51 protein-coding genes (1 of these 51 only partly in view) are annotated in these 57671 nt (G+C 40.4%); 25 read left to right on the top strand and 26 right to left on the bottom strand.

The window, feature by feature from the left end:
- The first annotated feature begins 22 nt into the window (after positions 1 to 22).
- Both DBX24_RS05445 and DBX24_RS05440 read left to right on the top strand, forming a co-directional pair.
- A complete protein-coding gene (locus DBX24_RS05445; protein ID WP_120489604.1) occupies positions 23 to 739 on the top strand; it encodes an ABC transporter ATP-binding protein in 717 nt (238 codons plus the stop codon).
- Entirely contained in the window at positions 732 to 1499 is a 768-nt protein-coding gene (locus tag DBX24_RS05440) for an ABC transporter permease subunit (RefSeq protein WP_120489605.1), read from the top strand. The genes DBX24_RS05445 and DBX24_RS05440 overlap by 8 nt, the downstream gene beginning before the upstream one ends.
- Positions 1500 to 1871: 372 nt before the next feature.
- Here DBX24_RS05440 and DBX24_RS05435 read toward each other — a convergent pair whose 3' ends face one another.
- Positions 1872 to 3746, bottom strand: a complete 1875-nt coding sequence (locus DBX24_RS05435) for an ABC-F family ATP-binding cassette domain-containing protein (protein ID WP_160224218.1) — start codon at positions 3744 to 3746, stop codon at positions 1872 to 1874.
- Positions 3747 to 3857: 111 nt separating this feature from the next.
- On the opposite strand from DBX24_RS05435, the gene DBX24_RS05430 reads away from it, so the two are divergent.
- The 4 genes from DBX24_RS05430 to kdsA all read left to right on the top strand — a co-directional run bounded on the left by DBX24_RS05430 (position 3858) and on the right by kdsA (position 11658).
- Positions 3858 to 5213 (top strand): chloride channel protein, encoded by a 1356-nt coding sequence (locus tag DBX24_RS05430; RefSeq protein WP_160224217.1) that lies wholly within the window; start codon positions 3858 to 3860, stop codon positions 5211 to 5213.
- A gap of 366 nt (positions 5214 to 5579) precedes the next feature.
- Positions 5580 to 9083: a glycosyltransferase family 117 protein gene (locus DBX24_RS05425; RefSeq protein WP_160224216.1), complete on the top strand. Its 3504-nt coding sequence runs from the start codon at positions 5580 to 5582 to the stop codon at positions 9081 to 9083.
- Positions 9083 to 10567 (top strand): DUF8728 domain-containing protein, encoded by a 1485-nt coding sequence (locus DBX24_RS05420; protein ID WP_160224215.1) that lies wholly within the window; start codon positions 9083 to 9085, stop codon positions 10565 to 10567. The genes DBX24_RS05425 and DBX24_RS05420 overlap by 1 nt, the downstream gene beginning before the upstream one ends.
- A 299-nt stretch (positions 10568 to 10866) precedes the next feature.
- Complete coding sequence (gene kdsA / locus DBX24_RS05415) at positions 10867 to 11658, top strand: 3-deoxy-8-phosphooctulonate synthase (protein ID WP_374210787.1); 792 nt, start codon at positions 10867 to 10869, stop codon at positions 11656 to 11658.
- 558 nt (positions 11659 to 12216) lie between these two features.
- Here the strand turns inward: kdsA and DBX24_RS05410 are convergent.
- A complete protein-coding gene (locus DBX24_RS05410) occupies positions 12217 to 12993 on the bottom strand; it encodes a proline and serine-rich protein 1 family protein (RefSeq protein WP_160224213.1) in 777 nt (258 codons plus the stop codon).
- A 143-nt stretch (positions 12994 to 13136) separates the two neighbouring features.
- Between DBX24_RS05410 and DBX24_RS05405 the strand changes: the two genes are divergently transcribed.
- Genes DBX24_RS05405 through gldC form a run of 3 tightly spaced genes read left to right on the top strand, consistent with a single transcriptional unit; the run spans position 13137 to position 16752 of the window.
- Entirely contained in the window at positions 13137 to 15365 is a 2229-nt protein-coding gene (locus DBX24_RS05405; RefSeq protein ID WP_160224212.1) for a TonB-dependent receptor plug domain-containing protein, read from the top strand.
- A gap of 49 nt (positions 15366 to 15414) precedes the next feature.
- Positions 15415 to 16392, top strand: coding sequence for a gliding motility lipoprotein GldB (gene gldB, locus DBX24_RS05400; protein ID WP_160224705.1), 978 nt, complete (start codon positions 15415 to 15417; stop codon positions 16390 to 16392).
- A gap of 30 nt (positions 16393 to 16422) precedes the next feature.
- Positions 16423 to 16752, top strand: coding sequence for a gliding motility protein GldC (gldC, locus tag DBX24_RS05395; protein WP_120489612.1), 330 nt, complete (start codon positions 16423 to 16425; stop codon positions 16750 to 16752).
- A 59-nt stretch (positions 16753 to 16811) separates the two neighbouring features.
- On the opposite strand, the gene mutY is transcribed toward gldC, so the two are convergent.
- The gene (gene mutY, locus DBX24_RS05390) at positions 16812 to 17864 is read right to left on the bottom strand and encodes an A/G-specific adenine glycosylase (protein WP_160224211.1); all 1053 of its coding nucleotides are present in this window, start codon (positions 17862 to 17864) and stop codon (positions 16812 to 16814) included.
- A 47-nt stretch (positions 17865 to 17911) separates the two neighbouring features.
- On the opposite strand from mutY, the gene DBX24_RS05385 reads away from it, so the two are divergent.
- Together DBX24_RS05385 and DBX24_RS05380 are read left to right on the top strand one after the other, a co-directional pair.
- The gene (locus DBX24_RS05385; protein WP_120489614.1) at positions 17912 to 18202 is read left to right on the top strand and encodes an HU family DNA-binding protein; all 291 of its coding nucleotides are present in this window, start codon (positions 17912 to 17914) and stop codon (positions 18200 to 18202) included.
- Positions 18203 to 18422: 220 nt separating this feature from the next.
- Complete coding sequence (locus DBX24_RS05380; RefSeq protein WP_120489615.1) at positions 18423 to 19979, top strand: Rne/Rng family ribonuclease; 1557 nt, start codon at positions 18423 to 18425, stop codon at positions 19977 to 19979.
- Positions 19980 to 20040: 61 nt separating this feature from the next.
- On the opposite strand, the gene DBX24_RS05375 is transcribed toward DBX24_RS05380, so the two are convergent.
- Both DBX24_RS05375 and DBX24_RS05370 read right to left on the bottom strand, forming a co-directional pair.
- Positions 20041 to 20598: a thioredoxin family protein gene (locus tag DBX24_RS05375; protein ID WP_160224210.1), complete on the bottom strand. Its 558-nt coding sequence runs from the start codon at positions 20596 to 20598 to the stop codon at positions 20041 to 20043.
- A gap of 41 nt (positions 20599 to 20639) precedes the next feature.
- Positions 20640 to 21182 (bottom strand): DUF3575 domain-containing protein, encoded by a 543-nt coding sequence (locus DBX24_RS05370; protein ID WP_120489617.1) that lies wholly within the window; start codon positions 21180 to 21182, stop codon positions 20640 to 20642.
- Positions 21183 to 21586: 404 nt separating this feature from the next.
- Between DBX24_RS05370 and DBX24_RS05365 the strand changes: the two genes are divergently transcribed.
- On the top strand, positions 21587 to 23239 hold the full coding sequence (locus DBX24_RS05365; RefSeq protein WP_120489618.1) for a peptide MFS transporter: 1653 nt from the start codon (positions 21587 to 21589) through the stop codon (positions 23237 to 23239).
- 62 nt (positions 23240 to 23301) lie between these two features.
- Here DBX24_RS05365 and DBX24_RS05360 read toward each other — a convergent pair whose 3' ends face one another.
- Positions 23302 to 23556 (bottom strand): hypothetical protein, encoded by a 255-nt coding sequence (locus tag DBX24_RS05360; protein ID WP_160224209.1) that lies wholly within the window; start codon positions 23554 to 23556, stop codon positions 23302 to 23304.
- A gap of 45 nt (positions 23557 to 23601) precedes the next feature.
- Positions 23602 to 23820: a hypothetical protein gene (locus tag DBX24_RS05355; RefSeq protein WP_120489620.1), complete on the bottom strand. Its 219-nt coding sequence runs from the start codon at positions 23818 to 23820 to the stop codon at positions 23602 to 23604.
- 178 nt (positions 23821 to 23998) lie between these two features.
- Here DBX24_RS05355 and DBX24_RS05350 point away from each other — a divergent pair, with 178 nt between their 5' ends.
- On the top strand, positions 23999 to 25129 hold the full coding sequence (locus tag DBX24_RS05350) for a hypothetical protein (protein ID WP_160224208.1): 1131 nt from the start codon (positions 23999 to 24001) through the stop codon (positions 25127 to 25129).
- Positions 25116 to 25703: a hypothetical protein gene (locus DBX24_RS05345; RefSeq protein WP_160224207.1), complete on the top strand. Its 588-nt coding sequence runs from the start codon at positions 25116 to 25118 to the stop codon at positions 25701 to 25703. Before DBX24_RS05350 ends, DBX24_RS05345 begins: the two co-directional genes overlap by 14 nt.
- Here DBX24_RS05345 and DBX24_RS05340 read toward each other — a convergent pair.
- The 7 genes from DBX24_RS05340 to DBX24_RS05310 all read right to left on the bottom strand — a co-directional run bounded on the left by DBX24_RS05340 (position 25652) and on the right by DBX24_RS05310 (position 32279).
- A complete protein-coding gene (locus DBX24_RS05340; protein WP_160224206.1) occupies positions 25652 to 26224 on the bottom strand; it encodes a 5-formyltetrahydrofolate cyclo-ligase in 573 nt (190 codons plus the stop codon). The two genes, DBX24_RS05345 and DBX24_RS05340, sit on opposite strands and share 52 nt — an antisense overlap.
- 4 nt (positions 26225 to 26228) lie before the next feature.
- Positions 26229 to 26459 carry a ferredoxin gene (locus DBX24_RS05335; RefSeq protein WP_120489624.1) on the bottom strand — a complete coding sequence of 77 codons (231 nt, stop codon included), beginning with the start codon at positions 26457 to 26459 and terminating at the stop codon, positions 26229 to 26231.
- 15 nt (positions 26460 to 26474) lie between these two features.
- Positions 26475 to 27734: a peptidase U32 family protein gene (locus tag DBX24_RS05330; RefSeq protein ID WP_160224205.1), complete on the bottom strand. Its 1260-nt coding sequence runs from the start codon at positions 27732 to 27734 to the stop codon at positions 26475 to 26477.
- A gap of 202 nt (positions 27735 to 27936) precedes the next feature.
- Positions 27937 to 28194: a TM2 domain-containing protein gene (locus DBX24_RS05325; protein ID WP_120489626.1), complete on the bottom strand. Its 258-nt coding sequence runs from the start codon at positions 28192 to 28194 to the stop codon at positions 27937 to 27939.
- An 88-nt stretch (positions 28195 to 28282) separates the two neighbouring features.
- Positions 28283 to 31129, bottom strand: a complete 2847-nt coding sequence (locus DBX24_RS05320) for a M16 family metallopeptidase (RefSeq protein WP_160224204.1) — start codon at positions 31127 to 31129, stop codon at positions 28283 to 28285.
- A gap of 106 nt (positions 31130 to 31235) precedes the next feature.
- Complete coding sequence (locus tag DBX24_RS05315; RefSeq protein ID WP_160224203.1) at positions 31236 to 31709, bottom strand: copper resistance protein NlpE; 474 nt, start codon at positions 31707 to 31709, stop codon at positions 31236 to 31238.
- A gap of 417 nt (positions 31710 to 32126) precedes the next feature.
- Complete coding sequence (locus DBX24_RS05310) at positions 32127 to 32279, bottom strand: hypothetical protein (protein WP_160224201.1); 153 nt, start codon at positions 32277 to 32279, stop codon at positions 32127 to 32129.
- A 117-nt stretch (positions 32280 to 32396) separates the two neighbouring features.
- Between DBX24_RS05310 and tpiA the strand changes: the two genes are divergently transcribed.
- From tpiA to DBX24_RS05270, 8 genes are all read left to right on the top strand, one after another.
- Positions 32397 to 33155 (top strand): triose-phosphate isomerase, encoded by a 759-nt coding sequence (gene tpiA, locus DBX24_RS05305; protein WP_160224200.1) that lies wholly within the window; start codon positions 32397 to 32399, stop codon positions 33153 to 33155.
- A 24-nt stretch (positions 33156 to 33179) separates the two neighbouring features.
- A complete protein-coding gene (locus DBX24_RS05300; RefSeq protein ID WP_160224198.1) occupies positions 33180 to 33881 on the top strand; it encodes an SIMPL domain-containing protein in 702 nt (233 codons plus the stop codon).
- Between the two features lie 17 nt (positions 33882 to 33898).
- A complete protein-coding gene (gene prmA / locus DBX24_RS05295; RefSeq protein ID WP_160224196.1) occupies positions 33899 to 34726 on the top strand; it encodes a 50S ribosomal protein L11 methyltransferase in 828 nt (275 codons plus the stop codon).
- 148 nt (positions 34727 to 34874) lie between these two features.
- The gene (locus tag DBX24_RS05290; protein WP_160224194.1) at positions 34875 to 36608 is read left to right on the top strand and encodes a T9SS type A sorting domain-containing protein; all 1734 of its coding nucleotides are present in this window, start codon (positions 34875 to 34877) and stop codon (positions 36606 to 36608) included.
- A gap of 23 nt (positions 36609 to 36631) precedes the next feature.
- Positions 36632 to 38374 (top strand): T9SS type A sorting domain-containing protein, encoded by a 1743-nt coding sequence (locus DBX24_RS05285; protein ID WP_160224192.1) that lies wholly within the window; start codon positions 36632 to 36634, stop codon positions 38372 to 38374.
- Between the two features lie 237 nt (positions 38375 to 38611).
- Positions 38612 to 38863, top strand: a complete 252-nt coding sequence (locus DBX24_RS05280; protein WP_120489633.1) for a type B 50S ribosomal protein L31 — start codon at positions 38612 to 38614, stop codon at positions 38861 to 38863.
- 87 nt (positions 38864 to 38950) lie between these two features.
- A complete protein-coding gene (locus DBX24_RS05275) occupies positions 38951 to 40117 on the top strand; it encodes a GlmU family protein (RefSeq protein ID WP_160224190.1) in 1167 nt (388 codons plus the stop codon).
- A gap of 12 nt (positions 40118 to 40129) precedes the next feature.
- Positions 40130 to 41542, top strand: coding sequence for a hypothetical protein (locus DBX24_RS05270; protein WP_160224182.1), 1413 nt, complete (start codon positions 40130 to 40132; stop codon positions 41540 to 41542).
- Positions 41543 to 42101: 559 nt separating this feature from the next.
- Here DBX24_RS05270 and DBX24_RS05265 read toward each other — a convergent pair.
- Both DBX24_RS05265 and DBX24_RS05260 read right to left on the bottom strand, forming a co-directional pair.
- Positions 42102 to 42818, bottom strand: a complete 717-nt coding sequence (locus DBX24_RS05265; RefSeq protein WP_160224180.1) for a DNA-binding domain-containing protein — start codon at positions 42816 to 42818, stop codon at positions 42102 to 42104.
- 69 nt (positions 42819 to 42887) lie between these two features.
- Positions 42888 to 44807 carry a phage tail-like protein gene (locus tag DBX24_RS05260; protein WP_160224179.1) on the bottom strand — a complete coding sequence of 640 codons (1920 nt, stop codon included), beginning with the start codon at positions 44805 to 44807 and terminating at the stop codon, positions 42888 to 42890.
- A 654-nt stretch (positions 44808 to 45461) separates the two neighbouring features.
- Here DBX24_RS05260 and DBX24_RS05255 point away from each other — a divergent pair.
- From DBX24_RS05255 to DBX24_RS05245, 3 genes are all read left to right on the top strand, one after another.
- Positions 45462 to 45791, top strand: coding sequence for a nucleotide pyrophosphohydrolase (locus tag DBX24_RS05255; RefSeq protein ID WP_160224177.1), 330 nt, complete (start codon positions 45462 to 45464; stop codon positions 45789 to 45791).
- Positions 45791 to 46999, top strand: a complete 1209-nt coding sequence (locus DBX24_RS05250) for a 3-phosphoshikimate 1-carboxyvinyltransferase (protein WP_120489639.1) — start codon at positions 45791 to 45793, stop codon at positions 46997 to 46999. Before DBX24_RS05255 ends, DBX24_RS05250 begins: the two co-directional genes overlap by 1 nt.
- Before the next feature lie 86 nt (positions 47000 to 47085).
- The gene (locus DBX24_RS05245) at positions 47086 to 47565 is read left to right on the top strand and encodes a cytidine deaminase (RefSeq protein WP_120489640.1); all 480 of its coding nucleotides are present in this window, start codon (positions 47086 to 47088) and stop codon (positions 47563 to 47565) included.
- A 91-nt stretch (positions 47566 to 47656) separates the two neighbouring features.
- Here the strand turns inward: DBX24_RS05245 and rpsB are convergent, their stop codons facing one another.
- The 10 genes from rpsB to DBX24_RS05195 all read right to left on the bottom strand — a co-directional run.
- Entirely contained in the window at positions 47657 to 48391 is a 735-nt protein-coding gene (gene rpsB / locus DBX24_RS05240; RefSeq protein WP_120489745.1) for a 30S ribosomal protein S2, read from the bottom strand.
- A gap of 211 nt (positions 48392 to 48602) precedes the next feature.
- Positions 48603 to 48989, bottom strand: coding sequence for a 30S ribosomal protein S9 (rpsI, locus tag DBX24_RS05235; RefSeq protein ID WP_120489641.1), 387 nt, complete (start codon positions 48987 to 48989; stop codon positions 48603 to 48605).
- Between the two features lie 5 nt (positions 48990 to 48994).
- Positions 48995 to 49450, bottom strand: coding sequence for a 50S ribosomal protein L13 (gene rplM, locus DBX24_RS05230; RefSeq protein WP_120489746.1), 456 nt, complete (start codon positions 49448 to 49450; stop codon positions 48995 to 48997).
- A gap of 189 nt (positions 49451 to 49639) precedes the next feature.
- Entirely contained in the window at positions 49640 to 52588 is a 2949-nt protein-coding gene (locus tag DBX24_RS05225; protein ID WP_160224175.1) for a M16 family metallopeptidase, read from the bottom strand.
- A 72-nt stretch (positions 52589 to 52660) separates the two neighbouring features.
- Positions 52661 to 54064, bottom strand: a complete 1404-nt coding sequence (locus tag DBX24_RS05220) for a spore maturation protein (RefSeq protein WP_160224174.1) — start codon at positions 54062 to 54064, stop codon at positions 52661 to 52663.
- 435 nt (positions 54065 to 54499) lie between these two features.
- Entirely contained in the window at positions 54500 to 55576 is a 1077-nt protein-coding gene (gene prfA / locus DBX24_RS05215) for a peptide chain release factor 1 (RefSeq protein ID WP_120489644.1), read from the bottom strand.
- Positions 55577 to 55629: 53 nt separating this feature from the next.
- Positions 55630 to 55848, bottom strand: coding sequence for a DUF3820 family protein (locus tag DBX24_RS05210; RefSeq protein WP_160224704.1), 219 nt, complete (start codon positions 55846 to 55848; stop codon positions 55630 to 55632).
- Positions 55849 to 55862: 14 nt separating this feature from the next.
- Positions 55863 to 56933 carry an AI-2E family transporter gene (locus tag DBX24_RS05205; RefSeq protein ID WP_160224172.1) on the bottom strand — a complete coding sequence of 357 codons (1071 nt, stop codon included), beginning with the start codon at positions 56931 to 56933 and terminating at the stop codon, positions 55863 to 55865.
- Between the two features lie 23 nt (positions 56934 to 56956).
- The gene (locus DBX24_RS05200) at positions 56957 to 57427 is read right to left on the bottom strand and encodes a DUF6702 family protein (RefSeq protein WP_160224170.1); all 471 of its coding nucleotides are present in this window, start codon (positions 57425 to 57427) and stop codon (positions 56957 to 56959) included.
- 57 nt (positions 57428 to 57484) lie between these two features.
- Positions 57485 to 57671 carry the 3' portion of an LOG family protein gene (locus DBX24_RS05195; RefSeq protein ID WP_160224169.1) on the bottom strand. The gene runs 572 nt beyond the window's last position, so the window shows 187 of its 759 coding nt (coding positions 573-759); its start codon lies off the right edge, out of view — the gene reads right to left on this strand; its stop codon occupies positions 57485 to 57487.

Here is a 57671-nt window from a genome sequence, read left to right as displayed (position 1 = left end):
ATAAAAACGAAGATTGACAAATATGATTCAGATAAAAAACTTAATAAAAAATTTTGGGAAGTTTCGTGCTTTGAACGATATTAACCTGAATTTCAGCGAAGGCCAATCCATTGCTCTCATCGGTCCCAATGGCTGTGGTAAAACTACCCTCATCAAGAGTATACTGGGGCTTAATGTAATAGAAAAAGGCAGTATTGTAGTAGATGGAAAAAATGTACGGGATGATTTCCAGTACCGCGAGCACATCGGGTATATGCCACAAATAGGAAGATACCCTGAAAATATGACGATTGGGCAGACCATTAAGATGATACAAGACATTAGGAAGTATCCAAAAGACCAGATAGACACCGAGCTTCTGGAGGCTTTCGAGCTGGAAAAAATGTATCATAAGAAAATGAGTACCCTCTCCGGTGGTACCACTCAGAAAGTAAGTGCAGTACTTGCGTTTATGTTTAACCCCAAAATCATTATTCTCGATGAGCCTACAGCTGGTTTAGACCCTCTTGCCTCTGAGATTTTAAAGAACAAAATCATCAAAGAAAAAGATAAGGGCAAACTGATTATAATTACCTCCCACCTCTTAAGTGAGCTCGATGAGATTATTACGCAGATTGTTTTTATGAATGAGGGACGCATCCTCGTGCATCAACCAGTGGAAGAATTGCAACAAACCACAGGTAAAGAAAAGATTTCCGACGCTATTGTGAGTATCCTAAAACAGATGAAAGATGAATAATACAGCTAAATTTATCATTTTTGATATCCTAAAAAATAAAATCGTACTGGTATATACTGCCATTTTGTTCCTCATCTCGTGGGCGCTTCTCGGTTTGGAAGAAAACTCTTCCAAAGCTACAGCCAGCCTTCTCAATGTAGTCATTTTGCTGGTACCACTGGTAAGTGTTATTTTTTCTACGATTTATGTGTATAACAGTAGCCAGTTCATCGAGCTGCTCCTAAGCCAGCCTGTCGCACGAACTCGCATCTGGCTCGGAATTTTTATCGGGATTTCTACAGCGCTTATAGCGGCATTCCTCATCGGTTGTGCATTGCCTATTTTCCTTTATTCATCATTGGAAACGGGCTTCTCGCTCATTATTTCGGGCTGCTTCCTATCGGTCATCTTCACTGCTTTCGCTATGCTGATGTCCATCTCCGCAAAAGACCGAGCAAAGGGTATTGGGCTTTCTATTTTTATATGGATATTTTTCAGCTTGGTGTATGATAGCATCTTGCTTCTTCTCATTTTCCAGCTGTCAGATTATCCTATCGAAGGTACAATGGCAACTCTCACAGCACTTAATCCAATAGGTCTCTCTCGTATTTTCGTGCTTTTGCAGTTAGATGTTGCTGCAATGCTCGGAGCAACTGGGGCTATATTCAAGGAGATTTTCGGTAGCGGAGGCGGTATGGGAGTCTCGCTGCTTATCCTCTGCGTGTGGATAGCCATCCCTCTCTTTCTCAGCTTGATTAAGTTTAACAAAAAGGATTTATAATATAAAATCACCCCTATTTCCTCCCTCCTCAGCAGGGAGGATTTTTCTTTTTCACACCCAATCCTCAAGGGCTTTACCAGAGACGAAAAAAGGGGCAAAGTAGAGCCTCTCCCCTCCCCTACTTTTAGAAAAAATCTTTCTTTTTTATGTAAAAAAAATTTCATAGTGATGATTTTTTTTTTCATCACTATGTTTTTGGAATTTCATCACTATGTTTTTGGAATTTCATCACTATGTTTTCCTAATTTCATAGTGATGAAATTTTTTTTCATCACTATGTTTTTTCGATTGGATACTGATGCTATTTTTTTCCTATTGGCATAAAGAAAAATCATCGACTGATGGGTGGTAATCTTTTATTCTTTATTCGTCTTATTCCTGCAATTCTAACCACCGCATTTCTGCCGTTTCTAATTTCTCAGATACCGCTTCTAAATCGGCAGAGAGCACTGATATTTTAGTATAATCGGTCTCATTATTTAGCTGCTGGAGGATAAGGTCTCTCTGCTTTTCGAGCTCGGGAATGTCCTTTTCTATCTGTTCCAGCTCTCGCTGTTCTTTAAAGGAGAGCTTTCTTTTTACGGCAGATATCTGAGGTTCGGGCTTTCTTTCATCAGGAGTTTTGCGCTCGGTCTGTGGCTCTGCTTTGGGCTTAGTCTGTGCCTTCATCTCTCTGTATTCGGAGAAGTTCCCTGTAAAATTTTTCACTTTACCCTCACCCTCAAATGCCAGTATGCGGTCTACAATCCTGTCCATAAAATAGCGGTCGTGAGAGACTATGATGAGGCAACCCTGAAAGTTGATAAGAAAATTCTCCAGCACGGTGAGTGTTGGGAGATCCAAATCGTTCGTAGGCTCATCAAAGATGAGGAAATTCGGGTTTTGGTAGAGTACAAACATCAGGTGTAGCCTGCGCTTCTCCCCTCCCGAGAGCTTGGCGATGGGCGAATACTGAGTATAGTCATCAAAGAGGAAAAGCCTTAAAAACTGCGATGCAGAGATGGTTTTCCCATTTGCCAAAGGAAAGTTTTCAGAGATATTTCGGATGAAATCTATCACTCGCTCATCTTCATTATATGAAAGTCCCTTTTGGGAAAAATAGCCGAATCTAATGGTTTCGCCTGTTTCTATCTCTCCCCTGTCATAAGGCTCCAGTCCTTGAATAATATTGAGCAGGGTGGATTTTCCCGCTCCGTTCTTACCGACAATACCTACCTTCTCGCCCCGTTGGAACTGATAAGAGAAGTCCTTAAGCAGAACATTATCTCCGAAGCTCTTATCAATATGCTTGAGCTCCAGAATCTTTTTGCCTAATCTCTTCATCTCAAAGTCCAGCTCCAGAGATTGTTTCTTAGTATTGGTCTTCGCCACTTTCTCGGTTTCGTAAAAGGCATCTATACGGCTTTTAGACTTGGTCGTCCGTGCTTTTGGCTGCCTCCTCATCCACTCCAGCTCCTTACGGTAGAGGTTATTGGCTTTATCAATAGTAGCATTGAGGTTATCCTCACGAATCATTTTATTTTCAAGGTAGGTGGCATAACTCCCTTGGTGAGTGTAGAGGGTGTAATCCTCCATCTCCCAGATAATATCACAGACTGAATCGAGGAAATATCGGTCGTGGGTCACCAGCAGTAAAGTAAGTTTTGCTTTGCTCAGATAGTTCTCCAGCCACTCTACCATCTCTACATCCAGGTGATTGGTCGGCTCATCCATAATAAGTAAAGTGTGCCTGTGCTCTGCTCGAGTCTCCGTAAGGAGCTTTGCCAGCGCGACCCTCTTGACCTGCCCACCAGAGAGCTGCCCCATCTTTGTTGAGAGCTCGGTTATTTTGAGCTGAGAGAGTATTTGCTTCATCTCATTTTCCAAGTCCCACGCCTTTTGGCTTTCCATTTCCGCAAGGGCGAGCTCCATCTCTCGGGGACTGTTAGACGCCAATGCTCGATGATAATTCCTAAGTGCTGCAATAGGTGGGGAGTCTAAACTCATCATAAACTCCTCTACGCTTAAGCTGGGGTCAAAGCTAATTTCTTGGTCAAACAACACCACTTGAATATCCTTATTAATGCTCACCTCACCCTCATCGGCAATTTCTTTACCCATTAAAATTTTGAGCAGAGTAGATTTCCCACTTCCATTCTTCGCTACAATAGCTATTTTATCCCCTTCATTGATATGAAAACTGATGTCTTTAAATAAGGTCTTTACACCATAGGATTTTGATAAATGCTCTGCCGAAATATAGTTCATCTGACCTGATTATTATTAATGAATCGCGAAAATACAAAATACCTTAAACTTCCTTTGGGTTTAGGGTGGGTATTTGGTGATTATTCTCAATGGCTTTCTTAATTTTGCAGAATGAAAAAATGGGCAGAGCGCATAAGGGCAAAACTCAAATACTACTTTGACAGAAGCTATAACGACAAGCTAAAGAAATCTGTACTACAGGCAATACCTTTCTGGGTAGGCTCGGTCATCACAGGGATTTTAGCGGTATTCTATGCAAAAGCATTCCATTGGGCAGAGGATTTTCTAAAAATGATTCTCGGCATTCATCCCCTCCTGATATTTATCCTTACGCCCGTGTGCTTCGTTGCCTCGTGGTGGCTCATTAAGCGCTTCTCTCCCTATGCAAAAGGCAGTGGCATACCGCAAGTAATGGCATCCATAGACCTTGCCACACCTGCCAATGGTAAAAAGGTACACCGACTGCTCAACATCAAAGTTCTCATCATTAAAATCCTCTCGTCTATGCTAATGGTAATGGGTGGAGGTATCGTTGGGCGTGAAGGTCCTACCATTCAGATTGCAGGCTCCGTATTCACCACTATTAATAAATACTTGCCCAAATGGTGGGTAAAAATCTCTGAAAGAAATATGATTATGACGGGTGCTGCCGCAGGGCTATCCGCAGCGTTTAATACACCCTTGGGAGGAATCGTCTTCGCTATTGAAGAGCTTGCCAAAACCCATATTAAGTACTTTAAAACCGCTCTCTTCACAGCGGTAATCATTGCTGGGCTCACCTCTCAAACCCTCGCAGGGAGCTATCTCTACCTCGGCTATCCTAAGACGCAAAACATTACCCTTTTCGTAATGCTACCTGTCATTCTCGTTTCTGGGATTTCAGGGCTCCTCGCCAGCCAGTTCTCTATCTATATCCTCAAACTCAGCCGATGGAAAGAAGAGAAACTTAAAAGCTCCCGCTCAAACATCCTCTTCCTCATCCTTTCTGCTCTTATAATCGCCTCTATATCTTATTTTCTCAGTTCGGATATATTAGGCTCGGGTAAAGGTCTGATAGAAGATGTTCTCTTCTCCGAGCAGAAACAAAAAGCCTGGTACACCCCTTTTATACGAATGATAGGCTGTGCTCTTTCCTTCACTTCTGGTGCTGCAGGGGGGATATTTGCTCCTGCCCTCAGTATCGGTGCAAGCATAGGTGCGGTATTCTCTGACCTTATCCACCTCTCTCCTGCCGAAACCAATGTGGTGATACTCTCCGGGATGGTCGCTTTCCTCACGGGGATTACCCGTGCGCCCTTTACCTCTGCCATTATCGTATTGGAGATGACCGACAGGCATTCCCTCATCTTCCATCTGATGCTCGCAGGAATTATCTCCTCTGTAGTCTCCCTACTCATTAGCCGACACTCCCTCTACGAATACATAAAAATGGGGTTTATAAAAAAGGCAATAAGCAATAAGCAGTAGGCTGTGGGGGGGGGGAAGTTTGTGGTAAGTGCCTCACCCGCTAAGGTGTGCTCTCAAGTTGTTGTAGGATAGCACCTCCCTCAATAGGGAGTCTATTACGAGCGTAATAGAGTGTCTATCCTTACCGTAATAGAGTGTCTATTACGAGCGTAATAGTATGTCTATTCTTAATGATAGATAGTCTATCCTTCTCAAGATAGAAAGCGCTTATAATAACAGGCTGATAGCAGTTGGCTCTTGGCTGATGGCTTTTGGCTGTTAGCTTAATGGGTGCGTGGTTATCTTGTCCTAAGTGTGCCCCACCGGCTACGGTGTATTTATTTTTAAAACCTTACTTTTGGGGGCGAAAAAAGATTTTGTTGTTTTATGGATAACCAAACTTTCAAAAAGTGGAATACGATTACAGGGTGGGTAGTTTTTGGAATTTCCCTCCTTACTTATCTCTCTACGATAGAGCCTAATTTCAGCTTTTGGGACTGTGGGGAGTATATTTCCTCAGCAGTGAAACTCGAAGTAACCCACGCCCCTGGTGCCGCACTCTTTCAGTTGGTAGGTGCAGTGATGGGGATATTTGCATTGGGGAATGGGGAGTATTATTCATTGGTTATTAATGCAACTTCAGCACTGTTTAGTGCTTTTACGATACTCTTCCTGTTTTGGACGATTACCCATTTGGTGAGGAATATCTTTATCAAATCTAATGGCGAAGCGACTGAAAGCAGCGATATCGCTGTGCTTTTTGCAGGAGTTATCGGAGCACTGAGCTTTACCTTTTCAGATACCTTTTGGTTTTCGGCAGTGGAGGGCGAGGTCTATGCTATGGCATCAATGTTTATCGCATTACTGCTATGGCTCATCGTAAAATGGGAGCGGGAGTTTGATACCCCACACCATCAGCGGTGGCTGATACTTATCTCTTTTATCATAGGGCTTTCGGTAGGGGTACATATGATGTGTATGCTGGCAATACCTGCGATATGCCTTATATTTTATGCTAAGAAATATGAATTTAGCTGGAAGTCTTTCCTCATCGCAAATGGGGTTACGCTATTGATATTAGCCCTTGTCTTTAAGTTTATATTCCCATTGATTATGTCTTTATTTGGGAAGACGGAAATCTTTGCAGTCAATGGTTTGGGACTGCCTTTCAACTCGGGAACAGCGATTGCCTTTATTATCTTGGTGATGCTTTGCCTTATTGGATTAAAGGCTGCCATCCAATCAAAGAAAAGCCTGAACCAAACGATAGCGCTCTCGGTTATCTTTATGATTATCGGTTTCTCGTGCTGGCTGGTCATCCCCATCAGAGCGAATGCTAACCCACCAATGAACCTCAACAACCCCAATACTGCTATTGGGATGCTGGACTATTACAACCGTGAGCAATACGGCGACTGGCCTACGATATACGGACAAAACTACACCGCACAACTCGATAACTACGGCATAGAACGAAACGATGACGGAAGCTATAAAACCATAAAGGATGATGGACTCTTAAAGTTTGGAGATGTGTATGAGCCCGACTACACCACTGGCGAATACCGAAAGGTAGGCGAGCGGTTTAATTATGTATATGCTAAAGCCCACACCAGCTTTATGCCTCGTATGTTTAATGAAAGTGATGATGTAATGAGTAACTACATCTCTATGTACGGAGCTCCTGATTTTGAATTTAATTTTGATAACCCTTACTTAGAAGAAAGCCCAGAGGCAGAACAAGCCTTTGATGAGCTTAGAGCAAAATACGAAGATGGGAGCATAACCCTTGATGACTATCTGGAAGTAAAGAAATATAATCTTATTAAGGTAAAAAAGCCTTCCTTCTGGCAGAACTTCGATTACTTTATCAGCTTTCAGAATGGGTATTATAACTTCCGATATCTTTTGTGGAACTTCGCAGGAAGGCAGAATGATTTAGAAGGGCATATGGAAAATACCAAAGGAAACTGGATTTCGGGCTTCTCTTTCATTGATAATCTTCTGCTGGGCAACCAAGAGGATATGCCAAAGATGTACTCTAATGAGAGTACCGTGAAATTCTACTTCCTACCGCTTATCTTAGGATTTATAGGCTTCTATTTCCAAGTGAAAAGAGACTTCGGGAGGTTCTACGCCCTACTCTCACTCTTCGTACTAACAAGTGTGGGGATTATCTTCTACACAGGAGTAAAACCCTTTGAACCGAGAGAGAGAGACTATGCAATGGTAGGCTCTTTCTACGCCTTTGCAATTTGGATAGGTATAGGAGCTGGGGCTATTTTAAACCTTATCCAGAGGAAGTTTAATAAGAACTCATCCGTCATTTTAACGGGTGTGGTACTGCTCTTTATCCCAATGATGATGGGCTTCCAGAACTATACGCCACACGACAGAAGCAAAAGATATGCAGCGTATGACTATGCCTATTCGGTATTAAAATCATTGAATAAAGACAACATTATTTTTGTCTATGGAGATAATGATACCTACCCACTTTGGGCTATACAAGAAACCGAAGGCTTCCGAGATGATGTAAAGGTGGTTAATTTCACCCTTGCACAGACCCCTTGGTACCTTGACCAGATTAAAAGGCGAACCTATAACTCAATGCCAGTGCCTTCGTCATTAAAGCACGAGGATTACAGAGACGGGACAAATGACCAGATTCTGGTTTTCTCAAAAGAAAGATGGAAAAACTTCTTCGACAACCTTGAAGAAAATGGCTTCCACAAAGATGCTTTCCCAAGTTTCAGAAAATATGCTACGATGGATTCTATCTCGGTGAAAGATGCCTTGAGATTCCTCAAAATTAAATCTGCGGAGAAAGACGAGATACTTAAATTCTACTTTGGAGATACCAGATACGAGAGATTTAACTTCATCCCTTGCAACAGAATGTACATACCTGTAAATAAATCAAACGCGATAAAGGCAGGAATCATTCGCAAGGAAGATTTGCCCAATACAGTGGATAATCTTGTGATTACCTACAAGCCACAAACGATGTTTAAAAACGGACTTATGCTGATGGATATCCTCGCTCATTTTGACTGGAAACGAACGATTAATTTCTCCTCCGGAGGGATTTACGAGGATGAAAATATCTTCTTCTTAAATGATTACTTACAGTTCGATGGCTTTTCCTACCGCCTTGTACCGATACAAACAAAGGAAAAGGAGTCTGGCGAGATGGGAAGAGTAGTGGCAGATGACCTCTACCGCATTGTGAAGAACTATCGCTGGGGGAATTTCAAGGATTTGAGTGTGCATTTTGATGAAACCTGTACTTCTAATATCGTAAGCTATAGGAGCTCTGCCAGCCGTGCTGCCGATGCACTTGCAAGCAAAGGGCAAAAGGCAAAAGCAGTGGAAATACTCGATCTTGCCAATAGGGAAATCCCTGTGAGCAAGTATAACGACCCTCGTTCTTTGAGTTCGATAGTCTATGGCTATATTATTTCTGGTCAAGAAGGGAAAGGGCTAAAGCTGGCAGAAAGCCTGAAAGGAGAAATCTTTAAGGAATATGATTATTATGCAGGTCTGTCTGCCTATGAGCAGAAGTTTGCAGGGAAAACCCTCCGCTCGAAGCCGTTTGAGTACTCATTAGTAGTAGGAGCCGTAGTAGATGCCTATAAAAAGATGGGGAAAGAGGACAAAGGCTATCAATACCTTGTGAAATCCATAGAGCCGATAGACAAGAGGTATGAAAACTTTATAAAAGACCTTGAGCAGATGGGCAAAGAGAAAGCGATGAGAGAGGCGGACAATATACAGAAGATTGCGCCTTTCTACCAGTTCTTATTCGAGGTAATGAAGCCGTATGACTCTACCTACCAAGAGGAAAAACTGAACCAAATAACCAACCAGATAATGAAAGTAACGCAATAATGAAACAGAAACTATCGGTACTCGCAGTAGTCTTCGTCGTTCTGATAAAGTTGCCATTTCTACTGACACACCACATACAGGAAGATGCCTTCATCACTTGGAGAGTAGCTCAGAACCTGCTCGATTATGGTGTGATAGGCTTTAATGGTGATACGAAAATCTCAGCATCTACTACCCACTTGTATGTATTCGTATCTTACTTGTTTAATTTGATATTGGGGAAGGAGAATTTCATTTACCCAATTCTTATTTTTAATTCTACACTCTTCACAATAGGTTCTTACCTGCTGGCTAAGATGCTCCTGGTGAGTGAAAAGCAAAGGGCATTATTCATTTTGATATTCGGGATGCTACCTCCTTCTATCAAGGTATCGATTCTTGGGATGGAATACGGGATTCTCTTCTTCCTTGAGATGAGTCTGCTGTACTACGGCTTCTATAAGGCGAGAAACTGGGCGCTAATCGTGCTGCCACCGCTTATTCTCTTTACGCGGATAGACACGGTGATATTCTTGGGGATTATATTCGTTGCCGATGTGTTGTGGAGAAGGAAAATCAGGTGGTGGTTTGTGCTCGGAGGAGTGATAGGAGTAGGCGCGGCATTATCTTTCAACCTCCTTTACTTTGATGAGGTTGTAAACAACACGATAAAGGCGAAAAGCTTGGCGTATGAGAAGAGCCTGAGCTTTAATGAGCACCTACACCTGTTTTGGATCAACCTCGGGAACTTCTGGGGGATGCTGAAGCTGCCGATGAGCATTAACCCATTCACGATATTGGTTCTCGCGTTTGAACTTTTATGCTTCATCTACCTCATCAGAGAGGGGAAAGAGAGGAATTTCTTCATCATTGCATTGTTTTCCTTTGGATGGGTGAAGCAGGTGGTGTTCCTCTCGCAGAGAAGCTATTTCGATTGGTATTATTGGGTGCCACAGGTCTTACTTTTCGTTCCCGTATTGATATTTGTCATTGAACAAAAGGTAAAAAGAGGGCTATGGGTGGCGAGCTTGTGTGTATTCTACATCTTGCCGATGCTCCTCTTCCAAATGATACACTCCGTAGCGACGGGGAACGGTGAATGGAACTACCGAAGAGGCATCGGGCTGTACTTAAAAGGCTACGAAACCGATAAAGAGGAGTGGATATTCTTAGAACCCGCAGGATTTGTGCCGTATTTCTCTGGCCTGAGGACGATAGACGAGGTGGGGCTGGTGGATAAGGAGGTGCAGGAGGAAATCATCAATGACCGAGAGAACTATAAGTATAACACGATACGAAAACGAGAACCAAAATACATTTTATCTTATACCGACCTGAATGAAGAGCCCCACGCAGACTTCTACAAGGAACATTATAAGCTGCTGAAGAAGTTCCGAATAAAAGAATACCTAAGCAGCGAGAACAAATGGCTTGAAAAAATCTATCAACTGAAGCCCTCAGGGACGGATTATAACCTGTATGAAAGAAAATCAGAGGGCAGATAGCTTTTGGCGGTTAGCTGCTAGCTTTTGGCGATGAGCCAATGGCTGGAGGTGATGGGCGGAGAGCCATTATTTATCGTGCATCGGAGGAAATTAATGCCCGCTATAGTGTGGGCATTTGTTCATTAAATAAAATCAATTAGATTTGAAAGATTTTGGGGTATGCATTAAATAAAAATCATTAGAAGAAAAGTATTTTGCTATATTTATTGAAGAAAATTCATTAGACGCGATAGACAATACGAGATTCATTAAGTAAAATCAATTAAAAATAATATATTATGCTATTAACAGTGGATAAAATGAAGCACACGGACTCGAGGAACTTCTTCCTGATAGCGGGACCTTGTGCGATCGAGAATGAAGAGACAGCTTTTGAGATTGCAGAGCGGGTGCTGGAGCTCTCGAACCGGTACAAAATACCGTATATCTTTAAGGGCTCATTTAAAAAGGCAAACCGCTCAAGGATAGACTCTTTTACGGGCATAGGGGATGAGAGGGCGCTGGAGATTATCAGACGAATCGGGGATAAATATGACCTGCCGACGACGACAGACATACACGAGGTGGCCAATGCTGAACTGGCAGCGAAGTATGTGGATGTGCTACAGATACCAGCCTTTCTCGTGAGGCAGACAGACCTTGTGGCAGCAGCAGCAAAGACAGGGAAAACCGTTACACTGAAAAAGGGGCAGTTCCTTTCGCCAGAAGCAATGCAGTTTGCCGTACAAAAAGTGAAAGATTCTGGTAATAACAAGGTAGGAATTATTGAGCGGGGGAACTCATTCGGTTATACCGACCTTATTGTGGATTTCCGTGGGATTCCAGTGATGCAAAACTATGCGCCAACGATACTTGACATAACGCATTCTCTACAGCAGCCCAACCAATCCAGTGGGATAACGGGTGGAAAGCCTGAGCTGATAGAAACAATAGCCAAAGCAGGAGTAGCAGTAGGTGTAGATGGCCTCTTTATAGAAACCCACCCTGAGCCATCCGTAGCGAAATCAGATGGAGCGAATATGCTGAAGCTCGATTTGCTCGAGCCACTGCTCGAAAAGCTTGTGCGGATACGAGAAGCGATAAGCGCATAGCAGTTGGCTGATGGCTTTTGGCTTTTAGCTTCTAGCTCGAGGGGGAATATTGGTTGGGTTTATGTAGGAAAGGGTAGAAAATTGCTAAAAGCTAATTGCACGAGGGGAATTATTGATAAGAAAAGGATAAATGATAGATATGCAATAGAGATAAAGGCATTCCGGTAGGTGGAATGCCTTTATGCTTTGGTTAAAATAAGGTTTATGATAATTAAAATGGATTATGTTTTAGCTCTTGACGAGCTTACCGAGGGACTCGAGGAGCTGACGATTGTCTTTAAGAGCTATGCCAGCGACTAGATAGAACCTGCTCAGTATCCCTATTCTTAATAGATTACTGGCTTTCCATACTTATCATCATAGTGTTTAGCATATTATAACCCTCTCTTGCTTCCTATCTGATTCTCTATAGATTTTTATTCCTTTGAAGAAAGCCAAGAAGAACTGTTTAGAGATTTCTCAATCAGCAAGTTTAAATAAAAGCCCCACACTGATTTAAGTGCAGGACTAGCGGATTGAATATATAAAATCTGCAATTATGAGCCTTGAAATTAGGGACTATCTTTTGCGAATTTGGGTGAGGAAATGGGTGAAGCGCTCTTTGCCACTCTCGAAGGAGAAAGTCTCGCGGAGCTTGTAGTAATTCTGCGGATCGGCAACGAGAGCGTAAGCCTCTTTGGCGAGGGTGAGCTTGGAATCATCAAAGGAGAGGTCGGACATTAGCATAGCGATTTGGTCGGTAGTGAAGGAAGTAACATCGCGCTGCATTTGGAAGAATTTGAGCTTTTCTCTATCGAACATTTCTTTTTTGTAGAGGGTGAAAAACTGCTCAAATTCGGATTTTCTCATCATACCGATACCGCCGTAGTATCCGTTCCAGAAATCATTCCACTGGCTGCCATAATACCCTTGGTTGGCGGTTCTTAAATCGAGGTCTTCGAGCAGGAAGAGGCCTTTTCGGGAGAAGAAATCGAAGACCATACGGTGATTATTTCTCGGGCGAAGGCTTACTTGGTAGAGGACGATGCCGGAATAGGAGATGGTGAGCTGCTGAGGGCGAGCGGAGAGGTCGAAAAACCGAAAAACGCCATTGGAATTGGTAATCTGCTGATCGCCGACGCTTACGGTAAACCTGCCGACTTCGGGGATTCTTACGAAGACTTCGGCATAGCCATAGTCGTACGGCATAGACCATCTGTAATTTTCTTTTGGCATTAGCTCGATGCGTTCGGAGGATCGGTTTTCGTTTTTAAAGAGCTTACCCGCAGAACCGATTTCCTGAGAAAAGCCTAAAAAAGATACACACGCAAATAAAAGTATAAAGGACTTTTTCATTTTATTAAAATTTGAACGGGTATTAGCGAGTATTATGCCAAAAAAATGAAAGGAGCAAAGCTCGGTGTGATAAATTTTCTATCTGTGGGGTATTTGTTTATATTTGTCTCCACTAAAAAAGGAGTATATTTACCCCAAAGACAATGAGAAAAGTATCTGGATTTATTATAGCCTTAGTGCCGCTGTTTTGCCTTGCACAAAAAGACTCTACGGAGATTAGAGAAAAAAGGATAAAGGAAGTGGTATTCCAAAAGAAAACGAGATTTACGAAACCAACAGACCTGACCGCTGTAAAAGTATCTGCAAGCGATGTAAAAGCAGTATCTACGCTATCGGGAGGAGTGGAAGGAATACTGAAAACCCACCCAAGTGTGAACTCTAACACCGAACTCTCGTCTCAATATATGGTAAGAGGAGGGAATTATGATGAAAACTTGATTTACATTAATGATATAGAGATTTATCGCCCTTTTTTGATAAGAAATTCTCAGCAGGAAGGGATGAGTATCATTAACCCTGATATGGTAGATGTGGTGAGCTTCTCGGCAGGAGGTTTTGAAGCGAAATATGGAGATAAAATGTCTTCTGCACTTAATATCTACTACCGCCAACCAACGAAAAATGAGCTCAGCGGAGAGGCAAGCCTCATCGGAGGAAGACTAACGACAGCACTTGCTACGAAGAACAAAAAGCTATCGGCAATAGTTTCGGCAAGGTACAGGAATACCAATCTTGTCCTCAACACTCTGAATGAAGATACTGACTTTAACCCTCAATATGCCGACCTGCAAGGCTATATTAACTATGATATCAGCGATAAAATAAGGCTTTCCTTCCTCGGATTCTACTCTCAAAATAAATATGAGATGATTCCCAGACAAAAGACAGTGGAATTTGGGACAATATACCAACCCATACAGGTCTCAATAGGATATTCTGGAAAAGAAAAAGATGAATACAGGAATATGATGGGAGTACTCTCCCTTAACTATAAACCCCACAAAAAGTGGAATATCATCCTCGATAACTTTGCCTACCAAAACAGAGAGCGAGAGTATTACCATATCTCATCTGGCTATAAAATACAGACCTTTGACCCAAATACAGGAATCCCTATACCGAACTACGACCTCGGTGGACAAATAGAACACGCGAGAAACGACCTTTTCGTAAGGACTTTTGGCTCCCAGCTAAGAGCGAGATTCTCACCAAGCGTAAATACCGATATAGAAACAGGCATCAAATACGAGAAAGAGGAGATACAAGACCTTACCAATGAATGGCGGTTTGTAGATTATCAAGGCTACTCTACCCCACCGAGTAGTACAATACCAGGAGTGCTGAACGGCGACCCACTGAAAATGAATTACCACATCTGGGGAAATAATAAAGTAAGCCCAAGCAGAATATCAGCATACGCACAGCTCTCTCATAAATTCTTCTGGGGAGAGAATAAAGTATTCATCAATGCAGGGGTAAGAGCACAGCAATGGAGCTTTAATAAAGAGACACTCATAAGCCCGAGAATCCAGCTGGCACTGAAACCAGACTGGGAAAGCGATATTCTTTTCAGACTGGCAGGAGGAGTGTATTATCAGGCACCTTTCTACAAGGAAATAAAGAACCTTAGTGGAGATTTTAACGAGAAAATAAAAGCACAAAGGTCTTATCAGCTCATACTGGGGAATGATTATGAATTCAGTATGGCCAGCCGCCCCTTTAAACTCACAACCGAAGTCTATTATAAGAAAATGGACAGGCTTATACCTTATTATATAGACAATGTACGCACCCGATACGGTGGAGAAAACAATGCAAAAGGCTATTCTTATGGTATAGATGCAAGGCTATTCGGGCAATTTGTGCCTGGAGTAGATTCATTTATCTCTGCAAGCTACGCAAGGGTATTCGAGAATATCAACAACAAAGGCTATATCCCCAGACCCACCGACCAGAGATTCAGATTCTCTATGTTTTACCAAGATTATATGCCGAAATTCCCAAGTATGAAAGTAAGCCTGACATTAGTCTATGCCAGCGGACTGCCCACAGGAACACCAGTACAACTCAACACCGATGGACAGCCCGACTACACCTCTGCCTACAGCTACCAGAGAACCCTGCCCGCATACAAGAGAGTGGATATAGGCCTTACAAAAGTATTTATAGACCAAAAAGACTTTAAAGCAAAGAATAGATTTTGGAATCACTTTAAGGAGCTGAGCCTTGGGGTGCAGATATTTAATGCATTTAATATCAACAATACCGTAGCCAACCAATGGATTTCTGATGTGAATTCTAACAGCATCTATGCCGTACCCGTAAGGCTCACAGGGAGGTTCTTTAATCTAAAATTAGAATTCAAACTCTGATAAACCGAAAAATACTATTTTTGCCAGCCTATTTTGGATTTTAAGAATGATGAATTTTCAGCGAATTATATTGATTTCCCTTGCTCTTAGTACCCTAGCAGTCTCCTGCAAAAAGGAAGAAGCAAACCGCTGGCAAGTAGAAATAAAAGAACCCTCAGCAAAAGTGGAAATTATAGATATATCTAAGGAATACTATAATACCGAGATTCCATTAGAAGAGTTTAAGAAGAAATATCCTTGGTTTCAAGGGACAGTACCCGATGCTGAGTATGAAGAACGAAGGCAAGATAAAGAAGAAGCAAAAATCTATGAAGATGCAATATCCAAACTCAATATTCAAAAGCTGTCCAAAGACCTTGCGGGGCTTTTTAGCCATATAAAATATTATTTCCCAGACTTTAAACAGCCAAAGGTATTTTTGTATTCATCGGCTCTGCAAAGCGCTACAAACCCGATAGCTTACATCCCTGCTGAAAACCTGCTCTTTATAGATATATCAGGCTTTATGGGTAAAGATAATGCTCACTACAAAGGATTAGAACTCTACTTCCAGAAGTCTATGAACCCAAGTAATCTGCTCTCAAAAATTTCGTATGCTTTTGCGGAGTATTTTGTGCCTTATTCGCCAAACGACAGGACATTCATCAGCAGGATGATTTATGAAGGAAAGCTCCTGACGCTACAAGATGCCTTCTTACCCAATGAGCCCGATTACCTGAAAATGAATTATACGCAGGAGCAATACGACTGGTGCTCTACCTATGAAAATAATATCTGGAACTTCTTTGTGGAAAACGACTTGGTTTTCAGTGATGACCAAAGACTCAGCGAGAGGTTTATAGCCCCTGCACCATTTTCAAAATTCTATACCGAGATAGATAATGAGTCCTCACCACAAGTAGGCACATTTATCGGTTGGGAAATATGCAGAGCTTTTTTAAAGGCAAAACCTGACATCAGCCTTCAAGATTTCCTGAAAATAAAAGGCGAAGAGATATTTAAAGAATCCAAGTATAATGGAAAATAGAAAATAAGTGAATTTTAAAAAAGAGATATAATGAGAAAAACGAATATTACCGTAGAAGTAGAGCTTGACGAGAACCACATCCCTGAAAAGATGGCTTGGTACGCACAAGATGGGGGAATAGACAAGCAACCAACAAAAGCAGCAATGATTTCCGTATGGGACGATGAAAAAATGGAAGCCCTACGCCTTGACCTCTGGACAAAAGATATGCAGGTAGAGCATATGAAACGCTTCTATCATCAAATACTTCTCTCCCTTGCAGATACCTACGAAAGAGCAACCAATGAAGAAGACACCGCAATCTGGATGAGAGGCATCGCTGAAGAATTTGCACTCAAATCTGCTATTAAGCAACTGTAGAGTGCGCATCATAGAAAGAAATTATACTTTCCTGATAAAAAGGGAGCTCAATAGCTCCCTCAATGGAAAGATGCCTCACCAACTGCGCTGTGTTTTATATAGTTTTCTAATGGTTTTGGGAAAGACTTGCTCTGAGACTCCTCAAAAGAGGAAATAATAAAATCACCCTCGCTGGCAAAGTCCTCAAAAAGATTTTGATGAGGCAGATTTACGGTGTATATATCTATATTTAAGTTTCTATGGGTGAGTTTATGCTTCACATTTGTGTGCTTAGCGATATACTGCTCCCAAGCCTCTGGCACAGAAACGGGAAATTCATAGAGATTTTTCCAGATAAAGTCAGTTCCCCTCCTGCGAATAAGGAATTTATCCTCAAACGACACAAAATAATAGGTTAAGGACAAGTCTTTAACCTCTGTTTTTTTATTTTTTACGGGAAACAGATTCGTTTTTCCAGTAGAGAATGCCAAGCAATCCTCATTCACAGGGCAAATAATACACACAGGATTCTTAGGCTTGCAAATCTCTGAACCGAGATCCATCATCGCTTGGTTAAAATCTCCCATACGGTTTTCAGGGATAATTTTCATTGATATTTCTGAGAAATACTGAAAGGCGGTGGACTTAGAAATATCATAATCATCAGCAAAAAGACGAGAAATCACTCGGTAAAAGTTACCATCTATGGCAGGATAATCCCCCCCGAAGCAAATACTGGAAACTGCCGCTGCGGTATACTTCCCAATACCTTTAAGTTTGAGTATATCTCGGTACTCTGAAGGAAATTCGCCATTAAACTCCTCTACGATTTGCTTTGCTGCTTTGTGGATATTCATCGCTCTGGAATAATACCCAAGCCCCTTCCAGTGGAGCAAGACATCATCAGTAGAAGCATCGGCAAGGCTTTTTATATCTGGGAATCTTTCGATAAAATTAAGGTAATGAGACATTCCCTGAGCGATTCTTGTTTGCTGAAAAACAACCTCGCAAATCCAGATTTTATAAGGGTTTTTCGTTTTCCTGAAAGGCAAATCTCTACCATAAACCGAGTACCAATCTAATAGCTTCCTACCAATGTTAAGAAAATCAGGGTTTTGTTTGTATGTTTCCAAAAATAAATATTATATTTGCAGTCCAAAATTAAAAATAAAATTAGGAAATGACAAAGGCAGAATTAGTAGCCGCAATTTCAAGCAAATTGGGGACTGAAAAAAACGAAACACAGAGAATAGTTGAAGCGTTTATGCAAGAAATCAGAGCTTCTCTATATAATGGAAACAATGTGTACCTAAGAGGTTTCGGTTCTTTCATCGTAAAGACCAGAGCAGCTAAAACAGGTAGAAATATCTCTAAAAACATAGCGATTGAAATCCCGGCGCACAACATTCCAGCTTTCAAACCAGCGAAAACATTTGTAGAGAAAGTAAAAACAAAAGTCCCTGTGAAGTAATTGAGTTAACTGAGTATTAATAATAAATAATTGTAAATTATGCCAAGCGGAAAGAAAAGAAAAAGACACAAGGTAGCGACGCACAAAAGAAAAAAAAGAAGAAGAGCTAACAGACACAAGAAAAAATAGTGCTCTTTATTTGATAGCATAATATAGTTAATGATAATTTTATCATTGACTATATTTATTTATGTATAATTTTTAATTTCCAGTAAGTAAGATGAAAAAAGAACTCATCGTATCTCACGAAGACGGACACACAAAAATAGCCCTACTAGAAGATGGTAGACTCTTTGAACTACACGAAGAGCAGGGCAAAAATAAGTTCGTAGTAGGAGATTTATTTCTGGGAAGGATAAGGAAATTGGCACCGAACCTCAATTCGGCTTTCGTCAATATAGGATACGAAAAAGATGCTTTCTTGCATTATCAGGATTTGGGACCTGATTATTTGAGCTTTAAAAAGTATATCAACGATATTTTTTCTAAAAGGCAAAACACTTCCAGCCTTAAAAACTTTGAAATCCAAAAAGAAATAGACAAACACGGTACGGTAGACAAAGTCCTTTCAAAAGACGATATCGTCCTCCTTCAAATTACCAAAGAACCTATTTCTACCAAAGGTCCACGGATTTCTACTCAAATCTCCATTACAGGCAGATTTATGGTACTCATCCCTTTTGATGATAAAATCTCAATATCAAAAAAAATCAAGAACTCTGAGGAGAAACACAGGCTCAGAACTTTAATCGAGAGTATTAAACCCGAAGGCTTCGGAGTAATCATCAGAACCGTAGCAGAAAATAAGAAAGCTGCTGACCTCCATAATGATATGTACTCACTCATCTCCAAGTGGGAAAATGTATTTAAAAACATACAAAGGCATAAAGTACCATCAAAAGTCCTTAGTGAAGATGATTTAGCATCGTCTATCTTGAGGGACAACTTCAACCAAGATTTCGTAAATATCATTTGCGATGATGAAAAAATGGTTGATGATATGAAAAATTATCTGGAAGTCATTGCTCCTGAAAGGAAAAACATCGTTCAGTTTTATGACTCTCATATTCCCCTCACGGAGTATTACAATGTAGAGAAGCAGCTCAAGCAGAGCTTTGGGAAGCATGTAAACATCCCTGGTTCCAAAGGAGCCTATTTGGTTATTGAACACACAGAAGCCCTCCATGTAATCGATGTGAACTCTGGGCACAATGTAGTCTCTGGCACTACTAATAGGGAACATGCCCTCACTGTAAATAAAATAGCGGCTACAGAAATCGCACGCCAGCTAAGACTCAGAGATATGGGAGGCATTATTGTGATTGATTTTATAGATATGCCCCTCCCCGAACAACGAAGACAGCTCTACGACCACTTCCGCGAAGAGATGAAGCGGGACAAGGCGAAGCATAAAATACTCCCACCAAGTAAATTCGGGCTCATACAAATGACCAGACAAAGAGTGCGCCCAGAGATTAATATTAAAACACAGGAAGAAAATCCAAATGCAGGTGGGGAGATTATAGCACCTATTGTCATTATAGAGCGAATAGAAGAGAGTATAAAAAACATCATCCAAACCGAGAGAGGGAAACTCTTTCTCCATGTACATCCCTTTGTAGAAGCCTATCTTACAAAAGGTGTAAAAAGTACACGAGTAGATTGGTTTTTAAAATACAAAAAATGGGTATCCATCATTCCGAGAGACTCGTTCAAATACTTAGAATTTAGGCTCTACAACAGCAAGAAAGAAGAACTTTTCAGTTATTCTAATTAATTTTATCCTATCCCTTAATCAAAAAAATCCCCATTGCAAAGCCGCAGTGGGGGTTCTCTTTCTATTCATTTCCCGTTTGGACAAGTATCCTCAGCGTTTTCTCTAATTCCTTTGCCCGCACAAAGCCATTAAGACGATACACCTCCTCGTTCTTCGAGTTGATGAAAACCATCTGCGGATACACCCGCTCCTCATCTCCAAGCAGCAAATCCACAAGCTGATGCTCCCCCGCCCCCCTTCCCCTTGGGCGATATTTGAGGATTTTCCCCGCAAACTGAACTTCATCCTTGCTCTCCGCATCAAAGCTGACGAAGTAGAAATTCTCATTGAGCAGCGCCTCCACCGTTTTGTTTCTAAAAGTAGTCCTCTGCATCGCTTTGCAGTACTGGCACCAGTCCGTATGCAGAAAAACGACCGTAATTCTCCTCTGCTCTTGGTTCAATCGCTCTATATCACTCAGATTATAGGACTTAATCTGAGAAAGACAAGTACTAAAGCCCCCAACAAGGAACAAAAACATCGCAATAAGGAGCATTTTTAATGGTTTTTCTTTGGATTTCATCGTTTCTTCTTTTTTCTTGGCAAAGCTATCAAAAAAATGGATTACAGCATTTGCCATAATCCATTTTAACTATTGTTTAATTAAATAAATCTATCTAATTAGAAAGAGTAACCCAGTGCTACTCCGAATGAAGGAAGTACACCTCCTCCTTTCAAATCTAAAGTTTGGCTATTCGTATCACCGCTATAGCTAAATGAGGAATAAGTAAATCCTAAACTTAAGTCTAAAGTAAATCCACTATCCCAAATCCATTGGTAACCACCTCTTGCTCCAAGACCAAAAGCATTAAAGTCGCTTTTTGCTTCTTGAACAGGTCCTCCAAAGAAATTAGGAGTCTCTAACTTTACACTCCCTCCTTGGTAGAATACAATCCCTAAACCGTACCAGCCTCTAAGAGCCTCCTCAAAGTAGTATCTGTATGCAAGGTTAGCTCCAAAGCTGCTATACTTAGCCCCTCCGAATTTAAAACCACCTAAACCAAGACCTCCACCCACAGATGAATGCTCTCCGATAGCTCTTTCATAATTTACCAAGTCTGTTCCCCCTAAAAGAGCAAACGGATTAGCCTTGACCGAATTCTTCTGTTGTGCGCTTAGTGCTCCAAAAGCTGCTAACGCACCCACTAATAAAACTTTTCTCATTTCTATATAATATATAAATTCTATAATATTTTTCTTATCACAAATAGTATTTTCATTAATTCATCACAAATAGAGGCCTTTATAAAAATTTTCAAGCCTTATCCATAAAGAAAAACAATACTTTCGTTCTTAAAATTGCGCGAATATATAAAAACTTTATGATAAAATTAACTTAATTCAATATGATTTTTAACATATCTATTGCCGATTAATAAAAAAAAGTATTTTTGGGAGGCAAAAGCGTTTTCACCATCGCAAATGAGGCAAATGAGTTTTGTTTGATGCAATCTGTGCACGCAGACAGATGATTTTTAATCTTCATCATTCAATCCCTTAATACATCTGCCATCAATTAATAAAAAAAAAGTATTTTTGGGAGGCTTAACAAAAAAAATATTTTTTATATGATGAAACATCCTAAAGGTTTGCCGTTTCTCTTCTTTACGGAGATGTGGGAGCGGTTTGGTTACTATCTCATTCTCGGGATTTTTGTGCTGTATATGATAGACCCGACCGACAAAGGAGGTCTGGCGATCCCCGACAAGGCTGCAGACGATATCTTCGGGACTTTTATTGCCCTCACCTACCTTACGCCCTTCCTCGGTGGGTTCTTGGCAGATAGAGTTTTGGGCTATACCAAAGCGATCTACATCGGTGGTGCGCTGATGGGGCTTGGGTACATCAGCCTCGGGCTCTCACAGGAGCTGCCAATGTTCTACCTCTCTATGGCGCTGATTATTCTGGGTAATGGCTTCTTCAAACCGAGCATCTCGACGCTTCTCGGCAACCTCTACACCGAAGAGCCCTACAAGAAATACAAAGACGCGGGCTATAATATCTTCTATATGGGGATCAATTTCGGTGCGTTTATCTGCAACATTATCGCGGCGTTTATGCGGAATAAATTCGGCTGGAGCGAGGCATTCATCACCGCTGGCGTAGGGATGTATGTGGGGCTCATCGTGTTTAGTTTTGGGCTAAAACACATAAGGCACGCCAATGTTTTGAAGCCAAAACAAGAGGGCGATATTGGTTTGGGAAGCATCATTATGAAGGTTTTCGTACCTGCAATTGCGATAGGCGTATTGGGGTGGATGATTCCTGGGAATTTGTTTGGTAGCGACTCTACCGATGCCTTTATCTTCGCCTGCCTGCCTATCGTGGGCTTTTACTTGAACCTCTACTTCCGCTCGAATAAAGAGGACAAGCGATCCATAGGTGCGCTGCTCGCGATTTTTGCTGTGGGGATAATGTTCTGGGCAGTGTTTAAGCAGAATGGAACTGCCCTCACCCGATGGGCGAAATATTACACCGACAGGAGCGTACCGAAGAGCTTGGAACGGCCGCTGGAAAGCATCTACCTTGTAGAGGTAAAGGAATACAAGGACCAGGAAGTTCCCGTGTATGATGAGCAATTCCGCGCCCAAAAAGATGAGAACAAAAACGATATAAAGGAAACAGGAAAAGATGTTTATTTTAAAAATATAGGTCGTGAGCAGCGTGCTCAGCTTGAAAAATCACCCGAACCGAAACTCTTTCTCTACAACCCCGAGCTGTTTCAGTCGATCAACCCATTTTGGGTCATCGCCCTTACGCCAGTGGTGGTCGGTTTTTTCTCATTGCTCAGAAAAAAGGGCAAAGAACCCACTACGGCAAGTAAAATCATCTTGGGGATATTCATTTCATCGCTCTCCTGCCTTGTGATGTACTTTGCAGTAGTGGCGAGTGGCAACGGGGAGGTAAAAGTCTCACCGCTTTGGCTTGTAGCGTCTTACGGAGTAATTACGATTGGGGAGCTCTGCCTCTCGCCTATGGGGCTTTCGCTTGTCTCCAAACTCTCACCACCGAGGATTACGGCGCTTATGATGGGGGGGAACTTCCTTGCGGTGTCTATCGGGAACAAACTCTCTGGGATACTCGCAAGTATGTGGTATGACTACGAAGATAAAGCGAATTTCTTTTTGGTAAATTTTGCACTGCTGATCGTAGCCTTTATTATAGGGCTCTCCATACTCAAAAGCCTGAATAAAATTATGCGGGAGAAAGATTCTGAGTAGGTTGCAAACAAAAAAAGGAAGGATTTCTAAATCCTTCCTTTAATTTTAATCTACTTACAAAATTATTTTGCAGCAGCTTCACCTTCAGCTGGAGCAGCAGCTTCGCCTTCAGCAGGAGCAGCAGCCTCTTCAGCAGGAGCAGCTTCTTCAGCAGGAGCAGCCTCCTCAGCAGGAGCAGCTTCTTCAGCAGCTGGAGCTTCTTCTTCAACAACTACTTCAGTAGAATCAACATTTGCATCAGCGTCAGCAGATGCCTCTTTTTTGCAAGCTACAAGAGCTAGAGCAGCTACAGCTGCTACGAATAATGACTTTTTCATAATATAAAAAATATTTAAAAATTAAAAAATTACTTTCTTTACTAATTAGTGAGCCGCTTTGTGAGCCTCCTCTTCTAATTCTTGCTCTGCCTCTGCTTTTAGAGAATCTGATACCTCAGGTGCTTCTTTCTGCATAAGCATCATATCCTCTGTGGATAAAGAATCTTGTGCTTCGGCGGTTACATCCTCGTATATAAAGGCTTCTTTTTTGCAAGCTACAAGAGCGAAACCCGCAAGAGCTACTATAAATAATGACTTCTTCATCATTCTTAATTTGAGCTTTAAAACATTCTGCGTCTTCTCTGTTCCTCAATTGAACGAAGCAAAAGTATTATACTTAGGTAGTGTTGCCCATAAAAAATAATTGTAATACATTTGCAAATGTTGATTTACAAATAAAGACAATTACAAATCAATAATTTAATTATATTTTATAAAATCAGTGGATTTAGAGTTTTTACATTTTGAGCAATTAAAAAAGGAAATTCAGGCTCAATATTTAAAGAACCACACCCCTTCATACGATGATATTTCTAAATGGAAGGGGATTGATATTATATACTTCCAAGAGGATTTAAGGAAGATTGCAAAGGGCAATATAAGTGAAAAATCTTTCTATACATATTTCAAAAGCAGCACAATAAACAAGTTGCCAAGAATAGATATGCTAAATCTACTGTCTCTGTATGCGGGATATGCGTCCTGGTTTGAGTTTAAAAAACAACACAAAGAGACAGAAGGCTTTATTGAAGAGGTTCAGAACCGTAGTAAAAACAAAACAGAAAACACAGCAATAACTTCCCCAAAACAAGAGCAAAAAGCACCAAATACTCCAGAAAAAAATCTTATCCAAGAATCTGTTTTACAAAAATCAGATATTGAAAACCAAAGAAATAACCAAAAAGAGAGCTTAACCCAACATAGAAATAAAAGACACAGAGCAAAAGAATATGCTTGGATAGGGCTTTCCGTAATATTAGCTGTATGTGCTACCCTTTTAGGGTTTAAAGATTTAATCTTTGGAAGAACTTTTACTTACTGCTTTACAGATGCTGACAGAAGTTCTGGCGTGCTCTCTACTATTGAAGTAAAGGTCTTTAAACAAGATGAATCTCCTCTTATATACAAAATAAAGCCTGGAGACTGTTTTATATATCATACAAAAGATAAAAATTTAGTTATGGAAATAACTTCTCCTTTTTATGAAAATCTAAAAGTAACAAGGAATTTAGAAAATGCCCCAAAAGAGGAGAATATAGACCTAAAACCCGATGATTATAAGTTTGCTTTCTATTATTTTTCGCGGAAAGACATCTCTGGAAATACAGCAGAAGACCTCATCAGCCAAAAAAGAAAGGAACTTGAAAACAGAATTAGCGATGATGCCATTATAAAACAGATATATGACAGTGATATTTATGGTGTAGAAACCATCAGCAAGGAAAAATATATAACGCTGGTAACTACGCCAACAACCTCGCTTAAAAACCTTAATCTATTAGAAATGAAAAGAAACGAAAAAGGAAAAATCATTTCTATCAAATTTAAAATTACTGACAATGAAAAGAATTAATCATATAATATCAATCTTTGCTATTGGAATAATTTTTCTGTCTTCCTGCTCTAAAAAATTGGACAAGGTAAGCGAACTCGACATCCTTCGCTCCAATACCAACACTAAAAGCTATCCAGCAGTGCAGATGGATAGCGCACAAGCAATTAATTCTATCACCAAACAAAAAGTGCAGGAACTCATTGACCTTTCTGCCTTATACCTTGAAGGAAATCAAGATACACAAATAGATTCTGCTATTTTCAAGCAAATGCAGGCTTATTTCTATCAGCCTGATTCATTAACCTTTAAGCCTTTATTCAAAGAATTGCAAGACCATAGAGTAAAATCTGCAAAAGTAAATCACCTCGAAGTATTTAAAGATATACAAGACACTGATACACTGGATATGGCAAAATTCAGTGTAGAATATTTTGATAGAAATAACAGGAGAATTGGTGAGTTTAATAGAAGTGCTCAGTATATTCTTGTAACACCCAACAAAGAGAGTAAAGAATTTAAATTTTTCTTTCTTAAGTTTTATCAGGACCTCTTACCGAAGAATGACAGTATACCTGAAGGAGAAACGAGATAATCCACAGGAACATCTATGGAAAAAACATCATCTATGCTCTCAAACGGAGGGAAATAGCTCAGCCCTACTTTTAAGCAATCGGCATTTATCTTCTTGAAGAAAGCATCATAAAATCCCTTTCCATAACCTATCCTGTTTCCCTTCTCATCGCAGTATAAAAGAGGTGTAAGAACCATATCAAAATGACAAATATCCTCCTCGTTCTCCTTTGGCTCAAGAATATCCCATTTGTTTTTTTCTAAAAGGGTAGACGAAGTAAAAGGTATGGATAACAAACTATTTCCGGCAACCTTAGGGACAAACACATTAACCCCTATCTCCCAAAAATGGTTGATAAATAAAAAAGTATCTATCTCTTTAAACTTTTGAATGGGGAGAAAACAATGTAGGCTCTGCCCCTCTTTAAGACTAAATTCTGAAATAAAATTCTGAAATATCTGGTATGAAAGCTCCTTTACCTCATCATCCGACAGGGATTTTCTTCTATTAAGATAAATTTCTCTCAGCTCAGACTTAAGCATTTTTTTATATCTCTTTTACACTGATAATCTTTACAGGACAAGCTTTAGCAGCTTTATCACAAGGTTCAAAAGCATCTTGCAAAGGAGTTTTTACCGTATGAAAGCCTTTCTTCTCTACAGATTTTAAGAGGACTGATTTACCATCTTTTTTAGACATACGGAAATATTCAGGTGCAAACTCCGCACAGTAGTTGCACCCGATACATTTATCCCGCTGTAGTGTAATGATAACCATATTTATAGCCTTTGGTTATTTTACCATCTGCTCATTCTTCACAATCTTATAGAGCTTGTCGCTCGGTCTTACCCTAAAATCTGTTTTAAAGGTAATGACATCGCCCTTTACTGCTTTCTTATGGTCTGGTTTGGTATCTACCATCATATTTTCTACAACCAGCTCTTGGGAGCCCGTTGTAGGTCCTTGTACTAATATTTTATCGCCTTCATTAAGGTCAAAGGCTTCAATTAGAAACTCTGCAATATTAGATTTAGGGTAGAAGTGCTGCCCTTTACCGATATAAACTTTCTTTTGTGTAGCATTGGAACCTGGATTTGGAGACCACTCCCCAAGTTTCTGACCGAGATAATACCCAGACCAAAAGCCTCTGTTATACACTGTTTCTAATCTACTCATCCAGTCGGCTACTTTTTCTTGGGAATAGGTGCCATCCGCTAGGGAGTCTATCGCCTCACGGTAGCATTTTGTCACGGTTGCCACATATTCTGGCGCCCTGCCCCGCCCTTCTAATTTGAGGACTTTTACTCCTGCATCTACGATTTGGTCAAGGAAATTGATGGTACACAAATCCTTTGGTGACATCATATATTCGTTGTCTAGTTCTATTTCAAAACCGCTTTCTTGGTCTATCACGGTATATTTCTTACGGCAGTTTTGCTTACACGCTCCTCTATTCGCGGATGAATTATGAGAGTGAAGACTTAGATAACACTTCCCAGAAACCGCCATACAAAGAGCTCCGTGACCGAATAGCTCTATCTCTACAAGGTTGCCCGATGGTCCTTTAATCTGCTCTTTCTCTATTTGTTGGCAAATCTTCTTTACTTGGCTAATGCTCAGTTCTCGACTCATTACCATAGTATCGGCAAAGAGTGAATAAAACTTCACTGTTTCTATATTCGTGATATTAATCTGGGTAGAGATATGCACCTCCATACCGATTTGTCTTGCATAGGCTATTACCGCCTGATCCATTGCAATCACAGCGGTGAGTTCTGCTTCTTTCGCCTTATCCAAAAGTGTTTTGATGATGGAAAGGTCGTGGTCGTAGATAATTGTATTTAGGGTAAGATAGGTTCTCACTCCTTTTTCTTTACATCTTCTGCTTATTTCCTGTAAATCATCAATCGTAAAATTCATAGAGGCTCTTGCTCTCATATTGAGCTGCTCTACACCAAAGTATACTGAATCTGCTCCATTATCTAATGCTGCCTGCAATGAGATAAAATCACCCGCAGGAGACATTAATTCTATTTTCCCTGACTTTGTCATTTATTTTTCTAAAAATTTCGGCAAAGATAATCATTTTTACCTACCGCATAATGGCTGTAAGCGAGCCACATTAAACCATAAAAAAGCCCCACTACTCTTGCAGTGGGGAAGATTTAATCTTATTAAAACTTTAAATTATGGAAATTTTTATCTTTAAATCAAAAAAAAAGCGAGAGTATTTATTTACTCTCGCTTTATCTTTTTAGAACCAAGGTTTTTGATTCACCTGATAAGTTTCTACGAATTCTTCATCAGATTTCATAAGATATATAACACCTTCTATAATAGACACTATACCAGAAGCCCCACAAGTAATAAGACCTACAACAAGCTGGATAATACCCTCTTTTTTATAACCTAAATAGAATTTGTGAACCCCTAAGTAACCAAGTAATATTGCTAAAACACCAGCTACTACTCTTTTACTTTCTTGACCGTTTGTTAAATTTTGCTCTGACATAAAAAATAATTTTTTGTTTTACATTTGTTTTTATCGATTGCAAATATAGATAAATTTCATTTAATACAAAATATTTTTATTATTTTTCTTAAAAATTAAAGATTTGCTCCTTTGTAAGGTGCTCAAAAGAGCTAAAACTTGTAAAAGTAGAATGATTATTACCAAGCAGAGCGGTATTATAGGTTTGGTTCTTTATATAAACATTATAGAAAGCCTCCAAAGTATCAAGATTGAGAGAAAGAATTTCATTATACATATCTTTTCGGATATCGTAATCTATGCCGAGCTTTTTGAGATGATGATAATTAAAGAAAATATTCGTACGCTTTATCCTGCCCGTTTGAATTTTTTTAAGAGCTGATTTCCTTGCAGTATCAAACTGCGATTGAAACTTCGGAAAGCTGGACATAAGCTCATCTAAAGTACTGATTGCCACAAAGAGTTTGTCTGGCTGGGTACCGATATAAGAGGTAATATAATCTGACTGATAGAGCTCCTCTGCCGATTGATACGAAACATACACAGAATACGCAAGGCTCTTGCTCTCCCTCATCTCCTGAAAGACTACGGAAGACAACCCTCTCCCAAAGTATTCATTAAAAACGCTAATCTTCCCAAAGTTGTCTTTATTTACTTCCAGCCCTTTTGCTACTCTGCACATCTCTACCTGTACCATATCATAATCGGTAAAGAATACTTTTTCCTGAGTATCGGGCTGGTTAAAGGCTTCTTGGGTGGGGATTTCCTTTGTAATGGGTTTCATTAACCCAGCGATGAATGATTTAAAACCTGCTTTATTCTTTCCATAGTAGAAGACCTCATAAGGCAGGTCCTGAAGAGACTTAATTTTATCGGTAAGCTCCTGTATATCGATGCTGAGTAGTCTTTCCTGCGGGATAATATTCCTAAATCTGGAATGTGCTCCATACTTCGCATAGCTCATCAGGGCCTTCATTATTCGCCCTTTATCGTTTTTCTGTGCTTCTCGCCCTTCCAATATCGATTGCACAAGAGTAGCGTATATTTCTGTATCAGGTTTCACTTTCTCCCACCACTCATAGAGGAGCTTTGTGCCCTTCTGAATATTCTCCTCTAAACCAATAAGATGAATATGCACCTGCTCATTAGAGGTTTTAAGGTGATAGCTCACCCCTATTTTATAAAATTCTTGTTTGAGCTCCTGCGGAAGGTAATGCTCCGTACCGAGATATTCCAAAAGCTGCACAGCAAGCACCCATTCTTTATCGTGATCCGAGCCGAAAGGGAATAGAAAATGTACCTGTGCTATATCATTATATTCATTTTGTACAAAGCTGAAACTCCTCTCCTGTACAGCATCTTGCTTTATTGCTTTCTGATAATCTATAAACTCTGGTTCTATATCTTCAGATTCTGTATTGAGGATTTCTTTTAAGAATGCAGACTCTTCCTCTCTGTTAATCTGTACAGGGGTAATGTTCGGATTCTCTACCCGTATAAGGTGAGTATTCTCTCCCTGCTCCTTATAGACTACGGCATAATTTTCCTGAAAGAAGCTATTAGCAAAAGCTACTACTTCCGCTTTAGTAATCTGTTCATAGAGGCTCAACTCTTCGAGCTCTTCCTTCCAGCTCCTTCCTTTTATATAGACATCATAGAGGTTTGATGCTAGTCCATTCGCGGTTTCTAAGGCTTTTAATCGCTGAAACTTAAAATCATTAATAATGGCAGGGATTAACCAATCTGGGAAATCTCCTTTTTTAATGAGATTAATTTGCTCTTTAATCATTTCTACACCTGCCTCCAGCGAGTCTCCATCTTTTGGAACAATGACTGCCGAGAGATATCCATATTTCTTAAACCCTACAGAATATGCCTGTGCATAAAGTGCTGTTTGCTTTTGGTTAATATTCAAATCTATAAGCCCAGCCTCTCCCCTATTGCTCAGAATATTGGCAACTACATCTGCCAGCATAGACTCCCTTGTGCCGTAGCTATCGGTGCGCCAAGCGAGCTGCACTCTGGGGATAGTAGGGCTTTTAATCACTCTGCTGACCACCTGAGTCATCGGTTCTTCTATTATATCTTCCTGAGAGGGGAGAGCCTTGTATTCCAAACTTCCAAAATATTGGTCAATGAGTTTAATACTCTCCTCAAAGTCAATATCCCCCACGAGTACAAAAGCATAATTATTGGGCACATAATAAGTAGAAAAGTACTCATAAATTGCTTTCATAGATGGATTTTTAAGGTGCTCTGCCTTGCCAAGAGTAGTCTGCTGACCATTAGGATGGGTCGGGAAGAGGAGCTCCATCAGTGCTTCATTTACGGTACGGGCATCGTTATCTTGGCTGCGGTTAAACTCCTCATAGACCGTTTCCAGCTCGGTATGGAAAAGCCTTAGCACCAAATCCGAAAAGCGCTCTCGCTCTATTCTCAGCCACTTTTCCAGTTCGTTTTTAGGGATGGAGTTTTTATAAACGGTTTCGTCTATCCAAGTATGTGCATTAGTTCCCACCGCTCCGAGTGAAGAGACCGCCTTGTCATACTCATTTGCCAATGCATACTTGCTTGCCTCCTGAGAGAGCCTGTCTATCTCGTTATAGATTTCCTTTTTCTTATTGGGGTTTTTCTCTACCTTATGCTCCTCAAAGAGCAGAGCGAGGGTATCGAGGAGGGGTTTTTCTTTCTCCCAGTCTAATGTTCCGAGTTTGGAGCTCCCCTTAAACATCATATGCTCCAAGTAGTGGGCAAGCCCTGTATTATCCTTCGGGTCTCGGTTGCTGCCCGTGCGTACGGCAATATAGGTCTGTATCTTTGGTGTATCAAAATTCTGTGCAAGGAATACCGTAAGCCCATTTTTCAAGGTATAAGTTCGTACTTTGTTTTCATCATTTGCTACGGTAGTATAGGCGTATCCGTTGCTGTCTGTATGCTTTTCTTCCTGATAAATCATTATAAATCTAAAAAGACTGCAAATTTATATCTTATGATGAGATAATGAAATATCCCTTTAACCAATGCGATTAAAGGGATAGAAATCATTAAAAATGTGCTTTCGCTTACTTTTTCGTAAGGATGTAATTCGAAGCAAGCTCTCCTTCCACTCTCTTACCGTCTGTATCTAAGAAGTAGAGTTTATCGCCATCTACTTCATACAGAGAGGAGCCTTCTTTTACTCCCTCCAAAGTTACTCTTTTGGTAGCAGAGTCGTAGCTAAACTTACCTTCTAACTTATCAGGAGTGGCATCTTTTGCCTTTTCCCCCTGATACTTAGATTCTCTCACATAGCTTCCGTCGGCATTTAGGGTTAATGTTTCCTCTATACCCTCACAATCCGCACACGGAAGCACACCTGCGTAAGTCCCTGCAATAGCACCGAGCTCTTCACTCGCTACAGGAATTGCATCTGCCGGCAACTCATCAGATGCAGAAGCACTGTCCTCCACAGGAGTTTCTACAGATTCCGGTTCAGATTTCTTACACGCCGCTAATAAAAGCCCCGCACATAGCAAAGGCAACATCATTTTTTTCATTTATATAATTTTTTGCACCCTCCTCTCAAATTCTATGCCAGCCGTAGCACGGCAGGCACTTAGACCCTTCGCAGGGCAGGCACCCACTGTGTGGGACACACCCGTAGCACGGGAGGCATTTAATCACAGCGTGGGGAGCACATAGGACAAGCTATCTGCTAAAAGCCAACTGCCAGAAGCTCCTTACCATAAACTAATCGTGCACCGCTTACTGCCTAAAGCCTATTGCTAAGAAGGAAGGGTGGCCTCCTTAAAAAAAAATGATTAGTAGTAGGAGCACGATGTGCTCCGCTCATAACCGTCATCTTTTAATCTCAATAATAATATTGCTCGGTTTCTATTTCTTTTTTATCATTTGAAGTATTTAATCCATCGCTGATTTTATTGCTCATTCTTGAGCTTACTCTTTATCTAAGTTTAATAGGCTGGCTTAGCTAATGAGTATCGCTCGGGTGGGCGAGACACCTTCGCCCGAGAGAGCGAGACACCTTCGCTCGGGCGGGCGAGGTCGTCTCGCTTTTCTAATTGCCCAAAGAGGATAGCAATATACAACCTTAACAACTCTATCATAGCAAGTTATACGATTATTCTAACCACACACCACCAATAGCCAGAAGCCACTTGCCTACTGCTTTTATTTTTTTAAATTTGTGAGCTATTAAACAATAAATAATCAATACCACTACTATGAGAAAAAATATCGTAGCCGGAAACTGGAAAATGAACAAAAACTTCCAAGAGGCAGAAAGCCTGATGAAAGAATTGGCAGACTACAAAAAGAACCACAAAACCCAGTGTGAGGTCTATATAGCTCCTCCAAGCCTTTACCTGACCACAGCAAAAACTATCTTCGCTAATAATGAAGTAGAAGTATATTCTCAGGATGTATCTGAGCACGCTTCTGGTGCTTATACAGGAGAGATTTCTACGGATATGCTGCAGTCTGTAGGAGTAAATGGCAGCCTTGTGGCACACTCCGAGAGAAGACAATACCACGGGGAGACTGACATTAGCGCAGGTAAAAAAGTAAAAGCGCTGTTAGATGCTGGGCTTACACCTGTCTACTGCAATGGAGAGACATTGGATCAGAGGAAAGCAGGCAAACACCTTGACATAGTAAAAGAGCAAACGGAAACTGCACTCTTCGGGCTTTCGGCAGAGGAGATACAGAAAGTCGTGATAGCCTACGAACCCGTTTGGGCTATCGGTACAGGAGAGACAGCTACACCAGAACAAGCACAGGAGATACACGCACACATTAGAAACCTCATCGCTGAGAAATACGGCAAGGCAGTAGCAGATGAAATATCCATACTCTACGGTGGCTCCGTAAAACCAGAAAATGCAAAAGAAATCTTCTCTCAACCCGATATAGATGGCGGACTGATAGGAGGTGCAGCACTTAAAATTGAAGATTTTTCTAAAATCATAGAGGCTTTTAACTAAGCCTCTTTTTTAAAGACAAAAGAGATGAAAAAATTAATCCTACTCGGAGCATTAGTAGCTGCACACGCACTTGCATTCGCCCAAAAAAACTTTATAGACCAGCCTTTCGTAGAAGTATCCGCAAAGGCTGATAGCCTCGTAGTACCCGATAGAATCTACCTCTCCATACGAATAGAAGAAGCGAGCTCTAAAAACAGGAAATCCGTAGAGGAACAAGAGAAACAAATGCTCTCCGCACTGAGACGAGCGGGTATCAATACCGATAAAGACCTTGAGATGGAAGACCTTTCCAGCTCGCTAAGGACATTCTTCCTGAAAGGGAAAAATATCATAAAGGAAAAAAACTTTAATCTGCTGGTAAGAGATGCCAATACTGCAGCAAGAGTACTCCTCTCATTAGAAGAAGAGGATATTTCTAATATAAACATATCCAAAATAGAATATTCTAAAACGGAAGAGCTGCTCCTTAGCCTAAAAGCTCAGGCTATGCAAAAATCCAAATACCTCGCACAGAAACTTGCACAATCCGTAGGGCAAAAAGCAGGGAAAGCGATTTTTATGTCGGACAATGCAAAGCAATCCCCATCATACGGAATAGCAGGAAGCAGCACAGGGATAATGGTAAGAGGGATAAGCTCAATGTCATTAAAGTCTGCTCCAATAGATGTAGAATTTAAGAAAATAAAACTGGAAGCAGAAGTAAGTGCAATGTACATTTTAGAATAATCAGATACTATTATATAATGACAGAATATTTAGAATTTAGTTTTAAGATAGCCCCACTACAGCCGTGGAGCGAAATCCTAATGGCAGAGCTTATAGAAATAGGTTTTGATAGCTTTACCGAAGAGCTTGATGGGATTTTAGGCTATATACCCGAAGAATCTTTCAACGAAAACAGCCTAAAAAGCCTCCCTCTAATGAGCGCTCCAGAGGTAAAAATAAGCTACACCTATCAGCAAATGCCCAACATCAACTGGAATGAAGAGTGGGAAAAAAACTTCTCTCCTATTAATATAGAAGAAAAAGTACTTATACGGGCAGAATTTCACGAGCCACGCCCAGATCTCCACGAAATCATCATCCAACCAAAGATGTCTTTCGGTACGGGGCACCACCCTACTACCCATCTGATGATTCAGCAAATGCTCGATATGGACTTCACAGATAAAAAAGTCCTTGATATGGGCTGTGGAACCTCCGTACTGGCAATCTATGCCAAGCAAAGAGGCGCAAACGAAGTAACCGCAATAGATATAGACGAATGGTCCGTAGAAAACTCCATAGAAAACGCTGAGCGAAACAGCGTACAGCTGAATATTTCACAAGGTACCGCAGAAAGCCTCGGAGCAGAAAGCTATGATATTATACTGGCAAATATCAACCGAAATATTCTGATTTCTGATATCCCAACCTATGTATCCGTACTAAAAGATAAAGGGCAACTGCTTCTCTCTGGTCTCTGCTTCTTCGATGTAGAGGATATACTTCAAGTCTGCAACGAACAAGGGCTCAAACTAACCCACCAACAACAAAGAGAGGAGTGGTGCAGCCTCCTATTAGAGAAATAAATACTAAGAAATACGAATCCTTAAGCCATCTTTATAGTTTAAAGGTGGCTTTTTTATGATAAATATCATAGATTAAAGCTATTTTCTTTATTTAAAAAAAATATACATTTGCCGAGTATTCAACTTTAATTATTCTAAATTATATACAGTGAGAAAAGTCTACCTTCCTCTATGCCTTAGTGTATTTGCTTGTATAAATGCACAGCAATTCAAAGAAGTAATGCCTCCAGCATTTAAAAACTTCTTCTTTGGAAGGGCAGCCATAGCAGACTTTAATAATGATGGCTATAAAGATCTGTTCTTTACTGGAACCGTAGACGAGAATAATAACAACCTTCCTGATTACTCTTTTAATACATTTTATAAAAATACAAATGGTACATTCTCTCCCTTACAGTCTTTTAGAGAAAATTCTGCCTACCTCGGAGATGCTAAGTTTATAGACTTTGATAATGACGGGCTATTAGATCTCGTAGCTACGGGGCTTTCATCTGATGAACACCGTACTTTAAGATGGAAAAATACTGGTGATGCTTTCGTATTAGATAATATAAGTGATGGAAGAATTCGCGGAAATATAGAGAGCTTTGACCTCAACCACGATGGATTATTAGACTATGCCGTTAATGGCTTTCAGTATAAGGATATTGGTGGAGTTAATTATAAGACCGATCTGTATATCAACTCCAAATCTGGGTTTTCAGATGCCAATAATGAAACAATCCCTCTCGGTAGCCTCAATGGAAAACTCCGAATCTTTGATATTAATAACAATGGGCTCCACGATGCCGTGATATTTGGAACTACTGCATCTGGAACATCAGAAAAAACATTTACGGTTTATAAAAATGATAATGGTGTTTTTAATACTCATCAGCAACTTGAAGGATTGGTTAATGGAGACTTAGCTTATGCAGACTTTAATGCCGATGGATACCTTGATATGATTGCTTGTGGGAAAGATAAAAACAATAATTACCACCTCATCTACTACAAAAATGATGGTGCAGGTAAGTTTCTAAAAAAGGAAATCTCTACTGAATATCTGGACAATTCATCACTAGATGTAGGAGACATTAATGACGATGGATACTATGATTTTATTGTGATAGGAAGTGGCAGTAGTGCCTCCAACACAACTAAGGTTTTTGTTTATAACTCCTCCTCTGATACATTTGAATATACAGATTATGGTATTCCACAATTAGGTGGTAATGGAGGAATTAACCTGTTTGATTTCAACAATGATAACAAATTAGACATCCTTATGTATGGAGCAAATAATAAAGAAACCGATAAACCGCACAAGACGAAACTCCTTGAAAATACACAGGACATAACCAACAATGCCCCTAACCCACCTGCAAACCTTTCTTCAAGTCTATCTGATAATAAAATCCTGTTTGAATGGAACGGTGCTAATGATGATAAAACCCCGTCAAAAGCATTGCAGTATGAGTTTATCGTTGGCTCCGCTCCTGGAAAATCCGATATAGCAAAATATACCGTAACCACTCCTCATTGGTTCCTACAAAAAGAAAACCTGCCTAATACAATCTATTGGAGAGTCAAGTCTATCGATGCTTCAAAAGTGCTGTCCAATGATTCTGAAGAGCAAGTGGTTTCTAATCTTTCAGTAAATAATATCACTAAAGAAAGTGGTGCAGTATTATATCCAAACCCTGTAAAAGATGTACTCAACATCCGTACTGAAGCAAAAGTAAAATCTTACAGAATAATCAATACTTCTGGGCAAGTCGTGCTAAGCAAAACCACAGATGAGAAAGCTATCAACTTATCTGGGCTCAGTAAAGGGCTTTATATCATAGAGATTGCATTCGAAGATGCAAAAACTCTATCAGCAAAAATTATTATTAATTAACTCTTAAAATAAAAACACTTATTATGAAAAAGATTTGTATCCCCCTAACTATCGCAGCATTAGCCTTTGCAAATGCTCAGCAGAAATTTGAAGAAGTAACGCCTACTTCATTTAAAGCCTTTTACTATGGAAAGGCTTCCATAGGAGATGTAAACAATGATGGCTTTAAAGATGTATTCTTCACTGGAACCGTAGATGAAGACGGAGATAACTATCCTGATATTACTAAAAACGAACTCTATAAAAATGACAATGGGACTTTTGTACCTCTGCAGCTATTTCCAGAAAATGCTGTACATTTCAGCGATAATAAATTTATAGATTTTGATAATGACGGGCTTTTAGACCTTGTTACCACTGGACTAAGCTATAATGATGTAGTCAACTACCGTACTTACAGATGGAAAAATACAGGTACTAAATTTGAACTGCAAGACAACCTCGATGGGAGGACATTCGGTAATATAGAAGTATTTGACCTTAACCACGACGGGCTATTGGATTATGCAGTAAACGGTCTCAGATTCATAGAAAATGTAGGTTTTGAGTACAAAACCGATGTGTATCTCAATAGTAAAACAGGTTTTTTAGATAAGAGAAAAGATATAATCCCTGAGGGGAGGCAGTATGGAAAGCTAAGAGTTTTTGATATTGATAACGATGGATACTTAGATGCTGTACTCTTCGGATTAAATGAAAATACAGAAGAAAAATTTACCATTTATAAAAATAATAAAGGGACTTTTGAAATTTCTCAAGAGCTTGATGGATTCCAAAATGGAGACCTGAACTATGCAGATTTTGATAGTGATGGTGACCTTGATTTTGTCATTAGTTCATTAGATAAAGAAGGAAAACACCACCTCATCTATTTCAAAAATAATGGAGGAATATTTACACCTCATCAAGAAATAAACTCTGATCATTTGAATGATTCTTCAATAGATATAGGAGATATTAATGGCGATGGATACTACGATTTTATCGCTATCGGAAGTGGGAAAAATTCAGCTAATAATGTAACCAGTGTATTCATCTACAATCCTACTACGGATAATTTTGAAGAACAATATTTTGATATCGACCCAGTAGGAGGAAATGGTGGTATTAACCTGTTTGACTTTAATAATGACAATAATTTAGATGTACTGCTATACGGCTTTGACTGGAAAATATCTGGCTATCCTTATGTAACCAAACTCTTTAAAAATGTACAAAGTATAACCAACAAAGCCCCAGAGCCACCTACCTATCTCTCTGCAACAGTAAGCGCTGACAAAGTTACATTTGAGTGGAGCAGTGGTAATGATGATAAAACTCCATCAAAAGCATTGCAGTATGAGTTTATCGTTGGCTCCGCTCCTGGAAAATCCGATATAGCAAAATATACCGTAACCACTCCTCATTGGTTCCTACAAAAAGAAAACCTGCCTAATACAATCTATTGGAGAGTCAAGTCTATCGATGCTTCAAAAGTGCTGTCCAATGATTCTGAAGAGCAAGTGGTTTCTAATCTTTCAGTAAATAATATCACTAAAGAAAGTGGTGCAGTATTATATCCAAACCCTGTAAAAGATGTACTCAACATCCGTACTGAAGCAAAAGTAAAATCTTACAGAATAATCAATACTTCTGGGCAAGTGGTGCTAAGCAAAACCACAGACAAGAAGTCTATTAACTTGTCTGGGCTCAGCAAAGGACTTTATATCGTAGAAATCACCTTTGAAGATGCTAAGCCACTGTCAGCAAAAATTATCGTAAACTAAAGTTTTTTCATTATCTTTTTTAATCGTTTCATTCGGGAAGCCTATCTTTTTTAGGTAGGCTTTCTTTTTAATAGACCTCAATGAGAAGAAATAATGAAGTAAAACACAATAAGTTTGCATTATTTAAAAAAAATGTTATTTTTGCAACCTCAAATACCACAGTAGCGATAGTCTGTCCATTACCATTCTATCCAAACTATTAGAAAATAAGAAGTTAAAAAATAATTTTTAGATATTATGAAAAAAGGAATCCACCCTGAAAATTATAGATTAGTTGTGTTTAAGGACATGAGTAATGATGAAATGTTCCTCTGCAAATCTACTGCGGAAACAAAAGATACTATCGAGTATGAAGGTCAAGAGTATCCATTGGTAAAAATGGAAATCTCTTCTACTTCTCACCCATTCTACACTGGTAAAGTGAAGTTAGTAGACACTGCGGGTAGAGTAGATAAATTTATGAACAAGTACAAAAAATTCGCAAAGTAATTTTATTGATTTCATAGTATTAAAAAGTCTTTCAGAGGTTTCTGAAAGGCTTTTTTTATTGTACTTTTGTGCAAATAATGTTAGACTATGCAGTTAGTATTTTCAGATGCACAATATTGGGAGGATTTCCTGCCTCTTACCTTTACTCGCCCTGTTGCAGAGATGAGATGCGGTATCCTCACTTTCGCAGAGCGATGGATAAAATTATTAAACATTTCTGAGAAAGCATACATCACAGAAGAATATTTGGAGGGTAAATATCCTCATCCCAAAGAGGTAGAAAGCCTTTTTATCGTGCCCAACTTTCTCCCAACTTTAAAAGTAGTAGAGCAAATAAAAGAATTAAAATCTGGCGAAGCCTTAGTTTATGAAAATGAACTCTTAGCTGCGAGAATTAATATGAAGAATTTCAGTCTGAGCCAGATTAAAAAGATGACAGACATAGAAGGAGAACTTATTTTCTTTAAACAACCCACAGATTTATTTTCTTTAAACGATAAGGCTATTAATTTTGACTTCGAGCTCCTGACCAAAGGCAGAAAATCTCAGCCGCTATCGGAGACGAATGGACTTTTAGGAAATGCCTCAGACTTGTTTATAGAAGAAGAAGCGGTAGTAGAATTCTCCACCCTCAATACAAAAACGGGTAAAATCTATATTGGCAAAGATGCCGAGATAATGGAAGGCTGCCACCTGCGAGGACCTATTGCGCTATGCGAAGGAGCAAAATTCAACCTAGGAGCAAAGATTTATGGAGCCACCACCATTGGCCCACACTCCAAAGTAGGTGGAGAAGTTAATAACATCATCATTTTTGGTTATTCCAATAAAGGGCACGATGGCTTTGTGGGCAATTCCATCATCGGAGAGTGGTGTAACCTTGGGGCAGATACCAATTCATCTAACCTGAAAAACAATTACGCCAATGTAAAACTCTGGAATTATCGACAAAAGAAGTTCATCGACACAGGACTTCAATTTGCAGGGCTCATAATGGGCGACCACTCCAAAACAGCAATCAATACCCAACTCAATACAGGTACTGTGGTAGGTGTAGCTGCCAATATTTTCAAGACTGGCTTCCCTCCCAACCTGGTGAGCAATTTCAGTTGGGGAGGGATGAAAGCTGATGCCCGATTTAACCTTGAAAAAGCCTGCGAAGTAGCCGAAAAAGTGATGTCTCGCAGAAAGGTAAGCCTCACCGATGCCGATAAAGACATCCTCAAATATATTTACGAACATTTCACAGATTAAAAACCCCATACAATGAAAATAAAGAGCCTTTTCTCCCTCAGTTTTTTTGCTTTAATACTCATTATTTCGTGTAAAAGAGACGAAATCAACTTTGAAACACCCAATGCAGAACTCAAATTTTCCAGAGATACGGTATTCTGCGACACGATTTACAATCAAGTACGCTCAGAAACCTATGCAGTAAAGGTCTTCAACACCGAAAACCGCGATATTTTCATCCCAAAAATCAGCCTACAAGGAGGAAATACCTCCCCGTACCGCATCAATGTAGATGGAAAAGCAGGTGTAGAGTTTAGGGATGTACCCCTCAGGAAGCACGACAGCCTGTACATCTTCGTAGAAATAGCACCCGTTGCCAACAGCAAGGAAGCGATTGCTGAAGACCGCATCATTTTCTCTATGCCAAAAGGAGAGCAGCACATCACCCTCTTTTCTGTGGTTCAGGATGCTGAGTTTTTCATTCAAACACAAACCAATCCCAACCTGCTAAGCGAGGATACAAACTGGACGAGTGATAAAGCAAAAATCATCTTCGGAGAGCTGACTTTAGCCGAAGGGAAAACCCTAAGTGTGGCAGAAGGCACAAAAATCTACTTCACCAAAGGGAGTGGGCTCAAAATATCAAAGAATGCAAAGCTCAACCTCAACGGTGCGCTGGACAACGAAATCCTCCTACGAGGGGACAGGAATGATACCCGCTACGATACCATTCCCCTCAACTGGAAAGGTATCCGTTTAGAAGAAGGTGCAAGCCTGAATGCCAACTATGCCAAAATCTTCGGGGGCGAAACAGGAATACAGCTCTACAAAGCCAGTGCAACCCTCCGAAATACAATAATGCACAGCTTTCAAGACTATGGAATTCGCTCAATAAACTCCCAGCTACAGGCAGAAAACCTCGTGATGAACAGCTGTGGGGGAGCAAATTTAGCCCTACTCGGTGGTGGCGAGGCAAGCCTTACGCATTGCACCTTAGCAAACGAGTGGAAACAGAATTATTCACTCCCTGCCTATGGGGTTTATGCTACGAATGAGTGGACAAACGATTCTGGCAATAAGGAAATCAACAACCTCAATCTGAAAATCCAAAATTCTATCCTCTACGGAAGTGCCGAGACCTCTATATTCTTTGAGCCTGTACAAGGGTATGATTTCAATTACCTCATCAGCCATTCACTCGTGAAGTATAGCAATAAGTCGGGGTTCAACTTTGATTCTAACGCCCTCATCGTCCAGTCAATAAAGAATGAAGACCCAAAATTTGCCCGACCTTATATCACAAAAATGAATCTTCGTCTAAAGCCCAACTCCCCTGCCATCGGGAAAGGAAGTACCACCGTAGCAGCCTCCGTCAGTAAGGATATTAAAGGTGAAGACAGAACCTCCTCCCCTAATCTTGGAGCCTATCAAACACCTACTCGTTAGCACGGCAGGCACTTACCCACTAGCGTGGCACCTTGCAGGTGGCGCACTTACCACAAACTAACCGCGCACCACCAATAGCTAGATGCCCACTGGCGTGGCACCTTGCAGGTGGCGCACTTACTACAAACTAACCGCACACCGCCAACCACCAATAGCTAAAAGCCAATAGCTATTTGCCATCTGCCAAAAAGAGTACGGCACCCCAAATGGGGTGCCGTACAAATAAATACTAACAATTATAAAAACGCATTATGCACACAAGTGATAAAGTGCAAGGTTTCTATTTTCTTTCTTATCAGCTAATGGCTTTAAAATTCATCGCTGAGTTTATTATTCATTCTTAAAGCTTATTTATTGTTTAGGTTTAATGGGATATCTTGGCTAATTTCTATCGCCTGAGTAGGCGAGACACTATCGCCCGAGAGAGCGAGTCACCTTCGCCCGAGAGAGCGAGACACTATCGCTCGGGAGAGCGAGACTGCTTCGCTTTTCCAATTGTCCCAAAAAAACATTAATATATGATTTAAATAGCATTATAATAGATAGTTAAGTAGATTAATCAGGCAATGACTACAGGAGTATTAAGCACCTCAGTTCTTGGGGTTTTTAGAAAGACTTTCGAGGTATTGCTAAACTGTGTAGTTATGCTCAGCTCGTAGTTGCCTGCGGGGAGCGAGGCGGGGATAAGCACCAAAAGACGAGATGGCTCATTTATCACGATGTCCTCGAGTTTTGTCTTAGCCTTGGTGTCTATATTGGTGAGGTAGATGCCATTGTCTGCGTGGGTGCCTGCAACCTTGAGGTAAGAACCTTTAATCTCTGCATTCTTGCCTTTGGTGAGTGTGCCATCGGTTTTGCCTGTGCTGAGGTCGGTAATACCGAAGATTGCCATTGGACTGGATTGCTCGCCAAGGAATTCTACTTTGGTTTGAGAGATTGCCTTCCTTAGCTCTACTCCTTGATTGACATTTACATAGACGCTGTGCTTGTCCTTATCCCAAGTCCTATCGCGGAAGGCTCCCTTGATGGCTGGGCGCATTATCACGAGACCTGTATTCACTACATAGCCTTGGAGCACGAGCTCTGTGCTCTTGCGATTAAAGCGGGAAACGATGTCTATTGCCGTCTCTTCTTTTATCTCCATACCTTCTTTTTTGAGCTCTGCTACAATCTCTGCTATGCTTACACTCCCTACGCTTGCGGGTACGCCTACAAAATCTGATGGGTCGCTGGTAAGAGGGTTATCTCTTAGCCACGCTTTTAAAGTATTTTTCATTGTAATAATGTTTATTGGTTTATAATGTTTCCTTTTATAAAAGGGGGATTGCTCCCCCTTTGGGATTTACTAGTCTTTTATGCAACGAACGGACATTGTAGATATTTTTTGTATAGTAATATTATTACCTACCCCTAATATTTGTCCTACAGTTTCACCACCTGGAGATACTGATGGATCTAAAGCTTGTGGAACTCTAAATTGTGGGTTCCTATCTTCATATGAAGATGCTCGAATATAATATGCATCATTAGAAGTATCCTGTGTTTTCGTCCATAAAAAACTCCATTGTTCTATCGAAAAAGGACTTGTACCAGAAGCTGTTCCAAGTCGAAGAATCTCTGTAAAAAAGCTTCCTCTATAAGACTTTATATCTACGAGTATACCTCCTCCTACAGTATTTAACTTCAACTGATGCATTTCTGGTTGTGTAGGGGTATGCCAGCCACTTGGGCAAGGATCAGTATAACTAGAAACATTAGCATTATACTCTGTCTTGTTATATCGTTTCCAAGCATCGGTAGTAGTACCTAAAGGAAAATCAGTCACAGAATTATATCTATAGACTCCGTTAGGGCCACTCGGTGATGGACCTGAAAGGCTACTCGGCCAGTCAATTAACTCGTGGCCATCGGCTACCCTGCCCCACTGGAATGCAGAACCAAACATTCTGTAGTCCATAAGTGTATTAGGAACTCGCATCTCATAAATCTGGTCATAGCCAAAGTCTGCTATACGGTTTGCATCGGCAAAATATGCTCCAAGGTTCTTGTCTAGCCATATCTGCCCGTCATAGGTCATTATTTTGCTGTACACAAAGCGGTGGTCATACCTGCCTGCTACCCCTGCTGTCTCGTGGTTATACTGCTTGTCTTTAACTCCTCCTGTAGCATAAACTTTTAAGTTAAATGGCGTCATCGCACTCGTTAGCTGTACCGGAATAGTAGCTATAAGCTCATCGGCACTTCCTGACTCTAAGAGTGGTGCGTTGTAAGTGCCGTCTATTACCTCCAGCGTACCTGTAATTACATTATAAAGCCCTGTACTAGGCGATTGGTGCAGCCTACCAGCAGGTATTGTTAGCTTTAAGGTCTTCTGGTTAGGCGCTGTACCTATGCTTACCGTCTTAGTGAATTCTCCAAAAGACTTACCATCTCCGTTCTTGTACGGTATCTTAACCGGTATCTTATAGATACTGCCGTCTATCTTCCCTTGGTAAGAAGAGGTAATAGGAGGTGTTCCCTGCACTGAGCTGTCTTCCTTCCAAGAAAATACAAATATGCTATGGTCTTGGAACAAGGCCGTACCCTGGCTTACGGTATAGGTCTGCTCTACATTGTATATCCCTATACGGAAAGTAGCCTTTATATTCCCTACCTGCGGCATACCTTTCAGGTTATACGAAATAATCTGGGAGGTGCCTGGTGCTACCGTTACCGAACTGTTTTGGGCTCCATCCAAAGCTACTGTGCCTGTAGGTGCAGGAACGCCCCCTGGCAGAGTGCCAGGAATGTTCGTAATCGTCATTGCAGAAGAAAGGTTTTGAGTATAAGGCGTAGCTCCAGTATTATTAATAAGAAGCTTCACCTTATGCGTACCGGAACCTGCGGCTACGGCTGTCCCCGCTTGGAAGACACCATCCCAGCCCGCTCCCATAATCTGAAGCGTAACTCCTGGTGGCAAAGAAGGCGCAACCGAAGAGATACAGTCCCAACCCGAATTAGAAAATATCTCTACGCATTTCCTATCGGTATTATAAATCATTGTACCTTCTACTATATCTGCAGAATTAAAAGCATCTCGCTCAACTGATGTTACTCTTGGGAAAATTACACCTTGCACAGAACTAGATGATACACTTGTATTCCGCGAAATATCCAGAGTAGCCTTTGGCGTCTCTGTATTGATTCCGACTCTGCCGTCGTACTCTGTCTGTGCGCTGGCTAATACTCCTATTAGCACAAACGCTAAAATCATTTTAAATCTCATATATCTATTATTTATGTTACTTCCTTGGGAATAATTATTGAGCGTTGAAACTGCGATTGAGTCGCCAGCCAAAGGCTGGCGACAATGCACCTCCCTTCTCTCCTCTCTTGTCTGATTTTGCTCTAAAAGAAGATTGACTAGCGCTTTGTCGCTCGCTTCGCTCGCGACTTTGTGGGGAGCACAGCCTCCTGCACAAGTGGAAAAATAAAAAACGGGCAAGTGCAAAAGCGCCGATAGGCGCGCGGGCAGAGCCCGCGCGCCTATCGGCGCTCTATATAGTCTTTTAAATAAGACTATATTTTGAAGGAAGGAAGGAAGGATAACAAATTATTGCACATACGCAAGTTTGCGTATATGATATTTGTCATGTTTTGTGTATTCCTTTTCATCCTTTTTTCATCTAATTGCGAGGCAAATATAAAACTTATTTTTTATCTGGCAACAATTAGCAGCTGGCGGCTGGCTTTTAGCTACTAGCTGGAGGTAGATAGTTTGTGGCTAAGTCCATCGGCTGGTAGCCGTCACCGGCTACGGTTCTAAACTATAAATTATTATCAGTGTTTTTAGTTATCTTTGAGCCGTTTTTTTAATCAATTCTTTAACAAGAAAATCCCTGTAGGCAAAGTTTGTTATTAATCTCAATCCCTCAATACTATGGAAATAAGTTCGCTTCAAAAAAAAGTAGATGAATGGATAAAAACGGTTGGTGTACGCTATTTTAATGAGCTGACCAATATGGCAATCCTCACAGAAGAGGTGGGTGAAGTGGCGAGAATCATCGCAAGGAGATACGGTGAGCAGTCGGAAAAAGAAACCGATAAAACCAAAGACCTTGGAGAAGAGCTTGCAGATGTACTCTTCGTTTTGCTCTGCCTCGCCAACCAAACCGATACTGACCTGCAAAAAGCATTTGACAAGAAAATGATTTCTAAAACCAAACGGGACAGAGACCGCCACAAAAACAACCCCAAGCTGAAAGACTGATGAAAATCCATAAGCCCAAACTCCCCAAAGAAATACAAATAAAAGGCTCAAAAAGCGAGACCAATCGCCTGCTCATCCTCCAAAAAGTCTTAGGAGCTATAGAAATCCTCAACCCCTCAAGTTCACAGGATACAGAGCTACTCAAAAGTGCCCTCGCCTCTCAAAACAAGATAATAGATGTGCATAATGCGGGTACTGCAATGCGCTTTCTCACCTCATTTTTTGCTATCCAAGAGGGAAGAGAAACCCTACTTACAGGCTCGGAAAGGATGAAGCAGCGCCCCATTTCCCCATTAGTAGAGGCTTTACAAGAGCTGGGAGCAGATATTCAGTATCTGGAGAGAGCGGGCTTCCCTCCACTCAAAATAAAGGGCAAGAAGATAGAGAAATCTTCGGTGAGAATACCGGCAGGTATCTCCTCACAATTCATCACCTCTCTCATCCTTATAGGAGGGAGTTTAGCTTCTGGGCTTATGATAGAATTAGTAGGCGAAATCACTTCCAGACCTTACTTAGAAATGACATTAAAGATACTCAAAACGCTTTATCCTAACGCCCCTATCTCGTTTCAAGGTCAGAAGATTTTTATCCCTTATCTCCTCAATGCCAAGCCTTCCCAATCCTCTTTTATTGTGGAAAGCGACTGGTCGTCGGCGTCTTATTTCTACTCTTTCGCTGCTATTGGGAGGAGGGAAATTAAACTCTCCAACTTTAAGAGAGATTCACTGCAAGGAGATGCTGTTGTATCCAAAATTTACAGGAATTTCTTCGGTGTAGAGACTGTTTTTAATGATAATGAGCATTCCTTGTCATTAATTCCAAAGGCGGATTTCTCTCGTCCTACGGAAATCCACCTTGATATGAATGATTGCCCAGACATTGCTCAAACCGTTTGTGTAACAGCTGCTGCAATGCAAATCCCCTTTACGATTGAAGGCTTGGCGACCCTTAAAATAAAGGAGACCGATAGGCTTCTCGCTCTTCATAATGAACTCAAAAAACTCGGCTGCCACACAGAGACCAGCCATTGTAGCATCAAAACGCTTCATTATACAAAGCCTGAACTGCCCATCTCTATCAAGACTTATGATGACCACCGTATGGCGATGAGCTTTGCCCCCTACTCCCTCCTCCAAGAAATCGAGATACAAAACCCCGAGGTAGTAGAGAAATCCTACCCTGAGTTCTGGAAAGATTTAGGGATTTAACACAATAAAACTAACATTTTCGCCTTTTATACTTGTTATTCCACTGAAAAGTCTTAAATTTAACTCCATTTTTTTAATTCTTAACTATGGAAAAAGAATTCATCATTAAATATGAGCTCATCAATGGGAAAGATGAGCTTAGCGAAGCCGACAGAAAACTCTACGATGCCGCTGCAAAAGTGAGAGAAACCGCCTATGCACCATATTCGGACTTTCTCGTAGGCTGTGCTTTATTATTAGAAAGCGGAGAAATTATTACGGGGAGCAACCAAGAGAATGCTGCCTATCCCTCTGGCTTATGTGCGGAGAGAACGACAATTTTCTGGACATCAGCTAACCATCCTGATGCAAAAATTAAAAAGATATTCGTTATCGGAGGACCTCGTACAAAGCCCGATGCTCCTGCGACGCCGCCTTGCGGTGCGTGCAGACAGAGTATGTTAGAATACGAATCCAAACAAAACGAGGAGATAGAATTCTTTTTCAGCTCATTGGAAGGAGCTATCTATAAAACCAAGTCCATAAGAGACCTGCTACCTTTCTCGTTTGATTTATCGTTTTTATAGACCAAAATATAAAAGGAGCTACTTTGAGTAGCTCCTTTCTGCGTATTTTTAAATTTTAAAAAATGATAATTTTTCTCTTTAATTAGAAACCTTATTCAGCATCGGCAGTTTCTTTGCCTTCTTCTTTAGATTTCTCTGTTTTTCTTTGAGAAAGACCTTCTTTTACTGCATCTGCTACAATGCTTAGAATCATATCAACAGATTTAGAAGCGTCATCATTTCCTGGGATTACGAAATCCACTTTTCTTGGGTCTGAGTTTGTATCTACGATACCGAATACAGGAATACCCAATTTCTTAGCTTCCGTTACAGCGATATGCTCTCTCAAAATATCTACTACGAAAACAGCTGACGGCAAACGCACCATATCCGCAATAGAACCGAGGTTCTTCTCAAGGTTTGCTCTTTGTCTGTCTACCTGTAATCTTTCTTTTTTAGATAAAGTTTCAAATGTGCCATCTTTCTTCATTTTATCAATAGCATTCATTTTCTTAACTGCTTTTCTGATTGTAACGAAGTTAGTAAGCATACCGCCTGGCCATCTTTCTGTGATGTAAGGCATATTGAGTTCTTGTGCGTGTTTAGCTACGACTTCTTTTGCTTGTTTTTTTGTAGCTACGAAAAGAACTTTTTTACCAGCTGAAGTTAATTTTTCAAGAGCTGTACAAGCCTCTTCTAATTTAACAGCTGTTTTATGTAAATCGATGATGTGAATACCATTTTTCTCCATAAAGATATACGGAGCCATATTCGGATTCCACTTTCTTGTCATATGACCGAAGTGTACACCTGCCTCTAAGAGGTCTTTTACATTTACTTTTGCCATTTTTTTGTTTTTTGTTAGTTTACTTTCCGCTTTCTTTTGCAATCAACTTTACAATGAGTGGGAGTAAAGTTTGGATGCTAAACATAACGGGCAATAATGCTGTTGGCGTCTTGCAGATTGTGCTTTCGGCTTCCCAGCGAGATTATTATTGAATAATAAATTAAATAAATGCAATATGCTGACCGATAACCGATAGCATACAGCCAAAATATTAACGCTTGGAGAATTGGAATCTCTTTCTTGCTTTCTTCTGACCTGGTTTCTTTCTTTCTACCATTCTTGCATCTCTGGTCAATAGACCCGCAGGTTTCAAAGCTAATCTATACTCAGCATTTACCTCGCAAAGCGCTCTAGAAATACCCAATCGGATAGCTTCAGCTTGTCCTGTAATACCACCACCGAAAACATTCACAGTAACATCATATTGCTCTACTGTTTCAGTTAATGCAAATGGTTGGTTTAATTTATATACCAATACATCTGTAGAGAAATATTCTTTAGCATCCTTACCATTAACTTTAATGTTACCAGTACCCGGCTTCAAATATACTCTTGCTACAGAAGTTTTTCTTCTTCCAATTTTATGAACTGTAGACATAGTGATTATTTAAATTCGTTGATATTAATTACTTTTGGCTGTTGAGCTTCGTGCTTGTGTTCTGCTCCCTCATATACATATAGATTTTTGTAAAGCTGAGTTCCTAATTTATTCTTAGGAAGCATACCTTTTACAGATTTCTCTACAAGTCTTAGCGGATGCTTTTTAACCAATTCCGTAGCTGTTACAGACTTCTGACCGCCTGGGTAACCAGTATGCCAAATGTAAGTCTTATCTGCCCACTTGTTTCCTGAAAGGCTAACCTTTCCAGCATTCAAAACGATAACATTATCTCCGCAATCTACGTGGGGAGTGAAGTTCGTTTTGTGCTTTCCTCTCAAAATCTTTGCAACCACAGAGGCTAATCTACCTAATGGTTGTCCTTCAGCGTCTACCACAACCCATTCTTTTTTAGCGGTAGCCTTGTTCGCTGATACAGTTTTGTAACTTAATGTATTCACACTTATAAGTTTAACGATTAAACATAATTTTCCCAATAAGGGTGTGCAAAAGTATATATTTTTTTTCAAAGAGAAAAATATTTCGCGAATTTTTCCCTTAGGCAAAAGCTCTCCTCATCATCAATTATAGAAGAAAAATCCATACTAAGCAGTACTTAGTATGGATTTTATCCTGCTCAAAAAATTATTTTAATATCCAAATAATTCTTCAAGACTAAGGGTTTGTACTTTACCTATTTTTTGAAGCTCTTCCTTAGATACTTTTTTATCCGAAGCGAGAACGACATAAGTATAAGGCTTCTGAGAGAAGTATTTCTCGTGGAAACTCTGGACATCTCTCATCGTAATTTTATCTACATTCTGATAAACCTGCTTCCTGATATCCTCTTTAAGACCTAAATTCTGAGCCGCAAGATAATTATAAATAATACCATCTTGAGTTATTCTCTCTGTCTGTATATCTTTCTTCACTTGGTTTTTAGCCAAATCAAGGCTACCAGAGAGTACAGGGAGGGTATTCAGCAAATCATTCATCGCAGAGACCGCTTCTTTAAACTTATCCGCTTGTGAGCCTACATAAGCCTGCATATAGTATTTATCATTCTTTTTAGATGGAGATACATAGACTCCATAAGTACTATACGCTAATGCTTTACTCTCTCGGATAGTCTGGAAAACAATGGAGCCCATCCCATTACCAAAGTAATTATTAAAGACTCTTACTAGCGTTGTTTCCTGAGGATTATACGGTGTAGTATTTCTTAACCAGCGGGTTTCTGCCTGTACCATTTCATAATTGGTAAAGAGTACTCGGTTTTCTTTCTGCTCGGTTTGAGTAAAAGTTACAGCCTGTGGTACAGTACATTTCTTATAGCCTTTCGGGCTGTTATAGCCAAAGATATGATGCTCTTTTGCGAGCTTATCCTCTACTTCTTTTAAGGATGCAGGACCGTAATAAATAATGGTTTGCTCGGCATCTCTCAGACTGCATAGAGAAGATTTCAAATCTTTACTTGTAAGGGCATCCAGCTGAGCATTGGTAAAGGTATGGTTAAATTTATTCTTAGCGCCATAAAGAGCATAGTTTGTAAGAGCTCCCATTATAGTACTTTTATTCGCTTTGGCATCGGTTCTTGATTTATGGAGCCTTGCTTTTAATGCCTTCAATGCCTCTTCATTAGGTTGTGCATTTGCTACTAAATCTTCGTAGAGTTTTACGGCTTTATCAAAGTTCTCCTGCAAGCCTTCAATGGTTACGGTAGTATATTCTTCACCGGAAGAAATACTGAAACTTGAGGCAATCTTATAGAATTCTTTGGAGATTTCTTCGGCGGATTTTTTATCCGTTCCCAGATAATGAAGATATTGAGTAGCCAAAGGTACTTTCAGGTCATTAAACTTTGATATTTTATATCTGTATCTCAGTCTGAAAAGCTGATTCTCCTTATTCTGAACATAGAGTACCTCTGCATCTCCGAGTTTTGACTTTTGCAGATCTTTGTCATAGTCCAAAAACACTGGCTGAGAAGGAATGCTCGGTATTTTCTCCACTGCTTTTACAAAGTCGGATTGTTTATCAGCATTTGTTTCCACAGGAGTAATGGTTGGCTTCTCTATCTTTTGAAGGTCGGTACGCGCTCCTTTTTTCTTCAATATTGCCACATAGTTATCCCCGAGGTATTTATTAGCAAAGGCTACCACATCTGATTTTTTAACCTTAGAGAGGTCATCCAGATAGGCTACTCTGTCTTTCCAGTCCTGCTCATCTGTAAAGGCTTGCATTAAGATATTCGCTCTGGTATTATAAGACTCTGTTTCTTGTATGATATCCTTCTTCATATTATTTGCTATGGAAGGAATCAGGTCATCATCAAAATTTCCTTTTTTAAGGTTTTCAATCTCGCTTAGGATAAGGTCTTTTACTTCTTGGAGAGATTGCCCTTTGGTAGGTGCTCCTGAAAGGTAAAGCACACCGTGGTCTATAAGTGTAAAGGTAAATGCCCCTGCCCTTAGGAGTTTTTGCTTTTTCACGAGGTTAAGGTCTAAAAGCCCTGCCTTGCCATTGGTTAAAATATCTCCTACAAGGTTTGCGAGTATTACATCTTTGTCTTTATTGCCTGGCAATCTAAACCCTATGGTTACGCTCTCTGCATCTGGGCCTACGATTTCTTTTACTACAGGAGAAGTTATCGGTGTTTCCTGCTCGAAGGTATATTTAGGTACCTTCTTCGCCTTCATATAGGAAAAGTCCTTATCTATTTTCTTAATCACTTCATCAGGGTTAAAGTCCCCTGAAAGCACGATTGCCATATTATTAGGCACATAATACTTATGGAAATACTTCCTGATTTCTACTAATGAAGGATTTTTCAGGTGCTCCACAGTACCTATAGTAGTCTGCAAGCCATAGTTATGCTTCTTGAACAAGTTTTCAAAAAGGGTTTCAAAGACCAAAGAGCCGTCGCTATCCAATGAGCGGTTTTTCTCTTCATATACGGCTTCCAGCTCGGTATGGAATATCCTTAGAATAGGATTTCTAAAACGCTCAGACTGTACTGCAAGATATTTATCCAGAGAACCAGCAGGAATATCATCCGTATAAACCGTCTTCTCAAAAGAGGTAAAGGCATTGGTATTCTGCGCACCCATTGCAGACATCATCTTGTCGTATTCATTTGCAATGGCGTATTTACTCGCCACCCCAGAGACGGAATCTATCTGTTTATAGATTTCTTTTCTCTTCTTTTCGTCTTTGGTTTTGTTGTATTTCTCGTAGAGAGCATCTATTTTATCGAGCTCTTTTTTCTCTTTCTTCCAGTCGAGAGAGCCGTATTTATCAGTTCCTTTAAAGAGCATATGCTCCAAATAATGTGCGAGCCCCGTATTGGTCTTAGGGTCGGTTTTACTTCCTGCCTTTACGGCTACATAGCACTGTATCCTCGGCTCTTTATTGGTTGGGCTAAGGATTACGGTAAGACCATTTTTCAGTGTGTAGAAGCGGGCATTAGTCGGGTCATTGGTTACATACTTATAGGTATAACCACCACTTTGCGCTTCTTTCCACTGGTAGGACTGCCCATAGGCGTTGAACGACAATACAGCAGCCAAAAACAATGTGGATAAACTTCGTTTTATCATAGTTTCAAAAATTTGAATAATTAGACTTTATTATATAGTAAATGTTACAATCTCTTTGCTTAAAATTTTCTATTAGCTAAAGAATAGATACGCCAGCACAACCGAAGTAATGATGCCCACTAAATCTGCTAACAGCATTGCCGTTACCGTATATCGGGTGTTTTTAATGCCAATAGCTCCGAAATACACCGCTATTACATAGAATGTAGTATCTGAGCTCCCTTGTAGCACTGCCGAGAGCCTTCCTTGAAAACTATCCGCCCCAAATGCCGACATCGTATCAATCATCATTCCTCTTGCACCAGAGCCAGAGAGAGGTTTTATAAGCGCTGTGGGCAGCCCATCTACGAATCTCGCATCAAGGTTGGCTACGCCAGCCAGCCACTTCATTCCCTCTATCACCACATCAAATACTCCTGAAGTTCGGAGCATAGAAATCGCGATAAGCATCCCCACCAAATACGGAATAATCTTTACGCAAGTAGTAAATCCCTCCTTTGCTCCTTCTATAAAGGCATCAAAAATATTAATTCGCTTATAGATTCCTCCAAGCACAATGGCGAGGAAAATCAGCAAAATCAATCCATTGCTCAGTACTTTACTGAAAGTATCCAGCTCATCCTTGCTCAGATGTACCAGATACATTACCAGTAGAGCAATAATCACCGAAATACCTCCGATATACGCCAGCACAACGGGCTGAAGCAAATTGAGCCTTTGATAGAGAGACACAATAATCATCGCTGCCAGAGTAGCAGAAAAGGTAGCAATCATACACGGAAGGAAGATGTCCGTAGGCGTTACCGAGCCCATAGATGCGCGAATGGCAATAATAGATACTGGGATGAGCGTCATTCCCCCTGCGTGCAAGCACAAGAACATTATCTGAGAATTGCTCGCCTTGTCTTTATTTGGATTAATGCTTTGCAGGCTTTCCATTGCTTTCAGCCCAAAAGGTGTTGCGGCATTATCCAAGCCGAGAAGGTTTGCCGAGAAGTTCATCAGCATATGCCCAAAAGCAGGGTGGTTCTTCGGTACTTCAGGAAAGAGACGGGAGAAGAACGGCTGTATCAGCCGCGAGAGGAGATTGATGCCTCCAGCTTTCTCAGCGATGGACATAAAGCCCATAAAGAGCGTCATAATCCCGATAAGCCCTATACAGATATTCACTGCCGTTTGGCTGGTGCCAATCACCCCATCGGTTTCCTGTATTCTGTATATTTTCACGGTTTCATCGGTTGGATTGTATCGGTAGTGAATTTTACCATCCGAAAAGTTATGGCTCTCCTTAAACTTTTCCTTTGCATCAAATGGCAAATCCACTACGAGCTTCTGTGCTATCTGTACCGTATCTCCGCTTTTACCAACTACCATATCATTATAAATCGTCTGATAATTGCCCGAAAGCATATACTTAAAACTCGCTACCACTACCGCTATAATGATAAAGGCACTCCAAATCCTGCTTAAAACCATTTGCTAAATTTTGGCTAAAAGTAAGAAAAAATTTAAACACTGGCGGATGGCAGTAGGCTATAAGCAGTAGGCAGTAAGCTACTGGCGATTGGCTTTTAGCTGCTTGCTAATAGCTAGAAGCTAGAAGCCACCCACTGTGGGACACACTTAGCCACTGGCGTGGCAGGCACTTAGACCGTAGCCGCACCGTAACCGGTGAGGCACTTAGGACAAACTAACCTGCTATAAGCCAATTGCCACTTACTGCCTAAAGCCTAAAAAAACACCTTTGTAAGTTATTGATTTCCAAACCCCACAGAGAAAGCAAAAAAAACTGACTGCCTTTTTTTTAAAAACTGACTGCGTTTTTAAAAAATGGGACTTTCATCTCTAAAAAAGCCAGTTGCTGATAACTGGCAACTGGCTTTTAACTAATAGCTATTAGCAATATATGTTCTATTCTTCTCCTTTCATCTTCTCGGCGTTTTCTGCCATTATTACAGCATCGAGCATCTCTTGGATATCACCATTCATATAGGAATCGAGGTTGTAGATAGATTTATTGATTCTATGGTCTGTAACCCTCCCCTGCGGATAGTTATAGGTTTTAATCTTTGCAGAGCGGTCTCCCGTAGAGACCATTGTCTTCCTCTGTGCAGCAATGTCTCCTACCACTTCCTGGAGCTTTATATCGTAGAGTTTTGCGCGGAGCATTTCCATTGCGAGCTCACGGTTGGCAAGTTGAGAGCGCGCCTGCTGGCAAACCACCACAATACCCGATGGCTTATGGGTAAGCTGTACTTTGGTTTCCACTTTATTTACATTCTGTCCACCAGCACCCCCTGATCGGGAGGTCTGCATCTCTATATCGGCTGGGTTGATCTCCACATCTACTTCTTCTGCTTCGGGGAGTACCGCTACGGTAATTGCTGAAGTATGCACACGCCCCTGAGACTCGGTTTCGGGTACCCTTTGCACCCTGTGCACACCAGATTCAAACTTCATAATGCCATATACGCCATCTCCCTCTACTTTCATTATAAGCTCTTTATAGCCTTTTGATGCTTCATTGGAATCTGTAATCTCGTGCTTCCAGCCTTTTTGTTTAAAGTACATTGCATACATTCGGTAGATATCTTCCACGAAGATTGCAGCCTCGTCTCCCCCCGTACCTGCACGCAATTCTACGATCACATTCTTATCATCGGCAGGGTCTTTGGGGATGAGGAGATATTTAAGGTCTTCTTCAAACTGGGGGATTTTAGCCAAAGCCTCTTGCTTTTCCATTTTTGCTAAATCTACCAAATCTTTATCTGAACCATCGGCAATAATTTCATCAGATTCGGAAATAGTGTCAAGTGCTTGCTTGTACTCATCATATACGCGTACGATTTTCCCCAAATCACTGTACTCTTTATTGAGCTGAGAGTATTTCTTCTGGTCGGATATTACATCGGGCTGAATGATGAGATCTGCGACTTCATTATATCGTTGCTTGATAGCTTCTAACTTTGGAATTAATGACTTTGACATCTTTAAAATTTTTCGCGGGCAAAGATACTGATAATTGGCAGAATTAAAAACCGCTATAAGCTCTGCTTTATGGTACTCAGGAGGCCCTCCAAGCCATTGAGTTTAATCTCATAAACCGTTGCCAGTTGCATACCGAGCCTGCCTTTGGGGAAGCCTCCATTCCTGAGAAACCATTCAAGGTAAGAGATAGGCAAATCCGCAAGAATATGCCCCTTATACTTCCCAAAGGGCATTTTCACTTTACAAATTTCCTTTAAAATACTGGGGTCTATACCTGTATTCATCTCTATTGATTATTTATCTCTCCCTCCTTGGGGCTTGAAATTGGCTCATCATCACCACTAAGAAATTCATCTTTATAAATCTGAATAAGAAGCACCGTAATAGAGACCATAATAGGTCCAAAGACCAAGCCCATAAAGCCAAAAAGGTTCATACCCATTATAATTCCAAAAACAGTATTAAGCGGATGGATATCTTCCAACTTTTTCAGGAGGGTAAATCTGAGAACATTATCGGTAAGCCCTACCACTACAAGGCAGTAAAGTGCCAGCAGCACTCCCCCTGTGCTATCTCCCTGTGCTACCATAAAAATCGAAACAGGAATATAGACTATAGCACCTCCCACAATGGGAATCATAGAAGCAATAGCCGTAAGACCAAAGAGAAACATAGGGCTCGGTGCTCCAAAAATAAAGTAACCGATAAGTGCAACGATACCCTGTCCCAAAGCCACTACAGGAATACCTACAGCATTGGCAATAACGAGCTTTCTGAACTTCTGCCCAATAAGGTCTGTATTTGCTCTTTTAAAAGGAATGGCTGTCATCAGTGCATGCTCAAACTGACGAGCATTTGCAAACATAAAGTAAAGGATGAAGTACATAGACGAAACAATGGTAACCATATTCACCGTAGTGCTTACAATCTCAGTAGAAAGCTGTGCTGCCAAGCTCTGGATTTTTGTGATATTATCCTTGCTAAGAACATCTACCCCCGTTTGGGAATAGATATATTCCTGTATTTTATTGAGGAAATCGCTTAACTGCTCCAGATACTGTTGAGAATTAATAATCCGCACAATCAAGGAATCCGCAAAGAAGTACACGGGTATTATGAGCACCACAAGGCTCTGAAACAGAATAAATAATGATGCCCACATCGGTTTCCACTGCCTCTTTCTCTGTAAGTAGAAATTAAAATCTCTGCACATTATGTAGAGTGTAGCTGCTCCAAGTACAGAGGGGATGAACATAGACAGGTTAGAACATATCAGGTAGCTTAGTGTCAATATAATTGCCAATAAAGCTACCTGTTTTATTACTGTTGAGCTAATTTGTCTCTCGTTATTCAGCATAGAAAATAGGAATTTTTTTTGTCTTAGAAAGATACCTCATTTGTCTCTTTTCCTTTTAAGAAATTCATCGTTTTTTGTTGCCCTTTGTATGCGATATTCACAACATTAAACTGTTTAGGATAGACATCAAGGAGAATGGTATTTTTTATCTTGATACTACTCATATCGCTCACGCCTCCTGCTTCAAAATATACCCATAGGGTTTCTCCATTTACTTGGCTACCTGTAAAAGTTAGGCTTTTCGCTACTCCATTTACACTCACCGTAAAAGTTCTGCCTACATATTTCTCTGCTTCAGAGCCAAAATTCGGTGCATTGGTCTGTACTCTTATCGCATTGGAGATATGCTCGGCATTCATTTTAGTAGTAAATTTCAAAGTCTTACTACCTTCTACATAATCTACCTTAGTCATAGAAGAGAAGAAATCCGCCGGCATAAAACTCATCATAATGAGTACAAAAATACCTCCGAGAATATATAATACTTTTTTCATCTCAAAAATTTTAATATTATTTAACAGCAAATGTACTATTCTCAAATGATATGCCAATTAAAAATTCACATTCACTGTGTATTTATCATAGAAATCCTTAATATGAGCTACAACTTCATCTGCTGAATCTACTACTCTATAAATTGAAAGGTCTTCTTCTTTTATCATTCCCTGTTTTACTAATGTATCCTTAAACCAATCTAACAAGCCATTCCAAAATTCCGAACCCACAAGTATAATAGGA

The organism is Bergeyella cardium (assembly GCF_009914665.1).
Lineage (GTDB): Bacteria > Bacteroidota > Bacteroidia > Flavobacteriales > Weeksellaceae > Bergeyella_A > Bergeyella_A cardium.
This window is presented reverse-complemented; position numbering and strand designations above follow the sequence as displayed.

Coding starts and splice junctions, on each gene's coding strand:
- DBX24_RS05315 (WP_160224203.1), bottom strand. CDS start 31,709: ATGAAAAAAATGATGTTGCCTTTGCTATGTGCGGGGCTTTTATTAGCG.
- tpiA (WP_160224200.1), top strand. CDS start 32,397: ATGAGAAAAAATATCGTAGCCGGAAACTGGAAAATGAACAAAAACTTC.
- DBX24_RS05270 (WP_160224182.1), top strand. CDS start 40,130: ATGAAAATAAAGAGCCTTTTCTCCCTCAGTTTTTTTGCTTTAATACTC.
- DBX24_RS05265 (WP_160224180.1), bottom strand. CDS start 42,818: ATGAAAAATACTTTAAAAGCGTGGCTAAGAGATAACCCTCTTACCAGC.
- prmA (WP_160224196.1), top strand. CDS start 33,899: ATGACAGAATATTTAGAATTTAGTTTTAAGATAGCCCCACTACAGCCG.
- DBX24_RS05435 (WP_160224218.1), bottom strand. CDS start 3,746: ATGAACTATATTTCGGCAGAGCATTTATCAAAATCCTATGGTGTAAAG.
- DBX24_RS05405 (WP_160224212.1), top strand. CDS start 13,137: ATGAGAAAAGTATCTGGATTTATTATAGCCTTAGTGCCGCTGTTTTGC.
- DBX24_RS05325 (WP_120489626.1), bottom strand. CDS start 28,194: ATGTCAGAGCAAAATTTAACAAACGGTCAAGAAAGTAAAAGAGTAGTA.
- kdsA (WP_374210787.1), top strand. CDS start 10,867: ATGAAGCACACGGACTCGAGGAACTTCTTCCTGATAGCGGGACCTTGT.
- DBX24_RS05205 (WP_160224172.1), bottom strand. CDS start 56,933: ATGCTGAATAACGAGAGACAAATTAGCTCAACAGTAATAAAACAGGTA.
- DBX24_RS05345 (WP_160224207.1), top strand. CDS start 25,116: ATGAAAAGAATTAATCATATAATATCAATCTTTGCTATTGGAATAATT.
- DBX24_RS05335 (WP_120489624.1), bottom strand. CDS start 26,459: ATGGTTATCATTACACTACAGCGGGATAAATGTATCGGGTGCAACTAC.
- DBX24_RS05355 (WP_120489620.1), bottom strand. CDS start 23,820: ATGAAGAAGTCATTATTTATAGTAGCTCTTGCGGGTTTCGCTCTTGTA.
- DBX24_RS05365 (WP_120489618.1), top strand. CDS start 21,587: ATGATGAAACATCCTAAAGGTTTGCCGTTTCTCTTCTTTACGGAGATG.
- DBX24_RS05340 (WP_160224206.1), bottom strand. CDS start 26,224: ATGCTTAAGTCTGAGCTGAGAGAAATTTATCTTAATAGAAGAAAATCC.
- DBX24_RS05310 (WP_160224201.1), bottom strand. CDS start 32,279: ATGATAGAGTTGTTAAGGTTGTATATTGCTATCCTCTTTGGGCAATTA.
- DBX24_RS05375 (WP_160224210.1), bottom strand. CDS start 20,598: ATGGCAAATGCTGTAATCCATTTTTTTGATAGCTTTGCCAAGAAAAAA.
- DBX24_RS05220 (WP_160224174.1), bottom strand. CDS start 54,064: ATGGTTTTAAGCAGGATTTGGAGTGCCTTTATCATTATAGCGGTAGTG.
- prfA (WP_120489644.1), bottom strand. CDS start 55,576: ATGTCAAAGTCATTAATTCCAAAGTTAGAAGCTATCAAGCAACGATAT.
- rpsB (WP_120489745.1), bottom strand. CDS start 48,391: ATGGCAAAAGTAAATGTAAAAGACCTCTTAGAGGCAGGTGTACACTTC.
- DBX24_RS05425 (WP_160224216.1), top strand. CDS start 5,580: ATGGATAACCAAACTTTCAAAAAGTGGAATACGATTACAGGGTGGGTA.
- DBX24_RS05260 (WP_160224179.1), bottom strand. CDS start 44,807: ATGAGATTTAAAATGATTTTAGCGTTTGTGCTAATAGGAGTATTAGCC.
- DBX24_RS05285 (WP_160224192.1), top strand. CDS start 36,632: ATGAAAAAGATTTGTATCCCCCTAACTATCGCAGCATTAGCCTTTGCA.
- DBX24_RS05255 (WP_160224177.1), top strand. CDS start 45,462: ATGGAAATAAGTTCGCTTCAAAAAAAAGTAGATGAATGGATAAAAACG.
- DBX24_RS05360 (WP_160224209.1), bottom strand. CDS start 23,556: ATGAAAAAGTCATTATTCGTAGCAGCTGTAGCTGCTCTAGCTCTTGTA.
- DBX24_RS05280 (WP_120489633.1), top strand. CDS start 38,612: ATGAAAAAAGGAATCCACCCTGAAAATTATAGATTAGTTGTGTTTAAG.
- DBX24_RS05440 (WP_120489605.1), top strand. CDS start 732: ATGAATAATACAGCTAAATTTATCATTTTTGATATCCTAAAAAATAAA.
- rpsI (WP_120489641.1), bottom strand. CDS start 48,989: ATGTCTACAGTTCATAAAATTGGAAGAAGAAAAACTTCTGTAGCAAGA.
- DBX24_RS05300 (WP_160224198.1), top strand. CDS start 33,180: ATGAAAAAATTAATCCTACTCGGAGCATTAGTAGCTGCACACGCACTT.
- DBX24_RS05200 (WP_160224170.1), bottom strand. CDS start 57,427: ATGAAAAAAGTATTATATATTCTCGGAGGTATTTTTGTACTCATTATG.
- gldB (WP_160224705.1), top strand. CDS start 15,415: ATGAATTTTCAGCGAATTATATTGATTTCCCTTGCTCTTAGTACCCTA.
- gldC (WP_120489612.1), top strand. CDS start 16,423: ATGAGAAAAACGAATATTACCGTAGAAGTAGAGCTTGACGAGAACCAC.
- DBX24_RS05275 (WP_160224190.1), top strand. CDS start 38,951: ATGCAGTTAGTATTTTCAGATGCACAATATTGGGAGGATTTCCTGCCT.
- DBX24_RS05370 (WP_120489617.1), bottom strand. CDS start 21,182: ATGAGAAAAGTTTTATTAGTGGGTGCGTTAGCAGCTTTTGGAGCACTA.
- DBX24_RS05445 (WP_120489604.1), top strand. CDS start 23: ATGATTCAGATAAAAAACTTAATAAAAAATTTTGGGAAGTTTCGTGCT.
- DBX24_RS05250 (WP_120489639.1), top strand. CDS start 45,791: ATGAAAATCCATAAGCCCAAACTCCCCAAAGAAATACAAATAAAAGGC.
- DBX24_RS05245 (WP_120489640.1), top strand. CDS start 47,086: ATGGAAAAAGAATTCATCATTAAATATGAGCTCATCAATGGGAAAGAT.
- DBX24_RS05430 (WP_160224217.1), top strand. CDS start 3,858: ATGAAAAAATGGGCAGAGCGCATAAGGGCAAAACTCAAATACTACTTT.
- DBX24_RS05410 (WP_160224213.1), bottom strand. CDS start 12,993: ATGAAAAAGTCCTTTATACTTTTATTTGCGTGTGTATCTTTTTTAGGC.
- DBX24_RS05330 (WP_160224205.1), bottom strand. CDS start 27,734: ATGACAAAGTCAGGGAAAATAGAATTAATGTCTCCTGCGGGTGATTTT.
- DBX24_RS05385 (WP_120489614.1), top strand. CDS start 17,912: ATGACAAAGGCAGAATTAGTAGCCGCAATTTCAAGCAAATTGGGGACT.
- DBX24_RS05225 (WP_160224175.1), bottom strand. CDS start 52,588: ATGATAAAACGAAGTTTATCCACATTGTTTTTGGCTGCTGTATTGTCG.
- DBX24_RS05420 (WP_160224215.1), top strand. CDS start 9,083: ATGAAACAGAAACTATCGGTACTCGCAGTAGTCTTCGTCGTTCTGATA.
- DBX24_RS05320 (WP_160224204.1), bottom strand. CDS start 31,129: ATGATTTATCAGGAAGAAAAGCATACAGACAGCAACGGATACGCCTAT.
- DBX24_RS05380 (WP_120489615.1), top strand. CDS start 18,423: ATGAAAAAAGAACTCATCGTATCTCACGAAGACGGACACACAAAAATA.